Source organism: Brevibacillus soli (assembly GCF_044759095.2).
GTDB lineage: Bacteria > Bacillota > Bacilli > Brevibacillales > Brevibacillaceae > JBIYSM02.
Genome location: NZ_JBIYSM020000031.1, coordinates 1 through 54753, shown reverse-complemented (window position 1 = coordinate 54753; position 54753 = coordinate 1). Strand labels below are relative to the sequence as shown.

The 54753-nt window shown below is 51.9% G+C and carries 57 protein-coding genes and 2 riboswitches; of the genes, 28 read left to right on the top strand and 29 right to left on the bottom strand.

The features are described 5' to 3' along the window. Window positions 1-188 precede the first annotated feature (188 nt). From ACE99V_RS13795 to ACE99V_RS13750, 10 genes are all read right to left on the bottom strand, one after another. On the bottom strand, window positions 189-1910 hold the full coding sequence (locus tag ACE99V_RS13795) for a GH3 auxin-responsive promoter family protein (RefSeq protein WP_400491676.1): 1722 nt from the start codon (window positions 1908-1910) through the stop codon (window positions 189-191). Continuing rightward, window positions 1907-2632, bottom strand: coding sequence for a hypothetical protein (locus ACE99V_RS13790; protein WP_400491675.1), 726 nt, complete (start codon window positions 2630-2632; stop codon window positions 1907-1909). Before ACE99V_RS13790 ends, ACE99V_RS13795 begins: the two co-directional genes overlap by 4 nt. Before the next feature lie 12 nt (window positions 2633-2644). Then, window positions 2645-3742, bottom strand: coding sequence for a hypothetical protein (locus ACE99V_RS13785; RefSeq protein ID WP_400491674.1), 1098 nt, complete (start codon window positions 3740-3742; stop codon window positions 2645-2647). A gap of 12 nt (window positions 3743-3754) precedes the next feature. After that, window positions 3755-5161 carry a B12-binding domain-containing radical SAM protein gene (locus ACE99V_RS13780; protein WP_400491673.1) on the bottom strand — a complete coding sequence of 469 codons (1407 nt, stop codon included), beginning with the start codon at window positions 5159-5161 and terminating at the stop codon, window positions 3755-3757. A gap of 15 nt (window positions 5162-5176) precedes the next feature. Beyond that, window positions 5177-6505, bottom strand: a complete 1329-nt coding sequence (locus ACE99V_RS13775; protein ID WP_400491672.1) for a B12-binding domain-containing radical SAM protein — start codon at window positions 6503-6505, stop codon at window positions 5177-5179. Window positions 6506-6829: 324 nt separating this feature from the next. Beyond that, window positions 6830-7567, bottom strand: a complete 738-nt coding sequence (locus tag ACE99V_RS13770; RefSeq protein WP_400491671.1) for an exonuclease domain-containing protein — start codon at window positions 7565-7567, stop codon at window positions 6830-6832. 15 nt (window positions 7568-7582) lie between these two features. Continuing rightward, window positions 7583-8743: a DUF294 nucleotidyltransferase-like domain-containing protein gene (locus tag ACE99V_RS13765; protein WP_400491670.1), complete on the bottom strand. Its 1161-nt coding sequence runs from the start codon at window positions 8741-8743 to the stop codon at window positions 7583-7585. Continuing rightward, a complete protein-coding gene (locus ACE99V_RS13760; protein ID WP_400491668.1) occupies window positions 8643-9983 on the bottom strand; it encodes an ammonium transporter in 1341 nt (446 codons plus the stop codon). Before ACE99V_RS13760 ends, ACE99V_RS13765 begins: the two co-directional genes overlap by 101 nt. 135 nt (window positions 9984-10118) lie before the next feature. Next, a complete protein-coding gene (locus ACE99V_RS13755) occupies window positions 10119-11369 on the bottom strand; it encodes an MFS transporter (protein ID WP_400491667.1) in 1251 nt (416 codons plus the stop codon). Window positions 11370-11489: 120 nt separating this feature from the next. Then, complete coding sequence (locus ACE99V_RS13750; protein WP_400491666.1) at window positions 11490-11630, bottom strand: hypothetical protein; 141 nt, start codon at window positions 11628-11630, stop codon at window positions 11490-11492. 170 nt (window positions 11631-11800) lie between these two features. On the opposite strand from ACE99V_RS13750, the gene ACE99V_RS13745 reads away from it, so the two are divergent. The 3 genes from ACE99V_RS13745 to ACE99V_RS13735 all read left to right on the top strand — a co-directional run bounded on the left by ACE99V_RS13745 (window position 11801) and on the right by ACE99V_RS13735 (window position 13163). After that, complete coding sequence (locus tag ACE99V_RS13745; RefSeq protein WP_400491665.1) at window positions 11801-12148, top strand: toprim domain-containing protein; 348 nt, start codon at window positions 11801-11803, stop codon at window positions 12146-12148. Between the two features lie 58 nt (window positions 12149-12206). Then, window positions 12207-12416, top strand: coding sequence for a hypothetical protein (locus ACE99V_RS13740; protein ID WP_400491664.1), 210 nt, complete (start codon window positions 12207-12209; stop codon window positions 12414-12416). A gap of 120 nt (window positions 12417-12536) precedes the next feature. Then, a complete protein-coding gene (locus tag ACE99V_RS13735; protein WP_400491663.1) occupies window positions 12537-13163 on the top strand; it encodes a LysE family translocator in 627 nt (208 codons plus the stop codon). On the opposite strand, the gene ACE99V_RS13730 is transcribed toward ACE99V_RS13735, so the two are convergent. Next, window positions 13164-13994 carry an undecaprenyl-diphosphate phosphatase gene (locus ACE99V_RS13730; RefSeq protein ID WP_400491662.1) on the bottom strand — a complete coding sequence of 277 codons (831 nt, stop codon included), beginning with the start codon at window positions 13992-13994 and terminating at the stop codon, window positions 13164-13166. Between the two features lie 282 nt (window positions 13995-14276). Between ACE99V_RS13730 and ACE99V_RS13725 the strand changes: the two genes are divergently transcribed. Further along, window positions 14277-15152 carry a CvfB family protein gene (locus ACE99V_RS13725; protein WP_400491680.1) on the top strand — a complete coding sequence of 292 codons (876 nt, stop codon included), beginning with the start codon at window positions 14277-14279 and terminating at the stop codon, window positions 15150-15152. A gap of 181 nt (window positions 15153-15333) precedes the next feature. On the opposite strand, the gene ACE99V_RS13720 is transcribed toward ACE99V_RS13725, so the two are convergent. The 3 genes from ACE99V_RS13720 to ACE99V_RS13710 are packed head-to-tail and all read right to left on the bottom strand — an operon-like array spanning window position 15334 to window position 18800. Continuing rightward, window positions 15334-17271, bottom strand: a complete 1938-nt coding sequence (locus ACE99V_RS13720) for a TRAP transporter permease (protein WP_400491661.1) — start codon at window positions 17269-17271, stop codon at window positions 15334-15336. A gap of 1 nt (window position 17272) precedes the next feature. After that, complete coding sequence (locus ACE99V_RS13715) at window positions 17273-17806, bottom strand: DUF1850 domain-containing protein (protein WP_400491660.1); 534 nt, start codon at window positions 17804-17806, stop codon at window positions 17273-17275. Between the two features lie 7 nt (window positions 17807-17813). Next, window positions 17814-18800, bottom strand: coding sequence for a TAXI family TRAP transporter solute-binding subunit (locus ACE99V_RS13710; RefSeq protein WP_400491659.1), 987 nt, complete (start codon window positions 18798-18800; stop codon window positions 17814-17816). A 208-nt stretch (window positions 18801-19008) separates the two neighbouring features. Here ACE99V_RS13710 and ACE99V_RS13705 point away from each other — a divergent pair, with 208 nt between their 5' ends. From ACE99V_RS13705 to ACE99V_RS13695, 3 genes are all read left to right on the top strand, one after another. Next, on the top strand, window positions 19009-20286 hold the full coding sequence (locus ACE99V_RS13705; protein ID WP_400491658.1) for a sensor histidine kinase: 1278 nt from the start codon (window positions 19009-19011) through the stop codon (window positions 20284-20286). Window positions 20287-20290: 4 nt separating this feature from the next. Beyond that, on the top strand, window positions 20291-21211 hold the full coding sequence (locus ACE99V_RS13700) for a response regulator (RefSeq protein WP_400491657.1): 921 nt from the start codon (window positions 20291-20293) through the stop codon (window positions 21209-21211). Window positions 21212-21288: 77 nt separating this feature from the next. Next, the gene (locus ACE99V_RS13695) at window positions 21289-22344 is read left to right on the top strand and encodes a tetraprenyl-beta-curcumene synthase family protein (RefSeq protein ID WP_400491656.1); all 1056 of its coding nucleotides are present in this window, start codon (window positions 21289-21291) and stop codon (window positions 22342-22344) included. A gap of 12 nt (window positions 22345-22356) precedes the next feature. Here ACE99V_RS13695 and ACE99V_RS13690 read toward each other — a convergent pair whose 3' ends face one another. Next, on the bottom strand, window positions 22357-22530 hold the full coding sequence (locus ACE99V_RS13690) for a DUF5325 family protein (RefSeq protein ID WP_400491655.1): 174 nt from the start codon (window positions 22528-22530) through the stop codon (window positions 22357-22359). A 200-nt stretch (window positions 22531-22730) separates the two neighbouring features. On the opposite strand from ACE99V_RS13690, the gene ACE99V_RS13685 reads away from it, so the two are divergent. Beyond that, window positions 22731-23348: a PilZ domain-containing protein gene (locus tag ACE99V_RS13685; protein WP_400491654.1), complete on the top strand. Its 618-nt coding sequence runs from the start codon at window positions 22731-22733 to the stop codon at window positions 23346-23348. A gap of 47 nt (window positions 23349-23395) precedes the next feature. Further along, on the top strand, window positions 23396-24481 hold the full coding sequence (locus ACE99V_RS13680) for a PQQ-dependent sugar dehydrogenase (protein ID WP_400491653.1): 1086 nt from the start codon (window positions 23396-23398) through the stop codon (window positions 24479-24481). On the opposite strand, the gene ACE99V_RS13675 is transcribed toward ACE99V_RS13680, so the two are convergent. The 3 genes from ACE99V_RS13675 to ACE99V_RS13665 are packed head-to-tail and all read right to left on the bottom strand — an operon-like array spanning window position 24456 to window position 28485. Continuing rightward, window positions 24456-25694, bottom strand: a complete 1239-nt coding sequence (locus tag ACE99V_RS13675; protein ID WP_400491652.1) for an MFS transporter — start codon at window positions 25692-25694, stop codon at window positions 24456-24458. The two genes, ACE99V_RS13680 and ACE99V_RS13675, sit on opposite strands and share 26 nt — an antisense overlap. Before the next feature lie 60 nt (window positions 25695-25754). Next, on the bottom strand, window positions 25755-26909 hold the full coding sequence (locus ACE99V_RS13670) for a winged helix-turn-helix domain-containing protein (protein WP_400491651.1): 1155 nt from the start codon (window positions 26907-26909) through the stop codon (window positions 25755-25757). Continuing rightward, entirely contained in the window at window positions 26899-28485 is a 1587-nt protein-coding gene (locus tag ACE99V_RS13665) for a sigma-54 interaction domain-containing protein (protein WP_400491679.1), read from the bottom strand. The genes ACE99V_RS13670 and ACE99V_RS13665 overlap by 11 nt, the downstream gene beginning before the upstream one ends. A 318-nt stretch (window positions 28486-28803) precedes the next feature. Here ACE99V_RS13665 and ACE99V_RS13660 point away from each other — a divergent pair, with 318 nt between their 5' ends. The 3 genes from ACE99V_RS13660 to brnQ all read left to right on the top strand — a co-directional run bounded on the left by ACE99V_RS13660 (window position 28804) and on the right by brnQ (window position 32228). After that, a complete protein-coding gene (locus tag ACE99V_RS13660) occupies window positions 28804-29724 on the top strand; it encodes a proline dehydrogenase family protein (protein WP_400491650.1) in 921 nt (306 codons plus the stop codon). Window positions 29725-29809: 85 nt separating this feature from the next. Then, window positions 29810-30745 carry a DNA-3-methyladenine glycosylase family protein gene (locus ACE99V_RS13655; protein WP_400491649.1) on the top strand — a complete coding sequence of 312 codons (936 nt, stop codon included), beginning with the start codon at window positions 29810-29812 and terminating at the stop codon, window positions 30743-30745. Between the two features lie 142 nt (window positions 30746-30887). Beyond that, the gene (gene brnQ, locus ACE99V_RS13650) at window positions 30888-32228 is read left to right on the top strand and encodes a branched-chain amino acid transport system II carrier protein (protein WP_400491648.1); all 1341 of its coding nucleotides are present in this window, start codon (window positions 30888-30890) and stop codon (window positions 32226-32228) included. Between the two features lie 292 nt (window positions 32229-32520). On the opposite strand, the gene ACE99V_RS13645 is transcribed toward brnQ, so the two are convergent. Next, window positions 32521-33423 carry a DMT family transporter gene (locus ACE99V_RS13645; protein WP_400491647.1) on the bottom strand — a complete coding sequence of 301 codons (903 nt, stop codon included), beginning with the start codon at window positions 33421-33423 and terminating at the stop codon, window positions 32521-32523. A 193-nt stretch (window positions 33424-33616) separates the two neighbouring features. Next, window positions 33617-34075: a DinB family protein gene (locus ACE99V_RS13640; protein ID WP_400491646.1), complete on the bottom strand. Its 459-nt coding sequence runs from the start codon at window positions 34073-34075 to the stop codon at window positions 33617-33619. A 155-nt stretch (window positions 34076-34230) separates the two neighbouring features. Between ACE99V_RS13640 and ACE99V_RS13635 the strand changes: the two genes are divergently transcribed. After that, complete coding sequence (locus ACE99V_RS13635; protein WP_400491645.1) at window positions 34231-34635, top strand: acyl-CoA thioesterase; 405 nt, start codon at window positions 34231-34233, stop codon at window positions 34633-34635. A gap of 62 nt (window positions 34636-34697) precedes the next feature. Here ACE99V_RS13635 and ACE99V_RS13630 read toward each other — a convergent pair whose 3' ends face one another. Both ACE99V_RS13630 and rlmD read right to left on the bottom strand, forming a co-directional pair. Beyond that, the gene (locus ACE99V_RS13630; protein ID WP_400491644.1) at window positions 34698-36275 is read right to left on the bottom strand and encodes a stalk domain-containing protein; all 1578 of its coding nucleotides are present in this window, start codon (window positions 36273-36275) and stop codon (window positions 34698-34700) included. Window positions 36276-36290: 15 nt separating this feature from the next. Beyond that, entirely contained in the window at window positions 36291-37688 is a 1398-nt protein-coding gene (gene rlmD / locus ACE99V_RS13625; protein ID WP_400491643.1) for a 23S rRNA (uracil(1939)-C(5))-methyltransferase RlmD, read from the bottom strand. 139 nt (window positions 37689-37827) lie between these two features. Here rlmD and ACE99V_RS13620 point away from each other — a divergent pair, with 139 nt between their 5' ends. Further along, window positions 37828-38169 carry a hypothetical protein gene (locus ACE99V_RS13620; protein WP_400491642.1) on the top strand — a complete coding sequence of 114 codons (342 nt, stop codon included), beginning with the start codon at window positions 37828-37830 and terminating at the stop codon, window positions 38167-38169. Between the two features lie 243 nt (window positions 38170-38412). Continuing rightward, on the top strand, window positions 38413-38571 hold the full coding sequence (gene yhfH, locus ACE99V_RS13615; protein WP_400491641.1) for a protein YhfH: 159 nt from the start codon (window positions 38413-38415) through the stop codon (window positions 38569-38571). A 13-nt stretch (window positions 38572-38584) separates the two neighbouring features. Here yhfH and ACE99V_RS13610 read toward each other — a convergent pair whose 3' ends face one another. Next, the gene (locus tag ACE99V_RS13610) at window positions 38585-38881 is read right to left on the bottom strand and encodes a hypothetical protein (protein ID WP_400491640.1); all 297 of its coding nucleotides are present in this window, start codon (window positions 38879-38881) and stop codon (window positions 38585-38587) included. Window positions 38882-39041: 160 nt separating this feature from the next. Between ACE99V_RS13610 and ACE99V_RS13605 the strand changes: the two genes are divergently transcribed. The 3 genes from ACE99V_RS13605 (at window position 39042) to ACE99V_RS13595 (ending at window position 41747) form a co-directional block, all read left to right on the top strand. Then, window positions 39042-39593, top strand: coding sequence for a hypothetical protein (locus tag ACE99V_RS13605; RefSeq protein ID WP_400491639.1), 552 nt, complete (start codon window positions 39042-39044; stop codon window positions 39591-39593). Window positions 39594-39698: 105 nt separating this feature from the next. Continuing rightward, window positions 39699-40262, top strand: coding sequence for a biotin transporter BioY (locus ACE99V_RS13600; protein ID WP_400491638.1), 564 nt, complete (start codon window positions 39699-39701; stop codon window positions 40260-40262). A gap of 141 nt (window positions 40263-40403) precedes the next feature. Continuing rightward, window positions 40404-41747: a cytochrome P450 gene (locus tag ACE99V_RS13595; protein WP_400491637.1), complete on the top strand. Its 1344-nt coding sequence runs from the start codon at window positions 40404-40406 to the stop codon at window positions 41745-41747. A 150-nt stretch (window positions 41748-41897) separates the two neighbouring features. Here ACE99V_RS13595 and ACE99V_RS13590 read toward each other — a convergent pair whose 3' ends face one another. The 3 genes from ACE99V_RS13590 to ACE99V_RS13580 form a co-directional block, all read right to left on the bottom strand. Beyond that, window positions 41898-43283, bottom strand: a complete 1386-nt coding sequence (locus ACE99V_RS13590) for a sensor histidine kinase (protein ID WP_400491636.1) — start codon at window positions 43281-43283, stop codon at window positions 41898-41900. Then, complete coding sequence (locus tag ACE99V_RS13585; RefSeq protein ID WP_400491635.1) at window positions 43284-44003, bottom strand: response regulator transcription factor; 720 nt, start codon at window positions 44001-44003, stop codon at window positions 43284-43286. 224 nt (window positions 44004-44227) lie between these two features. Then, entirely contained in the window at window positions 44228-44758 is a 531-nt protein-coding gene (locus ACE99V_RS13580) for a C40 family peptidase (protein WP_400491634.1), read from the bottom strand. 5 nt (window positions 44759-44763) lie between these two features. Beyond that, window positions 44764-44932: riboswitch (cyclic di-AMP (ydaO/yuaA leader) on the bottom strand. Window positions 44933-45225: 293 nt separating this feature from the next. Between ACE99V_RS13580 and ACE99V_RS13575 the strand changes: the two genes are divergently transcribed. From ACE99V_RS13575 to prpE, 7 genes are all read left to right on the top strand, one after another. Further along, entirely contained in the window at window positions 45226-45636 is a 411-nt protein-coding gene (locus ACE99V_RS13575) for a LiaF transmembrane domain-containing protein (protein ID WP_400491633.1), read from the top strand. A gap of 41 nt (window positions 45637-45677) precedes the next feature. Beyond that, entirely contained in the window at window positions 45678-46364 is a 687-nt protein-coding gene (locus tag ACE99V_RS13570) for a PspA/IM30 family protein (RefSeq protein WP_400491632.1), read from the top strand. Window positions 46365-46435: 71 nt separating this feature from the next. Further along, window positions 46436-46984: a class I SAM-dependent methyltransferase gene (locus tag ACE99V_RS13565; protein WP_400491631.1), complete on the top strand. Its 549-nt coding sequence runs from the start codon at window positions 46436-46438 to the stop codon at window positions 46982-46984. A 46-nt stretch (window positions 46985-47030) separates the two neighbouring features. Beyond that, entirely contained in the window at window positions 47031-47855 is an 825-nt protein-coding gene (gene liaF / locus ACE99V_RS13560; RefSeq protein ID WP_400491630.1) for a cell wall-active antibiotics response protein LiaF, read from the top strand. Between the two features lie 13 nt (window positions 47856-47868). After that, complete coding sequence (locus ACE99V_RS13555) at window positions 47869-48990, top strand: sensor histidine kinase (RefSeq protein ID WP_400491629.1); 1122 nt, start codon at window positions 47869-47871, stop codon at window positions 48988-48990. Beyond that, a complete protein-coding gene (locus ACE99V_RS13550; RefSeq protein ID WP_400491628.1) occupies window positions 48987-49622 on the top strand; it encodes a response regulator in 636 nt (211 codons plus the stop codon). The genes ACE99V_RS13555 and ACE99V_RS13550 overlap by 4 nt, the downstream gene beginning before the upstream one ends. Window positions 49623-49723: 101 nt before the next feature. Beyond that, window positions 49724-50548, top strand: a complete 825-nt coding sequence (prpE, locus tag ACE99V_RS13545) for a bis(5'-nucleosyl)-tetraphosphatase PrpE (protein ID WP_400491678.1) — start codon at window positions 49724-49726, stop codon at window positions 50546-50548. A 6-nt stretch (window positions 50549-50554) separates the two neighbouring features. Here the strand turns inward: prpE and ACE99V_RS13540 are convergent, their stop codons facing one another. Next, window positions 50555-50857, bottom strand: coding sequence for a hypothetical protein (locus tag ACE99V_RS13540; RefSeq protein ID WP_400491627.1), 303 nt, complete (start codon window positions 50855-50857; stop codon window positions 50555-50557). A 27-nt stretch (window positions 50858-50884) separates the two neighbouring features. After that, the gene (locus ACE99V_RS13535) at window positions 50885-51643 is read right to left on the bottom strand and encodes an N-acetylmuramoyl-L-alanine amidase family protein (RefSeq protein WP_400491626.1); all 759 of its coding nucleotides are present in this window, start codon (window positions 51641-51643) and stop codon (window positions 50885-50887) included. A 150-nt stretch (window positions 51644-51793) separates the two neighbouring features. On the opposite strand from ACE99V_RS13535, the gene ACE99V_RS13530 reads away from it, so the two are divergent. Continuing rightward, window positions 51794-52021 (top strand): YneF family protein, encoded by a 228-nt coding sequence (locus ACE99V_RS13530; RefSeq protein ID WP_400491677.1) that lies wholly within the window; start codon window positions 51794-51796, stop codon window positions 52019-52021. Between the two features lie 19 nt (window positions 52022-52040). Continuing rightward, a complete protein-coding gene (locus tag ACE99V_RS13525; RefSeq protein WP_400491625.1) occupies window positions 52041-52226 on the top strand; it encodes a hypothetical protein in 186 nt (61 codons plus the stop codon). A gap of 54 nt (window positions 52227-52280) precedes the next feature. Here ACE99V_RS13525 and ACE99V_RS13520 read toward each other — a convergent pair whose 3' ends face one another. Continuing rightward, window positions 52281-53015: a CAP domain-containing protein gene (locus ACE99V_RS13520; protein ID WP_400491624.1), complete on the bottom strand. Its 735-nt coding sequence runs from the start codon at window positions 53013-53015 to the stop codon at window positions 52281-52283. Between the two features lie 5 nt (window positions 53016-53020). Continuing rightward, window positions 53021-53190, bottom strand: a riboswitch (cyclic di-AMP (ydaO/yuaA leader). Between the two features lie 580 nt (window positions 53191-53770). On the opposite strand from ACE99V_RS13520, the gene ACE99V_RS13515 reads away from it, so the two are divergent. Further along, window positions 53771-54523 carry a hypothetical protein gene (locus tag ACE99V_RS13515; RefSeq protein ID WP_400491623.1) on the top strand — a complete coding sequence of 251 codons (753 nt, stop codon included), beginning with the start codon at window positions 53771-53773 and terminating at the stop codon, window positions 54521-54523. Window positions 54524-54753 lie beyond the last annotated feature (230 nt).

The window sequence follows — 54753 nt, the reverse complement described above, 5'->3', positions numbered from 1 at the left end:
TTCGGAATCTGGGCTCATAACCTCAGAAGAGCAGCCCAAATGGCCAAATAAGCAACGATTAACGGATACAGTTACACGGTAGCCCCCTGAGATTCACCACAATGAGATGCTTCTGCCAAAAAACGATTTTTTCAGGAGTAACTAGCTAATGCCGGGTGGGTTTTCTTGGATGATGTGGAAAAACACGGTTAGCGATGCCGGAGGGACAGGTTTGGATCAGATGGCGATGTTCCACTTGATTGTATCATCTCTGGACTGTCCAGATAGATGCCTGCAAACCATTCACTCCAGCCCATCTTGGCGTGCAGTGAACTTGGTTTGATGTTGCCCAACTTTTGCCCCTCTGCTTGCAGCCGGCGGAGATAAGAGACGGCGCCGGAACCAGACACTTTGTATATCCGTGGCCGTGTTAATTGCCCCAATCTGCGGCAGTACGCATAATGGAAATTCTGGCATAATCCTGCATCGAGCTGTTCCACAAGCCGATCCGTATCCAGCTCCTGATCAGTCTCGATATACAACGTGTAATGATACGTATGATACGTACAATCAGGAGCAAGCAGTAAAAAGTCCGGTGAAACAGCGAGCCGCAAGCAAAGCATATCCAAAACCTCAGAAACATGCTGTTCATTCAGCTTCTCGCCAAAGTGGTCGGACACCTTGTCCGCCTTGCCGACAAACCGGATCAGCGGGGTTCGTCCCATATAGCCTGTCACTTCCACTACATCCTGGAGTCGATACCGATACAATCCGCCACCGGTCGTGATCACAACGGAATAACGGTTGCCAACCGTCAATTCATGGGCCAAATGGGTTTGCCCCGTTTGCTCTTCCACATCGATAAATTCATAGAAATGGGAGCGGATCGCCAATACAGATGAATCGGTGCCTTCAACGGGAAAAGAGATAAATCCTTCGGTAGCGATCAGCCCTTTCCCTTTCACCCGAATGCCGCTCACCCGCTGCCGCAGCTGCTCAGCGTATAATGCTGAGTTGCCGTCGGTCCAGCAGCTGATCAGCCGCAGCTTGGGCCAGATATGCCGATATTGGGCGGATCCCAGCGTTCGCAGTTCGGCCGCTCTACGTTCATCAGGCTTAACGCGCCGCAATAGCTGTTCTTTGAGATTCTCGGCAATTGGCTCGGGCGGGGTCAAACTGCCTTGTTTCATATCGGTTAACAGCGGCTCCCAGTACATGCGTAGATCGTCCAGTAAAATCGAAAGAAACGTCGGGTTCCAGACAGAGATAAACGTAAGATCACGGTTTTGCAGCAAGAAAAAGAGGGTAAGATAGCGAAACGATGCGTTGGATGATACATGCTTCACTTCCGGTGGAACTGCCATCAATGTTTCAATGAGGAATTTTTCCACTCGCCCGAAATACTCGGAATCTTCCTCAAAACCAATGGGGATACCGCCTGCGGTATAGGTTTTCTCCATTTTCGCCAGCGGTGTAATCGACCAGTAGGCCGTACCCAGCAAAAGCGATGGATTCCGCAGATACATATCGAACATCCAGGGACCGATCCCGTTGCCAAACTCTTTTTTTAATGCTTTCGTATACGGGATCAGCTTTGAGGCTGACGTTGATCCGCTCGACAGCTCAAGCAGATCGACGCGTTCCTCTGTCAACACCGAGGGATCTCCACAGCCGATTTGTTCGATATAGTGTTGATACGATTCATAGGTGCTCAACGGAACAAGCTGCTGAAAGTCAGGTATAGAAGCAACGTTGTCAAACTGATGCTCCCTTCCAAAAACGGTATACCGGTTTTCTCGCACGAGCCGCCGCAGATAACGGGTTTGCACCTGGCGTGGAAAATAGACGGAGATGCGAAACAGCAGGTAGCGAACAAGATAAAAAGAGATCCAGACAAGATTGCACCCCAGATAAACAAGCGTCCGCATCATTCACCCGTCCCCATCGCCAACAGCTTTTTACCTGCTGAGGTAAGATTCTGCTCGTTCACTTCACATAAACAACAGAGCTCCGCACCTTCAGCATGATGCGGATTTTTTTCCGCGAAGAAGCGGATATGCGCGTTTTTCAACTTATCTTCCGTAATATCGGCAACGCCTTGTTTCAACCTTTCACGCGAATGACTGAACCGCAGCGTACCGGTTGCCGGATCATAGTCGCCAGGAAACTTGTAGTCCGCAAACAAGTGAATCATTTCTTTCACAACTTGCGGTGTCGGCTTATCGAAGCGAGGATAAAACTCCTTGAAAAACACCGGCAAGAAGCGGTATGTCTTATACCCCGAACAAATCAGGAACCAATACCACCGTTTCGGTGACTCTGCCTCACGAAAGGAAAAGATCGCCTTCAGCCATACCTTCGGAAGCTCCATCGTTCCCCAGTAGGCCTGATCAATAATCGTGTCGCCGGAAAAAATCACTTTGATCGGTTCGCCTTGATACTCCAGATCAATGAATTGCAGCGTAGAAAATCCGCGCAATGCCGAATGATCTTTATCTCTCAATAAAATCGCATAATTTTTTTGCGCTAAGTCCCGATAAAAATGATCTCGTTCGATATGGTCAAAATAGTGTGTAAGAAGGTCAAACATCTGCTCTTTCCATTCGGAAGGTATGTCACGAATGGCTGAAATCGTACCGACCAGTTTTGCCATGCCATCCTCCTGTTACAATCGGGCAATCTCCAGATAAGGGAAACGTCCGTCAATCTGTTCGATCACGTCTTGTGCCTCTTCCCAGTAAACCAGATAGAGGTCGCTCTGATACAAGATAGGTTTATACGGCAGAACCGCCTGACAAAGGGGATCATCCGCAAACAATCCAACCATAAAGTACGCATAATCCGTATCGATAAAATCGTTGTACACTTTCCGCACCAACGCAGCAAATATATGGGGATGATTGTCATCGACCGCGATGTGACTCAGATAAAAATAACGAAACGGTTGATTGACCGGAGGAAGCGGCGTTAACCGGAATAACGCTGCCCCCAGATTATACAGCCAGCGAAAACGGCGTATGGCACCGCTGTACGATTTCACCACGGTTTGTTTAAAACGGTGTTGATCCCATACGGCGCATACCCCGATGACCCGGTTGTCCCGCACCGCCACGTAAAAATCCTCCCAGGAAAGATCACGGCTTCTTTCGGGCGATGCGATCTCTGCCTTGGTGTAGTAGGGATAAAACTGCTTTTCTTTTCCGTTTCGCTGCAAACAAGCGATGATTTCGTCGCTTAGGGCTTCACTGCCTGGCCTGATCTCAAAATCGCAAGGATACTCAGCCATCTTGCGGCGCAGTTGGATCGCCAGCGTATGTAAACGTCCGTGCTTCTGATAAACCGGCAGCCCGAATTTACGCGAGGTCAGCACTTTTATCGCCGTCTGGTTATCGGAAATGATCGTCGCGAGATGAAGGGGAACGCTAGCGGACCTGTTTACTTCCTTTAAAAAGTGGTGACCCCGGACCAGCAGCTGCATGTCACGATGCTCGGCAGCCACGCGCAGTTGGCTTAGATACCCGACTGTCTGGGGGATGCCGTTTAGATAAACGGTGCGAATGGAACGGCTGGCCATTGCGATCAGCTCATCGTTTTTCTTTACCGTTATGACTTCCCCTACATCCCCCTCAACAGCCAGACCGGAGAAGTAATCGGGTTCCCGCTCGAAGGCGACGGAGATGCTTCCTTCCATCGGTGTGTTTGCCAGCAAACGGCGGATTGCCTCATCATCTTGGCGAGTGGCTAATGTGTAACTCTCTTTCATTTGGGAAACTCCTCATGATACGGGAATAATAACCGCTTCTTCCGGTGTTTTGCTGATCGGGTGATTGGCTTTTAACAGCGGTCCGACAAAGGCTTCGTCACCAAGCGGATATCCTTCCCGCTGTGTGGCTTCTTTTTTAAACATGAGGTTGATCATAAAGAAATTTCTCCAAAGGAAAAAGGACCTGGCATTCGTCTTCCGGGCCAAGCTTCGTTTCCATATAGAGGGGAAGCTGTAAAACCTCTTTCGGGATTCCACACATTTTTCGCGAATAGTGTCGGGCGATAACCTGCGGGGAAGAAAAGGCACATCGCCATACCGGTAGCGGTCGTCGAGCCACCATTTTTCATAGAGAAGACGTCCTTCTTGCTCCAGCCGCTTGTAAAGAGGTGTACCCGGAAACGGGGTCAAATGATTGAACGACACGATGTAGATATCGTGTTCGATGGCAAAATGAACGGTTTCTTCAAACGATTCCAGTACGTCCTCGTCATACCCGAACACAAACGTGGCATACAGGATCAACCCGTATTCCTTGAATTTCTGCAGGGCATGAAGAAAACCGCCCTTTGCCGTATTGAAGCCTTTTTGCATCGCTTTGAGATTGGCTGGATTGAGACTTTCAAATCCGATCAGGAGTCCCTGGCAGCCGCTGTCCCTTAAAAGCTGCATAAACTCTTCATCGTGCGTGCAGGTGATGCTGCCTTGTCCGACCCACTTGATGTTCAGCGGAATGAGGGCACGAAACAGCTCTTTTGCCTGCTCCATATTGGATACCACATTGTCGTCAACAAAAAAGAACAGTTTTGTCGTATCCCTTAGTGTTTCAATCTCCGATACAATGTCCTGCCAAGGCCTGCGTGTTTGCGTACTGTTAAAGTAGGTTTGGATGGCGCAAAAATCGCACTTGAAGTGACACCCCCGGCCGGCTTCAATCAATCGTAAGGGCAAATACCGTTTTCCCTGAAAAATGGACCGATCTGGCTGGATGCGCTCCAAGCTTGGTCTGCCGGACAGCTTATAATAGCGCTGCAGGCGATGACGGCGCGCATCGTCAATCACCTGCTCCCATACACCTTCCGCTTCTCCGATTACGACGGCTTCGGCATACTCGCTCACTTCTTCAGGGACAAGCGTGGCGTGAAAGCCGCCCATCACAACGGGAACGCCCCTCTTCCTATATTCCGTCGCAATTTGGTACGCTCGTTTGGCCGTGTACGTTTCTACGCTGATGGCAACCAGATCGGTCGGTTCATCGTAAGGAATCGGCTCGATCCGGTCATCGTAAAAAGCAATCTCCACATCTTTTGGCGTTAACCCGGCAATCATCGCGGGAGGCAGGGGCTCCATCTCCCACAGCTTGATATAAGGTTCTCCTTTTCTTTTTCCAATACAGGGATGGATGATCGTAAGCTTCAACTGGCAGTCCCACCTTTATCCGATGTACCCGGCATTGCAGGTATAAAATCTATGCAGATTGTAAGCGTAAAAGCGATACCCGATATTCGTCGTAATCTGAAGCGGGATTTGAATGCCTGAGCCAAGCACCCGCTTCATGATGCTGGGATAGCTGTATACCTTTTTCCATGCCCATTCGTGACCTTGGTACAGCTCATCGACGGACAGGTTTTTCGGTTGAAAGACCACATGCTGCCCGTCATAAAGCGTCCAATCCTCCGTCAAGATTCTGTTTTCCGCTTTCAGGCGCTTATAGAGAGCGGTCGAAGGAAACGGCGTAACGATGGCGAATCGAGGCAAGTCGATGCAGGAATCGATCGCGAACTCTGCTGTCAGTTCAAAGGTCTCTTTCGTATCTTGATCCAAGCCAAAGAGGAAGGTGCCCATCACCATGATGTTGTAGTCGTGCAGTTTTTTAACAATCTCTTTGAATTTGGCGGGAGAGTTGAAGTTTTTGTTGGTTCCGCGCAAGGCAGCAGGGGAGACGCTTTCAAAGCCGAGCAAAAGACCGCTGCAGCCGCTCTCGTGCGCCAGCTTCAACAACTCGTCGTCGTAACCCATCAACGTTGTGGCAAGGCCGTACCATTTTACTTTAAGCTTTGCCAGTTCCCTGAATAAGGCTTTGGCATATTCCTTGTCGGCGATCAGATTCAGATCATAGAAAACGAATTTCTTCGCGTTCATCTGTTTGATATCATGAAGAACATAGTCGATCGGCTTCTGAAACGGTTTGGTTCCCCAGGCAGCCGGCACAACACAAAAATCACAGCTATGGACACAGCCGCGTGTCGCTTCAAACGTATTTTGGGTAAGATAGCCGTTTTTTGGAAGCAAGTCACGTCGTGGAAAGGGAAGCTCTGCAATATCGTTCAGGCTAAAATCGGGAGCCATATCGTAACGTTTTTTCATCCTGCCTGATTTGAAATCGCGGAGAAGCTGGGGCCACGTCTGCTCCGCATAACCTGTCACAATCGTATCGGCATGCTGTATCGCCTCCTCAGGCATCAGCGTGACGTGCGGGCCTCCCAGCACCACCGGAATACCGCGGCTGCGAAAATGGGCGGACAGCTCATACGATCGAGGAGCCGTTCCGGTTATGGCCGTGATTCCGATCAAATCGGCTTCTATGTTGAGATCAATCTCACCGATACCTTCGTCGTAGATCTCGACCGTTGCGTTCAATTCAGGGGGAACGTAGGCAGCGAGAGTCGTGAGGGTAAGTGGTTGGACTCGCAAATTTTTTTTGAAGATTCCGGTTTTGTGTTTGTACAAGGGTCCCTTGGGAGATAACAGCACGATCTTCATCTTGAATCTCCTCCGCCGTATGGTGTTGACAGTACATTTCTTTACAGGGGCGGAAATCCCTGCCGAAAAGAGGAAGATTATGTCGATTCTGCATTGATATTCTTTATTTCCTTGTGCTGCGTCTATTGCGGATATACTCCAGCACGCAGGAAGCAAAGGCAGCTATCAGAAAATCATGCGCGGATTGGATTGGGAGAAAGGAACCGCAAACCTGGAGTCCATCTCCAGGATGAATCCTGAAGCGGTCAATATCTTTGTACGGTGTGGTCGAAGCTCGAAATGGAAGAATGATTTTTATTTCCGGGCAGGTGGCTATTAACGGGTTTACCTGTATCCAATGTCTGCGTAAACCTGTTGAAGGTCATGGTACCCCTGTCGGATCGCCTTCTCCACGTAAATACCCCAGAGAGCGGCGGCTGCAAAGGCATCGCAATACGCGTGGTGGCGCCTGGATATCTCAATCTGATGGGCCGCACACAGGGCGTCGAGAGAGGTGTTGCCGAGCGGGCCGTTCAGCAGGCGAATCAACAGCATCGTGTCCAGCAGGCGGTGGGTAAATTTGGCGCGGCTCGTTTTCCACAGAGCTGCCCGTAAAAATTCGCGTTCATGCCGGGAGTGATGGGCGACAAGCAGGCGGTTCCCGACGAATTGGAAGAAGCGGGAGAGGACGACGATCAGTTCGGGAGCTCCCTCTGCCATTCCAGGCTTGATTCCGGTTAAAGAAGCGATATGTTCGGGAATGCCTCGTCTGGGATTAACCAGACTGTAAAATGATTCTCCCTGGAGTACCTCGCTTCCTCTCATGGCAACTGCCCCGATGGAGAGGATCTCGTCCCCATGGTCAGGATAAAATCCGGTAGTCTCCAGGTCCACCACCACCACTTCCAGCTTCTGCAGCGGAATGGTCCCACTGTTCTGCTGGAGCAGATCCTTCTTCATCGACCGAAGAAAGGCGAGCTGACGGGGATCAGCGGTTGTACCCGGAGACGAAAGTGTGCTGGGCAGCCCTGCGTCCCGGCTGAAGTTCCACAATCGGTGAAAGGGATTTCGCGATGGTTTCATGGCTCCTCTCCTCGCTTACAAGTTACCGTGAGGCAGTTTGGCTGTCATTTTCTGCAGAAGCAGGGCCAGTTTCATCGCTGCTTTGATCGTGGAGAGCGTTTCTTTGGGGAGTTCGGACAGTTTGATATAGCTGTTGCTGAGATACTGTTCATCTTGCCAGTGCAGCGGCGGCAAAAGCCGCAGTCCCAACAGCTGGCGGAAGTGGTGTTCGACTGATCGGCTGAATTCTTCCGGCCAGATTCCCTTCTCCCGCAGCGCCGCTGCCCTTTCCAGTGTAGTCGTCGCGCGGACGCCGCAGGCAAGGGCGTAGTGTCGGACACAGTTGACAAAGGGGAGGTACACGCCGTTTTTCAGGTTGATGGCCCCTCGATACCGACCCTGTACCTCGGTGGTGATACGTCCGAACCAGCCGAGAGGGACGCGGTGGTATAGCGTGTTGCTTGCCAGACGCGACAGCAGCAGCGGGTTGTTTATCAACTGCTGATAATAGTGTGCTTCGACGGGCGCGAAGATGGAAGCATCTCCAGTTAAGACCCGTGCATCCCCGGCAAGAAGCAGATAGCGGGCGTTTTCCCATGTGGGATTGTTGCGCCAGTCGTCATACAGTGCGATCCATTGCTCGATGCTTCCGCGCCAGCGGTTGTGGACACAGGTAACATTACCGTGGCAGGGCGGGTATCCCGCCTCCTCCAGCCCCTGGACGATGGAGGCGCCAAACAGGTGGAAGTATTTGTGCACCTCTTCCCGTTCTCCCTTGTTGAGATGAGGGGGCAGCTGGTAAACCAGGCCGTTGTCCTGGTCGCTGACAAGCGCCTGCTCCTGCCGCCCACCGCTTCCGAATAACAGAAAAGCGTAGGGGACGGGTGGTCTCCCCAGTCCCAACTCTTCCAGCTTTCGAACCGAGAGCTCAACACTTTGCCGAATAAGCCGATCGTGAATCATGTTGACCAAAACGGCCAATGGAGCCAACTCTCCGGCCCGCTTCAGCCGGGTGATTCCGGAGATGTCCAATAGTTCCCGGCGAAGCGACGACAACTCGCGAAAACTGGTTGTATTGGCAATCCGTTGATTCTGCTCAAGTGAGAGAATGATAGGCTCTACTCTCCCGTTTGGCGTTGATGACTCGTTCCGGTTGGAGAAGTTCGGGATAACCGTATCCCCCGTGTTCGCTGACATCAAGACCCACCACCTCTTCTTCCTCCGTTACACGCAATCCCATCGTTGCCTTCATTATGGCGAGGATGATGTAAGAGACGACCAGCACATAAATCAGGGAGCTGAATACACCTAACGCTTGCACACCGAGCTGATGGAATCCGCCCCCATAAAGCAATCCCGGCTGACCGATGCCCACTTTTTCTACCAGGGCAGGGGTAGCGAAGAAGCCGTTGGACAGCGTTCCCCAGATACCGGCGATGCCGTGAACAGAAAAGGCGCAAAGCGGATCATCAACACCCATCCGATCGAACCAGATGGAAGTAAAGAATGTAAGAATACCTGACACAGCACCAATTACGATGGATGCCCACGGATCGACGAAAGCGCAGGAAGCGGTTATTGCCACCAATGCTGCGAGAACGCCGTTCAGCATGCTCGGGATGTCTGCCTTCCCCATCACAGCCCAGGAGATGAGCAGCGTTGCCACGGCGCCGGCTGCAGCCGCCAGGTTGGTGGTTAGAGCCACATGGCCGAACAGACCTGACACGGAGCCGAATGTCGATCCTGCGTTAAAGCCGAACCAGCCGATCCACAGAATCATGACGCCGAGCGTGGTATACACCTGATTGTGACCGGGGATGAGGTTGGAGCTTCCGTCCTTGTTGTATTTGCCGATGCGCGGCTTCAGCATGATGGTTGCCACCAGAGCGGCCGTTGCTCCCGTCAGGTGAACCACGGTTGAACCGGCAAAGTCCTGTTTTCCGTGTCCAGCCAGCCAGCCTCCGCCCCAGATCCAGTGGCCGATTACCGGATAGATCAAGACGGTGAAGAGCACGCCAAAGACGAAGTAAACGGAAAGCTTTGCCCGCTCGGCGAAACCGCCCCAGGCGATCGCCAGGGAAACGCCGGCAAAAGCAAGTTGAAACAGAAACTTGATCCCGACCGGAATTTTGGCAAAGGAGAGGGATTCATAGGCGGTCGCCGCTGTCTCCTCCGTTCCGTCGAAGAAGAATCCGGTCAGCCCGATAAACGGGTTGCCGTTTCCGAAGGTAAGTCCAAAACCCAGTGCCCAGAACGTCAAAGCGCAGATACCGAAAGTGAGGACGGTCTTGCCTGCTACATGGCCTGCATTTTTCATTCGGGTAGAGCCCGCTTCCAGCAGAATGAAGCCGGCCTGCATGAAGACCACCAGAATGGCGGCCACCATGACCCAGGTGGCGTCAACCGCTGACGTGATTTGTGCAAGCGCTGGTTCCATACGATCCACTCCTTTGCATGTTAGATAATCTAACATAAATTTATATATGTCAGATTATATGACATATATAAAGAAAAGTGCAATTCATTTTTCAAAAAATTTTGTTGATGGATGCAAAAAGCCAGCTCCTCTGCATTAGACAGAGGGAAGCTGGCTTTGTTGATGATGTTGTTGTCGTTCCTTTCGCTCCAGAAAGAGTCCGAAGGCAATCATCGCCGCCAGGAACAGTCCGCTCACCAGAAAAAGGTGGTGTACCGCCCAACTGCCCAACCAGAGGGCTCCCATGCTGCTGGACATCACGGAAAAGAACGTGAACAGCAGCATGTTGAGCGCGTAAACCTTTCCCGTGTTGGAATCGGCGACTTTGGTCTGGATGGCGGTAACGGTTGGGATGCCAATCAGCGGACCTCCCACCCCGGCAATTGCTGCAGAAAGGTAGACAATCCAGGCAACCTCCTGACTCAACGCCATGGAGATGAATCCGGCCGACTGAATCAGCCAGCCCATCAGGATGACGAACAGGTGGCGGTGGTATGTCAGTCTGGCCATGTACAGGCTGCCCAGCAGGTTGCCCGCTCCGTAGCATCCAACCAGCACACCAAGCATGCCGGCGTCGCCTTTTCCCATCGTATCAGCAAGGACGGGTAAACCGACGCTCCAGCATACCTGCCAGACGATAAAGCCCATATTGCTGAACAGAAGGATGTAAAACAGCAGCCGGTTGTGTGTCAACTCGCGAACCGCAGAGCCGATGTCACGCCAGTACTGTCCTGCTGTCATCCGGGTGCCTCCGGCCGCGTGGCCATTCAGGAGCGCTTTTCCGATCGCGTAGACAAAACAGGCGGACAGCAGATAGCTGGCAGCGTTCACGAAAAACAGGCTGGCAATGGGGACAACTGCGGCAAGCAGACCGATCGTCATGGGGGCGAGGATGCGAATGGTGCGAAACGTCGTGTCGAGGATCGCGTTGGCTCGGCTAAGCTGTTCTATCGGCACTACCGCTTTTAGCGCGACCGTTTTGGACGGGTGGAAGAGGGTGGAGAATACCCCGATGAAAAACTGGGCTGTCAGGAAAAAGGAGAACTCATCTACACCGGACGCAACCATCAGCCCAACCATTACCACGATGACGATACGCGCAGCGTCCGCGCTCACCATCAAGGTTCGGGGACTGTAGCGGTCAGCCAGCACGCCCCCTATCAGATAAAACAGGAACCCGGCAATCATCTCCGGGATCGCAATCAGACTTAGGGCTGAAGCCGATTTCGTCTTTTGCAGCAAATACCAGAGCAAGGCAATACCGTAAAACTGGTCACCGATGTTGGCCGTGACCTGTGCCATCCACAGAAGCAGAAACGAGCGATTTTTCCATAAAGACGGTTCCACGAATGACAACTCCCTGTTCGATCCAATAACAATCTGAAAAAAGATTTTTATCAGAATAGCAGGAACCAGTTGGAAAGTAAACAGGAAGCCTTGACAAAAGGTTTCCTGTATGATGATAAATCAGCGTTGGTTCTTTTGCTGCTTATGGGATGAACCTTGATTGGATTCCGTGTGGGTGTCGTCTGCAACGGTGCTGCTGGTCAGTCCGGTTACGGCGAGCCCTTTTTGATTCAGGTTTTTTGCGCTTTTCCACTTTGCCATGAACGCTTTCGCTCCTTTCGGTGCTGTGATATCCTTACGTTTCCGTCCATGCTGCAAGGATAAACAGCCATTTTTTGCAAGTCATCGATGCGGTTCATTCGAACGGGTCCGCTTCGTTATACTAAAAGGAAAGCAAATCGATGCAGCATCGCCACCAAGGGGGGGAACCGATGGAAGAACGCATTATCATCGTCGAGGGCAAAACGGATAAACAGCGGTTACTTCAGGTTCTGGCCGAACCGGTATCCATCTATTGCACGAATGGTTCATACAGCGCCGAAAAAGCACAGCAGCTGGCGGAAAAAATCGAACAGGCAGCCGAGACATTTGTGTTCACGGACGAAGATTACAGCGGCAAAAAACTTCGGGCCCAACTGGAGGAAGACTTTCCTTACGTGACACACCTCTACACCAAAAAGATATTTACCCAGGTGGCCAATACCCCTCTGGACGTGCTGGCGGAAATTCTGGAGCGAGCGGGTTTTGCTGTGCAGACCGACAAGTGGAATCAGGGATAACTTGCCTTCACAATGGCAATAACAATCATAGTGTTGATTTTTGCGGAGGTGACCGTTTTTGCGAAATTTACTCACGTTTATCAATCGGATGAACATCCTCGTATGGCTTATTGGCATTTTTGCCGGACACGCTTTGCTGTACCTTCTGCTGGGAACCGATACCTGGCTGGCCACATCGCTTTTGGCGACTGCCTTCTACGGGATCGTGTTTTTGGTTGCGAAACTGGCGGCCAGACGATACGCGAGCGACAGGGAGAAAATTCGGTAAATCGACCCGAAAGGCGCACACCCAGCCGGTTTTTAGGCTTGCTGGGTTTTTTCCTATGGAAAAATCTGATAACCTATGAAAGGAAATGACACACAGAAAAAGAAGTGAGGGAGATCGGAGATGGAAGGCTATACCGTATTTGTGTTGATGTCGCTTGCTTTGATCATTACGCCGGGAGCGGATGTGGCGCTCGTGACCAAAAATACGCTGTCTCATGGAAAAAAGGGAGGAATGGCTGCCGTTTTCGGTATTACGGCAGGAGTTTTGGTGCACATGCTGGCGGCAGCGCTGGGGATTTCCGCCATCATTGCCCAATCCGCCCTGTTATTTGAAATCGTCAAATACATCGGGGCGTGCTATCTCGTCTTTTTGGGGGTTCAGTCGCTCATCTCACTGCGAAAGGGGCGTCATCAAGCAGATCCAACGGGAAACAAGAACGAAACGCAGAATGCCCCATCCGGCTTTCGGCAGGGGCTGTTGTCCAACGTTCTCAATCCCAAAGTCGCCGTGTTCTTTTTGACCTTCTTGCCTCAGTTCGTCAATCCGGCAGAAAATACGTTTTCACAAATTTTCCTGATGGGTTTTACCTACGCCGTTTTAGGCCTGCTCTGGCTGACCCTTTACATTTGGCTGATTGATGCGATGCGGACGATGTTTCACAAGCCAGCCACGCAGAAGACGTTTCAAGGAATCACCGGCACGTTGCTGATCGCGATGGGCCTTAAGCTGGCAATGGAGGACAGGTAATCAGGAAAAGAAGCAATAAATCACGGCAGCAAGCGCAATGCGATAGAGGGCAAACGGGACCAGTTTGATTCTGTTAATAAGTTTGAGAAAGAAGCGGATGCAGATCAAAGCGAATACGAACGCACTGATAAATCCAACGATAAAAAATGGCAGCACATCAAGTGTGAAGTACTCCCAATTCTTCACCAGGAACAGAAAACTGGCCCCTGCCATAATGGGAACGGCCATGATAAAGGTGAAATCTGCGGCAGCACGGTGACTCAATCCCGCCAGTACTCCCCCGGATATGGTGGAACCTGAACGAGAGAATCCTGGCCATATGGAGATACACTGAAATAATCCGATGATGAACGCTTGTTTATAGGTAATGTCATCAACCGTGTTTGCTTGGGGACTCTTTGGGCGGAACCAATCAGCCGCCAACAACAGGGCAGCGCCCGAAATTAACCCGAAGAGCACGGTATTCACAGAAAAAAGATACTCATCCACGTAGTCGTCAAACAAGACTCCCAGTACGCCGGCGGGAAGCAAACCGACGAACACCTTCATTAAGGATAGCTTCGGTCCCCGCGCTTCGCTTTTTGTTGCCTGTTTCTGTAAGCCGAGCAAACTTAGGAATTGCTCTTTCATGACAATAACCGCAGCCAATATGGACCCTAGCTGAATGACAACCTTGAATGTGTTTGCAACCGGTGGTGACAACAACTCTTTTGATTTCAGCAGGATATCATCAACGAGGATCATGTGACCGGTAGAGGATACGGGTGCGAATTCCGTCAGTCCTTCAACGAGCCCTAAGACAAAGGCTACAAAAAGTTCCCATAGATTCATGTGATCTCACCTCATTAGACGTTTGAACGCATTTTATATGTATGTCTCGGAGATGCAGACTTGCCTATTTTATCACGATTCCAGCAGCATGGCGAAAAAAAGTTGTGGAAAATGGCGGAGTGGGAAGGCTATAGTTAGGGATGAAGTTGAGTGAGAGAATGAGGATGTGGTTGTGTGTACAGGCAGAAAAGAGAGCAGCGATCTGCGCGCGGAAAGGCCGTCCAACCTCATAAGGGGAAGAGAGTAACGATTCCGAAACCTGCCGGTCGGCTGCAGGCAGGGATGATTGTGACGCTGCCGGTGTCGAAAAAAACGGAGTTTGGCTACTTTCTGAAAGAGGATGACGCGGAGATTCTGCTTCATCAAAACGAAGCGACCGGTGCTCCCCTTCACGTAGGGGATGAAATAGAAGTGTTCCTCTACCACGACCACGAAAATCGTCTGGCCGCCACCATGGAGATGCCGATTGTGCGCCTGGGCGAATACGGCTGGCTTGAGGTGGTGGACATCGCCCCGAAGATGGGCGTGTTTTTGCACAACGGTGTGAAAAAGGATCTGCTGCTGTTCGTCGACGATTTGCCCAAGCTGCGCGATGAGTGGCCGCGACCTGGAGACCGGCTGCTGGTTACGTTGAAGCGGGACAGGCACGGAAGACTGCTGGCAAAACCGGTGACGGAGGAAGAGATTCAGGCTTTCGCTGTTCCTGCGGGCAGGGAGATGCACAACAAATGGGTGGAAGGTACGGTTTACAAGGTCATCCAGGCAGGCGCTTTCCTGTTTACGGAGGATGAACACGTGTTGTTCATCCATCGGGAGGAAATGACGGAGAAGCTGCGTCTGGGTCAGACCGTTCGCTGCCGTGTCAGCTTCGTACGGGAGGACGGGCGTTTGAACGGCTCGATGCGGGCGCCAAAGGAAGTGCAGTACGGCGAGGATGCAAAACGGCTGCTTCAGTACATGGCAGACCGTGGAGGTGCGATGCCGTACACGGACGACACGCCGGCGGACATTATCCGGGAAAAGTTTGCGATGAGTAAAGCGAGCTTTAAACGGGCGCTTGGGAAGCTCCTGAAAGAACAAAAAATTGAACAGGATGAGGGCTGGACCCACCTCAAGCGCGAGGAACTGGACCGACTTCTGGAAAATGAGCAGAGCTGACTTCTGAGTGAAGTCAGCTCTCATTTTTTAGTGTATAAGAATTTATAAATTTGGACATCCCATACAGCCGCTAGAAAAGTGTTCGGGGCCCCGCCCGGCGAAGCGTTAGTTAATGCCGGGTGGGTTTTCTTAGTAGGGAGGGGCACCGCTCGGCGCAGCGTAAGCCTTTGCCGGGCGGGTTTTAAGAGACTTGCGGTAGATTCTGTTTGCGGGCTTTGTACATCGAGAGACCAAACACAACTGCCAGGATGGCAAAACCGATCAGGTCGGTGGTCAGTCCCGGAACGACGGCAAAGATCCCGCCGACAACAGCGAAAACGCGTTCCAGCGGATTCAGTTTGGACATCCAGAATCCGATCAAGCCGGCCCCTACTCCAATCATGCCGACCGTGGAGGTAAACATCACCCACAGCGATTCCGTGAAGGTGGTGTTGATCAGTAGCAGCTGCGGTGACAGCACGAAGATGTACGGTGCCATGAAGGCAGCGATGGATAGGCGGGTGGATTCGACGCCTGTCTGTATCGGCTTGGAATTCGCAATACCGGACGCGGCGAAGGCGGCCAGAGCAACCGGCGGCGTGATGTCCGCCACGATTCCGAAGTAAAAGGTAAACATGTGCGCCGCGATCTCCGGTACGCCCATTTGAACAAGCGCAGGTGCGGCGATGGTGGAGGTGATGATGTAGTTTGCCGTCGTCGGCGTACCCATTCCCAGGATCAGCGAGGCAATCATGGTAAAGAACAAGGTAAGAATCAGGATACCGCCGGCCAGGTCAATCAGACCGTTCGCCAGCTTCAAACCGATACCGGTGAGGGTGACGGTACCGACGATGATACCCGCACAAGCGGTTGCAGCGACCACTCCAAGTGCCACGCGGGCACCGTCCGCAAGTGCTGCCAAAATGTCAGCAAGCGACATGCGCGTCTCTTTGCGAAATGCTCCGACGATGATCGTGGACACAATACCGATAATGGCGGAACGCTCTGCCGACACACCGATCATCAATACGCCGATGATGATCAAGATTGGCAGCAGCAGGTAGAGCTTTTTCAGCACTTCTTTTTTGTCAGGGAGTTCTTCTTTTGTAAGGCCGCGCAGCCCAAGTCGCTTTGCCTCGAAGTGAGTCATGATCCAGATCCCGACAAAGAACAGGATTGCCGGCAGAGCAGCGGATTTGGCGATTTCCAGATACGGCACTCCGATAAATTCCGCCATGAGGAAGGCGGCAGCACCCATAACCGGCGGCATGATTTGTCCGCCTGTCGAGGACGACGCTTCGACGGCGGCGGCGAACTCGGGTCGATAGCCCAGACGCTTCATCATCGGGATGGTAAAGGCCCCGGAAGTTACCACGTTGGCGACAGAACTGCCGCTGATGGTACCTTGCAATGCGCTGGAAAAAACAGCTACTTTTGCCGGACCGCCAATGCGGCGTCCCGCGATGGCCAGCGACAGGTCGTTAAAGTATTCGCCTACGCCTGTTTTTTCCAAAAAGGCGCCGAACAGGATAAACAGGAAGATAAACGTGGAAGAGACACCGAGCGGAGTGCCCAGAATGCCTTCCAGTGTAAAGTACGTGTGGCCAATGATCCGTTCAACGTCGGAGCCGCGGTGTTCCAGGAAACCAGGCATGTACGGGCCAAAATAGGTGTAGAGCAGGAAGAGTGCCGCAATGATGGCGATCGGCAGGCCGACGACGCGGCGAGCCGCTTCCAGAACCAGTACGATAGCCACCCCGCCGATCACCATATCAAGCGTGGTGTAGTTCCCTGTCCGTTGAACCAGGCCTTCGTAGTCGTACACCCAGTACAGGGAGACGAGGACGCTGATCACCCCCAGGATGATGTTGATCAGGCCTACTTTATTTTTGTTGTCTTTCGCGCGCGCCGGATACAGCAAGAAGACCAGGCCTAGCCCAAAAGCCAGGTGGATGGGCCGGTGAATCTGTGGCGGCAGCGTGAGGAACAATGTAGCTGTCAGCTGGTATACGGAAAAAAGAACCAGTAATCCGAAACCGATCCACTTCATTGGTCCGGAGAGCTGTCGTACAGCCGATTCCTTGTCGTACTTCGCGATCAGCTGTTCCATCTCTTGCTGACTCATGTTTTGTGTGCTCATCTTAGTACCCTCCAATCTTTTCAAGAATTGATTGTTTTTCCACTCGAATCACCACCGCTTTGCCGGGTGAAACCAGCGAGGCAAGCGGGATCTCCTTTTCTCCAAAAAGCAGTGTATGGTTAGCTCTGACCTGTCCGATAAACAGGTGAAGAGCAGGGAAGACCTGATTCATGTTGACGATGTGAAATCCGTCATCCTTTGTCACCAGTTGTTCACCGGGAGCCAGTTCGCTGTTCATGCCGATTCCATAGTCCTTGAAGCTCATCTCGATGAGGACGATATGCTCGCCGCGTACGCGATAATACTCGATCACGGGAGATCGATGAATGGAATGAATCCAGCGGATGGCAAACGGACTTTCCTCTTGGACGCGCCCGCTCCATACCAGTTGATTCGTCTTGGCATCTCTTACGACGAGTACGTGAAAAAGGGGAATGATAGCGCTTAATAAACAGATCGCAGCCAAAAGCAGCAAGGAGAAAAGGCGGAACGTTGTCCGCCCTTTCTTTTTCATTACCTGTTCGTTTTTCAACATGAATCACTTACTTAACGCCTTTTTCCTCAAAGAATTTCTTTGCTCCCGGATGAATCGGCAAGCTTACGCCGGCCAACGCGCTTTCCAGCTTGATTTCTTTTGCCTTTGCGTGACCCAGTTTATCGGTGTTCTCAAAGATTGCTTTCGTTACTTTGTACACCAGGTCTTCGCTCAGGTCGGCACGAACAACCAGCATGGATTTGACGGATACGGTTGTGACGTCGTTTGGCACCGTTTGATAGGTGTTGCCTGGAACGGTGGTTTTTACGTAGAACGGATATTTCGCGATGATCGCATCGATTTTGTCAGCATCAACCGGGATGATTTTTACGCCTTTGGTAGCAGCCAGTTCAGTAATCGCAGCTGTTGGCGTACCTGCTGTCTGGAAAGCGGCATCCAGTTGTCCGTCCTGGATTGCTTTCGCAGAGTCAGCGAAGGAGAGGCGCTGCAGTTGCAGGTCTTCAAACTTCAAGCCATAGGCTTCGAGGATCTGTTGAGCGTTCATTTCGGTACCGCTTCCTGGAGCACCTACGGAAACGCGCTTTCCTTTCAGGTCAGCGACGCTGTTGATATTGCTGTCAGCAGCAACGACGATTTGAATGGTTTCGTTGTACAGAGCGCCGATAGCATTGAACGACTCGATTTTTCCGTCCTGTTGGAACATGTTGGTGCCTTTGAACGCGTATTCGGCGATGTCGCTTTGCGTGAAAGCGATATCAGCTTTCTTGTCGCGAAGCAAACGCATGTTTTCGGCAGAAGCACCGGTCGATTGAGCCGTTGCCGTGATGCCGGCGTTTTTGGTGATTTGGTCTGCCATACCGCCGCCGAGCGGATAGTATGTACCGCCGGTGCCGCCTGTTGCGACGATCAATTGCGAAGGATCGTTGCCGCCGGCTTTACCGTCGCCAGCACTGTTGCCGCCTCCGCCACAAGCCGTTACGATCGACATCGTGAGCAGCAGCACGAGAGAAAGAAGGTAACTGCGTTTTTTCATCTGATAGTCCCCCTTACTATTTTTGTAATGTGTTCAGTAACAATACTATCCATTTTTCGCAATTATACAATATTTTATTGGCAACAAATGGATAGCAGTCACACTTATGCTCATTGTAAGCGCATACCTATAAAAAACTACAAAAATCTATACAATATTATAGTAAAATAATGTCGAAAAACTTTGCACAAAGAAAGTGTGCTGCCTGATGAGAGAGAACGTATACATTTTGCTGTTGATGCTGGTCATGGTACCGATCGCGGGAGAGCTGAAGTTTCATCCCTTTAACGACGATTTTCGGGTCAGCTTCGGGACGACAGCCTTTTTCTTCTTTTTGTTATGGATTCGAAAAATTCCTTCGGCCCTCAACGGAATGATGGCGGGAATCGTCGTGGTGTTGTTCCGGATCGGATTGGATTGGCTCTTTGCTGACGGGTTCGATATCTCCGCATCTTACCGGCTGCATCTGCCCGCGTTCTTTTTTTATCTCACATACGGCTTGATGTTTTCGCTGCTGCGAATCAATCAGTACCACCATCGCCCGCTGCTGGTCGGATTGATGGGCACAGGTGCCGAAATCGCAGCCAATATGATGGAGCTGGCGCTGCGCTCTCCGGTCCTGGATACGGTGGTCACGCTGCCGGTCATGGGACAAATTGCCGCAATTGCGCTGATTCGCAGCTTTTTTGTGCTCAGTTTCTTCAACATGATTCAATTGCGGCAGGCAAAATGGATGGAGGAACAGCAGCGTATCCGAAATGAGCATTCGCTCATGATGATCTCCAACTTGTACGAGGAATCCGTTCAGCTGAAAAAAACGCTCCAGCACGTGGAAGAAATCACCCGTGATTGCTATGAGCTGTACCGTCAGCTAAAGGAGACGCCCGCCGCAAGCGGGACAGGTTTCGCCCAGAGAGCGCTGCGGATTGCCGGACAGGTGCATGAGATCAAAAAGGACAACCAGCGGATCTACGCCGGCCTGTCCAAAATGATTTCGCACGAGAATGCCACAGATTACATGAACATCCATGATCTGATCGAGATTATTGTCCGATCCAATCAAAAGTACTCCCGCCTGCTGGGCAAAGACGTTATGTTCGTCACGGACATAAGCGCTTCCCCCACAGATTGCCACATCTACACCACGCTTTCCCTGCTAAACAATCTCGTAGCCAATGCAGTCGAAGCCATTCGCGAACAAGGGACCGTCTCCATTGCCGTCGTCGAAGACCGGGAATGGATCGAGTTTCGGGTAAGAGATGACGGAGAGGGGATCTCGGTGAAGGACAAGGAGCTGTTGTTCAAGCCCGGGTTTACCACGAAGTTCGATTTTTCCGGCAAACCCTCTACAGGAATCGGACTTTCCTATGTGAAGGAACTGGTGGAGAGCCTGCACGGCACGATTGCCGTAGAAGAAAACACCGATGGATTTACAACCGTGTTCATCATTCGCATGCCGGTGTCCAGTCTTGTGCAGAAAGGTTGATATTATGCGGTTTTTCATTACGGATGACGATCAGGCGGTTCGATCGATGCTGTCTCAGATCATTGAGGACGCCGACCTTGGCGAAGTGGTCGGGGAGGCCGAGGATGGCTCGCTGGTAGATGCAGATTTGCTGGCGTTGAAGAAAGTGGATATTTTACTGATCGACCTGTTGATGCCGAATCGCGACGGAATTGAGACGGTGCGGCAGCTGAAGGGGTTTGACGGCAAAATCATCATGATTTCGCAAATCGAATCGAAAGATATGATCGCGGAAGCTTATTCGACCGGAATTGAGTATTTCATCACCAAACCTGTCAATCGGCTGGAAGTGATCAGTGTCATTCAAAAGGTGAGTGAGCGGGTGCTGCTGCAAAAGTCCATCGAGGACATTCAAAAGTCGCTCAGCGTGCTCGGCATGGGCAAGCCCAGGGAGAAGAAGGAACAGCCGTTTGCGGAGCCTGGCATCATCACTTCAGGTAAATACCTTCTGACCGAGCTGGGGATGATCGGTGAAAGCGGCAGCAAAGATCTTCTGGACATGCTGGAGTACATTTACCGCAACGAAAAGGAAAACCCTTACGACAACAAGTTCCCCTCACTCAAAGAGATCTTTCACAATGTAGCCGTCAAAAAAGCGGGGGTATTCGCTTCGCCAGCCGATGTGCAAAAGGAAGTGAAAGCCGCGGAGCAGCGTGTCCGGAGGGCCATCTATCAGGCCTTGACTCACCTGGCTTCGCTCGGTCTGACCGACTACACCAACCCTAAATTCGAGAAATACGCTTCTCATTTTTTTGACTTTACGGAAGTGCGCAAAAAAATGCTGGAGTTGGAAAACGACAGCGATTCTTCCGTGTCCACAGCGCGCATCAACACAAAAAAGTTTATCCTCGTTCTGTATCTGGAGGCCAAGCGATTGATCGGATAGGTGCAGGTTTCGTGGGCAAAAATGAGGAGAAGAAGAAGCGACTGTGGTAAAATATTCATGGTAAGGGAGGGAATGGCGTGAGGGAGCTACGCAAGCCGTGGCAGCTGCTCTACAGGATGTATCGACACGTACAGCCAACACTGGAGGCGGAGTTTGCCGCCTGGTACAAGCGAGCGCAGAACATCCCGGACCCGGAGCTGCGAAAGCAGGCTCTGGCCAGCATGGACACGAAAAAGTTCCATTGCCAAGGGGGCGCTGTTTATGCCGCGCAGGTCATTCCATACGTACCCGTAATCGTGCCGCTCATCGTCGCCTATCAAACGATCAGCGACTACCTTGACAACTTGTGCGACCGCAGCACGTCGCTCGATCCGGAGGATTTTCGCCAGCTGCACAGGTCCATGCAGGACGCGCTGACACCAGGCGCTTCGCTTCAGGAGTATTATCGGTATCGCGAGGAAAAGGATGACGGCGGCTACTTGGCCGCCCTGGTGCAAACCTGTCAGTCCTATATGAGTCAGCTTCCGTCCTACGCCAAAATTCAGCCGCACGTGTTGAAACTATCCCGCCTGTACAGCGATCTGCAGGTGTACAAGCACATTGCCCACGACCGACGCGAAAGAGAGCTGCTCGCCTGGTGGGAAATCCATCGGGAAGAGTATCCGCAGATTTACTGGCAGGAGTTTTCTGCAGTTGCCGGTTCGACCATCGGCATCTTTGCCCTGTTTTGCCTGGCGACGCAGCCGGATCTTGACGAGGAGTTGATCGCATCCTTGAACAGTGCGTATCTCCCCTGGATCTGCGGGCTTCACATTTTGCTTGACTACCTGATTGATTTGGAAGAGGACAGGCTTGGCGGCGATCTCAATTTTGTCAGCTACTACAGTTCGGAACGTGAAGCGACCGAGCGGCTTCAGTTCTTCATCCAACAAGCAAAGGCAAGCGTTGTCGGCTTGCCTAACTCCGGATTTCACCGTATGATTGTGGACGGGTTGGTGGCGTTTTACCTCGCTGATCGCAAGGTAAACCGCAGTCAACCGCGCATTTACACGATCGCCAGGCAGCTCTTAAAGCAGGCAAAGGGATTTCCTTCCGCGCTGTTTTACGTAAACAGCCTGCTGTTGCGACGATAACGGGTGGGTATCTTAACGCAAGTGTTTTCGTTTGTAAGAAAAGCCTGCGCCCATGAGCAGAACGGTACCGGCGATTCCGGCGATGATGCCGAGAATGCTGCGCTCGCCGATGGCTATACCAATGCCGACCAGACAGGCAGTCACCCCGATTGCCAATGCGAGTGTCACTAACTGATAACGATTCATGAAAAACAGCGCAGGAGACTCGCCTTTTAAAAGGCGGAGAGCTATGCGCCTTCTCTCCTTTCGATTTGTAGAATGTCACTACTATCGAATATAACAGAATTAGTCCTCCCCATTATACCTCATTTTGCGAAAAAAGATTGACGCGTTTTCGGCGCGAGGTAGGCAGATCGCCGGTTAAACTATGATTGTGGAGGCAACAGATGGACAGCATCTTGCAGATCAAGATGGGCAAAACCATGTATGAGGGAAGCGTTACATACGACGAAGGCGACTTGATCGAAGCCGTGTTTCCTGACCGCTTGAACGTGACCGTGGGAGATCAATTGCCGTGCCTGATGACCAGCCATTATGAGACGATTACCAACTTTGAGGCGGTGGTGATAGCCAAAGACGACAACCGCGTCTTTCTCTTCCGCTCTCCGACAGCAAGCGAATTCCGCGAGCAGCGTCGTCGGTATCCTCGTTTTGACACCGATCTTAGGGCCTGGATTCAATATCGCTCAGCTGACAATACCGATCCGTTCGGTGTACGCAATCAGATGGTGGATTTGATCAATGTAAGTCTGGGGGGATTGGCCTTTCGCTCACAAAGACCTGTCCCTTCTACCAGCGATCTCCTCTTTTTTGTCGAGCTGTACGGACGAAACCGGCAGGATGGGCTGGTGCACGCAAGCCTGCAGGTGATACATGAACGAATTGACAATTCGTTTTACTTCTACGGATGTAAAATAAAAACGATCAGATCCCGCTACTTTCACACCTTGCGCAAGTACATCCTGCAAAGACAGCTGGAAGAGCGGCGGAGCCTCAACTTATGATCCGGGAAATGGGTTCGCGATGCGCAACTTGGATCGGGAGGATTGGCATGAAAAACAGATGGGTCATCTGGATCGCAGCGGCGGTCCTCTTGCTGACGGAATTCGGATGCGAGTCAAAAAGCGCATTGCAGCCGGTCGTTCCCTACACGCCCGACATTGTCGCTGAAAATCTGGATGTTCCGTGGGCACTCGACTTCGCGCCGGACGGGCGCATTTTTTTTACGGAGCGCCCGGGTACGGTACGGGTCATCCAAGGTGAGAGGCTCTTGCCGCAGCCGGTCATTTCCTTTCCAGCCCCGTTCGTCAGCGAAGGAGAAGGCGGCTTGCTGGGACTTGTGATCGATCCGGATTTTGCAGCCAACCGCTTCCTGTACGTATACCACACCTACCGCGACCAGGGAATGATCTTGAATCGCGTCGTGCGGTTGCGGGAACAAAACAACAGGGCAACGGTAGACAAGGTGCTGATCGACAGGATTCCGGGAGGACGCATCCACAACGGCGGCCGCCTGAAAATCGGCCCTGACCGGCGATTGTACATCACCACCGGAGATGCAGGTTTTCCGCAAAATGCGCAAGATCTCTCCAGCCTGGGAGGCAAAATCCTCCGCCTCAATCTGGACGGGACGATTCCTGCGGATAATCCCTTTCCGGGGTCTCCCGTATACAGTTGGGGTCACCGAAATCCGCAGGGGATCGCCTGGAACCCGGTGGACGGCAGGATGTACAGCTCCGAACACGGTGCCTCGGCCAACGATGAAATCAATGGGATCACACCGGGAGCCAATTACGGCTGGCCGATTGTTCAGGGCAGTCAGCAGGCAAGCGGAATGAGCGTCCCGCTATTGCACAGCGGCAGCAGTACCTGGGCGCCGTCGGGAATGACGTATGTCACGACGGGGCCATGGAGCGGCAGCCTGCTGGTTGCCTCTTTGCGAGGGGAACAGATTCTGCAAATCGATGTGAAATCCAGGCAAGTTCGTTCCTTTTTTCAGAACACGTACGGTCGGATTCGCGATGTGATCGAGAGAAGCGACGGATCCCTCTACATCCTGACGAGCAATCGTGACGGCCGCGGTGAGGAAAGGACCGGAGATGACAAGATGATCAGGCTGATGCCCGCACGTCCTTGACAGCGTCTGGGTGCCGCCCCCAAATGACCGACTGCAGCAGGATGCCGATCGCACCAATTGCTGCTGTGATAAACCCGATGGTCTGAAACGTCAGGCTTACCCCAAACAAAGTAATACATACACCGCCGATCAGGGGTGCTATGATAAATGCGCCGCTGGAGAGAGATTCCATAATGCCGGTTACACGCCCAATTGCCTCCTTGGGCGTTTCTTTTTGCCGCAAGAAGTTGGAGCCGACAGCGGAAAGACCTGTTCCGATTCCCCCGACAAAGGATGCGACGAGCAGCCAATGGAATCCCGATCCCGGCTGAAACGTCCCAAGCCATCCAAACATCAACCCGATAAGCAGAAGCCCGCCCCCGAGCAGCCAACCGTACGAGCGGATTTCGGATAAACGGTTGAGGCCCGCAACCGTAAGCAGTGCGCCGATACCGATAGCGCTCAGGGTCCACCCCATGATTTCCGGGTGATTGGGCGCCTTTTCGCGAAAGAGAACGGAAAACTGCGCGTCGACCAACTGAATCGCCATCAGCCCAATGAGTGAAAAAAGGGTGCTGGCCAAAAGCAGGCGATTTCTCAATATCACCAGCCAGCCCTCTTTCCAGGCTTCGCGAATGCTCTGTTTTTGCTGCTTCCGAGCCCCATGATCATGTGTTTCCCCTACGCTGCCGATTGACGTGAGCAGGATGGCGGAGACGGCGAAGCTGCACGCGTTTACCATCAGGCAGATGAATGGGGATACGGAGGCGGCAAGCGTTCCACCCAGCAGTGGACCCAGCACCTTCCCAAGCTGAAACACGGTCCCATTCATGGTGGTCGCTTTGAATAATTGATCAGCAGGGACCACCTGGCGCGTCAATGCTTCCTGGGCGGGTGTATGGAACACTCGGACGCTCGAACGCAGGCAGAGCAACAGCAACAGCCACGCAGGATTTGGCGCCAACAACAACAGACCCGTTAACACGGCGCGGATGATGTCTGTAAGGATCATGAGGCGAAGCTTGTTGCTGCGGTCGGCGTAAATGCCCGCGAATTGTCCGAACAGAATGCCCGGGCCGGCGTACATCAGCGGGAGCAAAGCGATGGTCATCGGTTCCGCTTTCCAAACAAACCCCAGCAAAATCGACACGGCGATGAAGTCGAACCAGTCCCCCAATGTGGAAAGTCCATATGCCGTAAACATCCTCATGAACGTGCGGTTTTTCCAAAGCATCAAAAATCCCCCTTGCTCGAGTGATTCCTTCAAGCGTACGGGGGAAATGTCAGAGCATGATCAGAGACGGTTTTTCAACAGCGGAATCATGATCTTTTCCAGTTCGGCAAACTGGTACTGCTCCGCCAACTGCTGCCACACTTTTTCGTACTTCCGCTTCCATTCCGGATCGGTATCAAATTTGCGCAGAAAGAGAAGAATGTGACGCACACCGTTAATCAAATGAGGCACAAACTTGGTCCGCTTGAGCACTTCAATGCCTTCATCCAGCATCTCTCGCGCTTCCGCAGGTTTTCCCTGTCTGTACATCCACAGCCCTTTGGCGATGGAAAATGTGCCTAATTCACGCTGCATGGGCATGTTGCGCAGCAAGGCTTCGGCAGCTTCAATCGCCTCCTTGGCCAAGCGGTGATCTCCGGTATAGATGGAGAAATAGAGTTGTTTTACGTGAAAAATGAGGGAGAAACTATTGGAGTTCATCGCAGTGATAATCGGTTCAATGGCCTCCAGTTGTGCTTTTGCCTGTTCAATTCGCCCTGTTTCCAAATAGACTCCGATTATGTTCAGGTCAAAATCTTTTTGCCACACCGGTGGGAGCAGCTGCTTTTGTTCGACGATGCGCTCGAAGTACGGAAGAGCCTGCTCGGCATCCAGCTGAAAAGTCAGGCAGATGTGTACGAGGTAAAACGCTTTTTCCCAAAAAGCAAGTTCGTCCGTTTCCACGATCCAGCGGAAATCGCCCATGACGAAATGCATGTACACGCGGTAAAACGGGTCGATTTCTATCCCTAAGACATCCTGGTTGGCCGCAAGCGTCTGCATGGCAGCACCCATACCCATCCCGTGATATTTGGAAAAAAGCTTTGTGACGCTTTCCAGGAATTCGCTGTCGTGTATCAGGGGATTGTCAGGAGAAAGCGGCATTTTCTGCGTCAATCTGTACCCGTATCCTCTGATCGTATCGATGGTGAACAGGGTCTCCCAGTTTTTCAGCTTTTTGCGAAGCCGGTAGATATGGTCATCCACGGTCCGGTCACTCGGCTCTTCCAGCGGCCAAACATGGTCGAGCAGTGCTTCGCGGGAAAAGGAACGGTTTCGGTTGTTGTACAAGAATTCGAACAAGGCGTATTCTTTTGGCAGCAGTTGAATGGTTTCGCCGGCGTAAACGGCTTGGAACTCTCCCGGTTTGAACTGAACGAGTCGGCTATTCCCCATAATCAATCCCATACTTTCTCATTTTGTTGTACAGCGTGCCGCGAGAAATGCCAAGCAGCTCCGCAGCCGCTTTTTTATTGCCGTACGTGCGATCCAGCGCAGCCAGTATCCGCTCCTTTTCACCCAGCGGTTGTTCGGCAGAAGTGGGGGCGGGACGCAACGTCGGCGGATAGCCGGTGGTCAGCGTCAGCGATGGAGGAGTGAGTTCTGCTTTTGTCCGGATCGGGCCGGGCAGGTGTTCCGGCAGGATCGCTCCCCCTTCCTGAAGAATGGAGAGTCGCTCGATCACGTTTCGCAGTTCGCGAATATTGCCGGGCCAGGCGTAGTCGAACAGCGCCTGCATCACCTCGGGAGCGATCCGGGGAACGGGCTGCTCGTGGGTGATTGAGTATTCGTGAAGGAAGATTTGCACCAGTTCCGGAATGTCTTCCCGCCGTTCGCGCAGCGGTGGAATTTCCAACGTAAACACGTTGAGACGGTAGTACAAGTCCTCGCGGAAGCGCCCCTCAGACACCATCTGCTCCAACTGGCGGTTGGTTGCGGCGATTATCCGCGTGTTGACCGTGATCGGCTCCGTACCGCCCACGCGGTAAAATTGACGTTCCTGCAAGGCCCGCAGCAGCTTTACCTGCAGCTCCAGCGGCAGCTCGCCGATCTCGTCGAGAAAAAGCGTACCGCCGTGAGCCAGCTCCAGCTTGCCCGGTTTTCCTTTTTTCTCCGCTCCGGTAAATGCGCCTCCCTGGTAGCCAAACAGCTCGCTTTCAAACAGGGCGGCAGGTATGGCGCCGCAGTTGATGGCGATAAACGGCTTTTCGTGTCGCCTGCTGGCCAGATGAATCGCTTTGGCAAACAGCTCCTTGCCTACGCCGCTCTCCCCGTAGAGCAATACGGTGGCGTCCGTGGCCGCCACTTTGCGGGCAGACTGAATGGCGGCCTGTATCGGGGCCGAATGTCCTTTAATCGCATAGAAAGGGTCATCCGCCGCCTGAAAGCGGCTCATCTCTTGCTGTAAGTTGTGCAGATGGGCGGTAGTATCGGCAAGCTCTTCGTTCAGGCGAACCAGTTCGGTGATATCCTGCTCAATGGATATAGCGCCGATGATCGTACCGTCCTGGCGGATCGGTGCTGCGTTAATCAGCACGTGTCGGTCGGGCCGAGGTACGTGATAGACCCGCTGCACGGATGTTCCTTCCGACAGGGATTCGATCAGTCGGATGGATTCGCTGGCAAAATGTGTCTCGAGCGGTGTCCCGATTACCTGTTCCCGATCAATCTCGTAAATTTTCTCGGCGGCTGTGTTCCAGTACTGCACGATATTGTGGTTGTCCACGATGGTAATGGCTTCACTCATCGTGTCCAGCAGTGTATCGAGCAGGGCGGATTGATTCGCGGCCAATGAGACGAAGCGATGCAGCAGCTCCATAACGGGAATGATTCCCGTGGGACGGCCCTGACCGTCGACGAGCACCAGATATTGGGCAGCGGAAGAACGGGTTCGCAGTATGGCCCCGACATCCTTAAGCGAGAGGGTTTCCGCCACGACAAGGACGGGAATCTGCTCGTCTCCCATGGTCATTACACCATCTCCAAGGTTGCCGCGTATGTTGATAAGAGCGGAGTTGAGCGGTTTTGCCAGGGAACCGATGGGGTAATCAAGTGAGAATAACGGTATCAAAAAATCACATCCTAACAGAAAGGTAAGAAAACATCGCGCAGCGTGAACCTGCCTGCTTTTGATCATAAGTGTACAAGGTTGCACACTTCTTGTACATATGTGTTAAATGATTGTGTTTGAACTCATGCGATATCCTTATGGTTTGGATGTAAGAATAGTTGGCACGTTTTATGCTAGAAATTACGACAGACATGCACTTGAGGAGGAGACTTTTCTGCAATGGAACAACTAATGAAAGATTTTTTCCTGTTCCTTTCCAAGAACAAGACGTTGAACGCGGCTGCGAAAAAATGGGGATTGCGCTTTGGCGCGAGACGTGTTGTGGCCGGTGAAACGATTGCCGAGGCGATTGACGCTGTTCGCGAACTGAACAAAAAAGGATTGGTTTGTACCCTGGACCATCTGGGCGAATTCGTATTCAGCGTGGAAGAAGCGAACGAGTCGGCTGACTACTGCATCAAGACGCTGGAAGCGATTCACCAATCCGGCGTTGATTGCAACCTGTCGCTGAAAATGACGCAGCTCGGTCTGGACATCAGCGAGGAGTTGTGCATGACCAACATGCGCCGCATTCTGGACGCCGCCAAGAAAAACGGCAACATTTTCGTGCGCATCGATATGGAAGACTACGCCCACAATGAAATTACCCTGAAAATTCTCGATGAACTGCTCAAGGATTACGACAACGTCGGTACCGTGATCCAGGCGTACCTGTACAAATCCGCTGACGACATTGAAAAGCTGAAGGAAAAGAAAGTGAACCTGCGGCTGGTAAAAGGAGCCTACAAGGAGTCGCCGGAAGTGGCGTTCCCGGATAAAGCGGATGTGGACGAGAACTACAAGAAGATCATCAAGCAGCACCTGTTGAACGGCTGCTACGCCGCGATCGCCACTCACGACGACAACATCATCAACTATGTGAAACAGCTGGAAAAGGAATACAACATTCCGCGCAGCCAGTTTGAGTTCCAAATGCTTTACGGCATTCGCGTGCAGTCGCAGATTGATTTGGCCAAGGAAGGCTACAAAATGCGCGTCTACGTACCGTACGGCAACGACTGGTACGGCTACTTCATGCGCCGTTTGGCGGAACGTCCGGCCAACGTGGCGTTCGTCCTGAAAGGTCTGTTCAGCAAGTAAAGGACTGCTTGTCAAATCAACCTCCAGAGGTGTCTCTCTGGAGGTTTTTGTGTTACTGTAGCAGAAGGAAAGAAGGGGGATAACCATGTATACCGCGACCATCCATATGAAACCGCCGTATTCGTTTGAACGCTTGCTGCGGCGGCTTGATTCCCATCCCGATCCTCAACTGCTGGTACATGCGGAGGAGCGGGTCATTCGACGGGCATTTCGGCTCGGCGGGAAGCCGGTGCTGGTGACGATGCGTTTTGCCGGTACCCTCGAGGACCCGGCAATCCTTCTGGAAACGGCTGCGCAGCTGACCGAAGTCCAGCAACAGGAGCTCGAACGCACGGTTCGTCACATGTTCAGCGCCGATATGGACCTGGAACCGTTCTACCGGCATATGTGCGGTGATCCGATGCTGCGTCCGCTTGTCACACAGTTTCGCGGACTTCGCTTCCTGTTGGATCCAGACCTGTTTCAGTCGATGGTCCGCACGATTATCGGACAGCAGGTAAACCTAGCCTTCGCCGCATCGCTCACACACCGTCTGCTGCAGCTGGCAGGGGATCAGCTCATGGATGAGCAGGGCAACGCCTTTCTGGTATTTCCGACGGCCGAAGCGGTTGCGCGGCTTTTGCCTTCCCAACTGAGGGAACTGCAGTATAGTCAGCGCAAAGCGGAATATATCATTGATTTTGCTCGGGCGGTAGTGGACGGCCGTGTAGATTTGGGCAAACTGGAGCAGATGGAGGACGAAGAGGTTATTGACTACCTTACACCGCTGCGGGGAATCGGCAGATGGACAGTAGAGTGTTTGCTCATGTTTGGAATGGGACGGCCCGACCTTTTGCCCGCGGCCGATATCGGTCTGCGTAACGGGATTCAAATCGTGTACGGGTTGACGGAAAAACCGAGTGAAACAGAGATTCGCAGGATTGGGGAAAGTTGGGCTCCGTGGCGCAGTTACGTTTCCCTGTACATATGGGAAGCGGTAGGGGCAGCAAGACGGGGAGAGACATTTGGGAGGGAAAAGTAACCAATAATTTGAACGCCCGGTGAAAAAATCGGGCTTTTTTTCATTTTGTTGATTTTTCTCACAAATAGACATTGATAAAAAACAGAAAATTCATATATACTGTAAAAAGTTCTTTGGAGATAAACATATTGTGGAGGACCATATGCAGGAGTTTACAAAGAGTGAAACCATAAAATTGGGGCTCATGTTGTTTGCCTTGTTTTTCGGTGCCGGCAACATGATTTTTCCTCCCGTCTTGGGACAAGCTGCCGGAACCAGTGTCTGGACCGCGATGCTGGGATTTGTCATCACCGGGGTAGGGCTGCCGCTTCTCGGCGTGGTTGCCGTCGGATTGACTGGCGGAAAGTTGCAATCGTTGGCAAGCAGAGTCCATCCCGTTTATGGAATCGTGTTTACATGGATCGTCTATTTGGCAATCGGCCCGTTTTTAGGGATTCCCCGCACAGGCACCGTTGCATTTGAGATGGGGCTCTTGCCGTTTTTGCCGCAGGGAGAAAGCGACAGCGGATTGCCGCTGTTCCTCTACACGCTCGCTTACTTTGCGGTCACCTTCTGGCTGTGCTTGAATCCGTCGAAACTGGTAGACCGTATCGGCAAGGTGCTGACCCCTGCCCTGCTGTTGATAATTGCAATCGTGTTTGTGCAGGCGATCCTCAATCCTGTGGGCGGAATGGGTCAGCCTGCGGAAGCATATGAGGCGCATCCGTTCATCAAGGGATTTTTGGAAGGGTATTTGACCCTTGACGCGCTTTCTGCACTGGTATTTGGAATTGTTGTTACATCTGCGATTGAAGAGCGCGGCATCACCGAGCGGAGAAAACTCACCTGGACTACAGTCAAAGCAGGCATGATTGCTGTTGCCGGATTGGGGCTGGTGTACCTGGCGCTCGGTTATCTCGGCGCCACCAGCGTCTCGTTGGGCGCATCGGAAAACGGGGGACAAATTCTGACTTCGCTGGTTCAACACCTGTTTGGGCCTGTGGGGTTGCTACTGCTGGGCGCAGCCGTCACACTCGCCTGCCTCACCACGTCGGTGGGTTTGGTTACCGCCTCCAGCCGCTACTTTTCCGAACAAATGCCGAAGGTATCGTACAAAACCGTGGCTGCGGTATTGTGCTTGTTCAGCGCAGCTGTCGCCAACGTCGGCCTGACCCAACTGATAGCCGTCTCCGTTCCGGTGTTGGTGGCGATCTATCCGCTGGGGATCGTTCTCATCCTGTTGTCGTTCCTGCACGGTATATTCAAGGGATACCGCACAGTATACGTGGCCGCATCCATCTGCACCGCTGCGGTCAGCCTGGTGGATGGAGCCAAAATGCTGGGACTGCCGGTGGAAGGATTGACGTCTCTGTACCAAAATCTCCCGCTCTACGCTGAAGGAATTGGCTGGCTGGTCCCGGCTGTCGTCGGGGCGCTGGCCGGATACATCTGGGCAGTGTTGCGGCGCGAGGCTTATCCCGCGCACAAAAAAGCGCTACCGTAATTGTAGTACGCTGCAAGACGCTTCCGTTCATTGGAAAACGGAGGCGTTTTTTTGCACCGCTTCGTTGCCAGCCCGCCAAGGGGTTAATCTGTCCGCTCCGAGACGATCCACGGGGCGGGGGCTCAACATCTGGGTTTCACAAGGAAGGGAGACTAACTCCCCCTTTATCCCCATGTCTACGTCTCTGCGCTGGCAGGCTGGCAAAGGCGCTTGCAAATCAAAACATCTCCTACTCAAACTTTATCAGTTTTCTGTTCAAAATGAGAGAGCACTTTTGCAAGTGCTCTCGCAATTATGCAGCAGACTTTCCCTTTTGCTTCAGATTGGATAGACCGACGCCCAGGAAGATGAACAAAGCTCCCGCAAAAAAGCTGAAGCCGAGATGTTCGCCGAGAAGCAGCCAGCCGAGAAACGAGCCTACGATCGGCTGGATGAAGAAAAATCCGGCTCCGCTCCCCGCCTGCATCAGCTCGAATCCTTTGTTCCACAGGTAAAAGGCTCCTGCGGTGGAGATGATGCCGATGTACAGGACACCTGCCCAGATCTCCCAGCCGAACCCCCAATTGACAGAGGTCGTGGACAGTTCCCAGACCATGACGGGGCTGGTGAAGATCAGGCCGAACAATGCGACGTAGGTCGTTACCGACAGAGAGGAGTAGGTGGACGTCGCCCGTTTGCTCAGGACGGTGTACAGCCCCCAGCTTACCGCCGCCGCCAGCAGAATCAGGTTGCCGGCCAAAGAAGACTGGGTATCCGCCGCATCCGGCACACCGACGACGATCAGGACACCGACCGTAGCCAATACGATCCCGGCTATCTGGGACCAGTTCAGCCGCTCCTTCAGCAGCCAGACGGCAAAAATCGCAATGAAGGCGGGTGAAGCCGAGGTGATCAGCGCTCCCATGTGAGCCGTGGACAATTTGGTCCCGAGAAATTGGGCGCCGATGGAAATGGTGACCCCGACAAAGGCGATGGCCATCAGCAGCGGGAAGTCACGCCGCGCCACGTATTCTCTACGGGCCACGACAAATGCGCCGAGGACCGCCAGAGCAATGGCAAAGCGGATGATCAGCAGGGTAAACGGAGGGATGACGTCCAGCACGACCTTGCTGACGACGTAAACGCCCCCCCAGATCGCTGCTGCCAGTGTTAAACACAATCCTCCCCAAATCTGCTGCTTGACAAGTGTATTCATGAAAGTTCCCTCCCGGAAAATCAGTTATAGGGCTCACTGTTGGTTTCCGAAGCCGGGGGGATTTTGCTTGCGAACAAACTCCATTCCCGCTCCGACTAGGAAAGGAGCGTACCGGGTACATCGAAATCAAACAGCCCGTGTTGCATGGATACTCACCTCCTCAGTGTGATGCGTTCTCCCTGCAGGGACAAGGTCATCTGTTTCCCCCGTACTTGCGAATCAAGCCGATTTGGCCTGCGTGATATCCTGTGTGATACATCAATCGTCCCAATGCTTCACGCGGGGTCAATACCCCGATGGGAGCCTCAACCAAAACGTCCCACTTTTCCTCAGGGAAGGCACGAAGCGATTTCAGCAAATACGCGTAAGACGCTTGCTGAAACGACAAAAGTGCGTCAAGATCGGCAGTAAACTGTCCCTCGTCCTTCACCGGACCAATGGTGGAAAAGGAGACCTCCTCCGGCACCGGTTGACCGAAGAACATCAAACAGAACCGGTACTCCACTTCGGCGATGTGCCGGATGAGAAAACCGATGGAGTTGGATTCGGGCGCAATACGCCAGGCAAGCTGATGAGCTTCCAGGTTGGCGGTTGCGTCCAGATAACGTTTCCTCGCCGTTTGCAGGGAGGGCAGCAGCATTTGTTCAAACATGACCGGATCCCTTCTTTCGATAGGCATGACATTCTCTTTTATTATAGAGAAAATTTTGGCAAATAACAGTCTGCATCACATCGAATCTTTTGAATGAATGTTCACTCAGTTGCATGAATCGTTTATACTGAAAAAAAGTGATTGGAGGGATCCCCATGCAGCAGCATCAGTTTGATATTGTCGTTCGTTCGACCGACGTCGATTTTATCGGCCATGTAAACAACGCCAGGTATTTGGAGTACTTCGAATGGGCCCGCTTCGACTGGATCTGCCGGCTGGGCTTTACACTGGAGGAACTGCAGCGTCGCCAAATCATGCCGGTCGTGGTCAATGTCAATATCAATTATCGGAAAGAACTGCGCATGCTGGAGCAGGTCCAGGTTCGTTCCTCGGCACTGCGGGCGAGTGAAAAGAGCTTTGTCATCCGCCAGGAGCTATATAATCAAAAGGGAGAGCTGGCCTGCGATGCGGATGTGACCATGGTGATGATCGACGCCAGGGAGCGTCGAGCGGTCGCCCTGCCGTCTGATCTGGCCAGCGTATTTGCCTCTATGGCGTAAACAAACGGTACAAAAAACCCCTTCCGCAGAAGGGGTTTTTCACTCTTCATCTGTTCCTTTCTTTACCAATGCAGCATCTCGTAGCCTTTTCCATCTGTTTTGACACGGTGTGCGTTTGTGATCGATCGGAAATACAGCCATTCTCCCACCACATGAAAGCGATAGGGATGTACGACTTCGGCAAGCGTTGTGAATGAAGAGCCATCTGTTCTCATTTTCGATACATGGTTTCCAAATGCAAAATAAATCCAATCCCCGTGCACCCTGAACTCTTCAAGAAAGTAGATATAGTTACCGGGCAGGTTCTTACTTATTTTGGCAGGGTTTTTCCCGTTTAAATCCATGCTGTAAAGGTCAATGGGCACGGCGTTATCATGTCGTAACTCCTCAGGAAAGCGACTATAATAGATTTTTCCATGGGCCACTTGCATTCGAACGGCATATTCCGATTTATTTAGAATGACCATCCCTGAGCCGTCGGTTTTCATCCGGTAGATCTGGCTGCAATCTTTGCCGTATCCGCAAGGAATCAGTCGCAGGAAGTAGATATAGCCATTATGGACATGGATATCTCGTATATCCCCTTTTTTGGAATCACTCACATTGCTAAAGGATTCATAGCTCTCTAACAAAACTTTTTTGCTCGTTCCATTTGTCTTGATTCGATTTAGTGTCACTTTTTTCTGATTATAGTTAGAGGAAAGATAATAAATCCAGTCTCCATTCACAACCATTTCCGTAATTTGATCATCTGTCGTAATCGTAACGGGTGCGGAGCCGGTTTTTTTGATTTTTTTAATCGGGTTCTTCTTTCCAAACGAGCCTGATGCATTCGGTACAACATAATAGATCCAATCACCTTGAATGTTCATGGATGAAGTCGCATCTTTGGTTAGGATTTTTTTGCTTTTTTCATTGCCGTAAGGAAACCTGTAGAGCCCATTGCCCAAATAAAATCCATCGTTGTAATACACATACCCCCCTTGTAAGAGTGCAGTCCCTGGTCCGTAGGTCTCCAACATGACGGGATAGGTATCTGCAGCTGGCCGCGGTTTTTCGACTAGAGGCTTTTCGACTGCAGGTTTTTCTACTTTTAACAAAGCTGCTAAACGGTTGATTACATTTTCATTTCCCTCTTTTTCAAACTTTTGTTTACTGATCATAATCAGTCCATGATCCCAAAAAACTTGTTGACCCAAGGCCTCGGCAATGGCTCTCAAGGGTAAGTAGACTCTGCCGGAAATGATTTCAGGTGGAGTATCCAGTTCCTCTGCCAACCCATTCATCCCCATAAATGGTTCTCCAATGGTCAGCTGGATATGCTTGTCTTCATGGATAATGGTGACGGATTCCCTTACTGGATTCCAAGACACGTCTCCGCCCATGTTCTCAGAAATAAACCTGACGGGTACAAGGGTGCGATTATTCTTGACAAGGGGCACAATGTTCTTGTTTTCAGGGTCGATCTGGACCACTTGATTGTTTACGTATGCTTTTGGACTGTCAATGAACAATACAATCTCCTCATGTAAACGAAGGTCAAGTGAGGAGTCGGCGTATAACGGTTTTGGCGCTTGACAAAGAAATACAACGATAACGATCAAGCTTAGGATATTTGCGTATTTTTTTATGTTCTTCATGGATCTCACTCTCTTTTATACTTTTTTGCAACATCTTCTCACAAGCAAAGAAACGGATTCCACATGCGCCGTATGGGGGAACATGTCCAATGGCTGAACGCTGACCAGTTCGTACCGCTCGAGCAGAAGTGAGATGTCTTTGGCCAGGGTGGAAGGGTTGCAGGAGACATAGACGATTTTCTGCGGTTGCACAGCCAGCAGGGAATCGATCAACGCCCCATCCAGCCCTGTCCGCGGCGGATCGACGACTACGACGTCGGGACGCAGCCCCTGTTTTGCCCACTTCGGCATCAGCACCTCTGCCCGTCCCGTGTGGAAGCTGGCGTTGGCTGCCCCGTTCCGCTCCGCATTGCGGCGAGCGTCCTCCACCGCCTCCGGAATGATTTCAATGCCGCGAACCTCCCGCGCATGGGGAGCGAGCCACAAGGCGATGGTACCCGTACCGCAGTACAGATCGAATACCAATTCTTTTCCCGTCAATCCGGCTGCCTTCTGCACTTCGCGGTACAGCTTTTGCGTCTGCTCCGGGTTCAGCTGAAAGAAGGCGCGGGCGGACAGGTCAAACGAAAGGTCGCCCAGCTTCTCCGCGATAGACGGCTTGCCCCACAGCTGGCGGGTCGTCTCTCCAAATACGAGTGATGTCTTTTTTGGATTGATGTTTTGCGCGATGCTGACCAGTTCGGGCAATTGATAACGCAGCTCGAGGACGAGCTCTTTTTCCCGCGGAATCTCCTGGGTGGCTGTCACCAGCGTCAACTGAGTCTCACCGGTAGCAAACGCCACCCGAGCCACGATGGTGCGAACGACACCCGTCCGCTTCCGTTCGTCGTACTCGGGGATGCCCAGTTGTTCCAACACCCGCTTGGCTTTCTGAACGATCTGATTGGTCGCCTCGTGCTGCACGCGGCACCCCTCCAAATCGATCAGTTGATGGCTGCCTGTTTGATAAAGTCCCGCAACCAGTTTGCCGTCCTGCCTGCCCACCTGGAATTGAGCCTTGTTCCGGTAGGACCAGGGATTCTCCATGCCGATGGTGGGAGCGACCGGCGGATTTTCCAGCCGGGCGTATTTCTGCAGGGCTTCTAGGACCAGCTCCTGTTTGCTGATCAGCTGTGCCTGGTAATCCATGTGCTGCAGGCTGCAACCGCCGCATTCCTCATAGACTGGACAAGGGGGCTGGACACGTGCGGGTGATTTTTCTATCACTTTTATCAGCCGGGCTGATGCGTACTTCTCTTTCACATCCGTAATTTCGGCGTGAACCACTTCGCCCGGCAGCGCCTTATCAACGAACACGATTTTTCTTTTGTAATAGCCGATTCCTTCGCCGTTGATTCCGATGCTTCTAATGGTCAGCGTCACCTGCTGGCCGATGCGCATCTGCACGTCAGGCTTCTGTTTTGTCAGTTTCATAGATAGAAGGTCACCTCATGGGAATAGTCCTTAATTATTATAGGGTTTTTTCCGGTGAAAAGCATGTGAATGCAGAGTTTTCCCCACTGCCTGCTTTTTGATATAATGGGTCAGAGAATAATGAGGGAGTTGTTCGTACATGCAAGAGCTGTTTGACAAAATGAAGGAATACCTGAACATGGATTCGGAAATTTCCTTCGAAGAATTTGATCAATACTATAAAAGAGTGATCGCGTTCCTGGGCGACGACTGGCAGAAGCTGAACGAAGAGGAAAGCATGCAGATGCTGTTCATTCTGGACAATCTCAAGTCCAACAGCGAAGACCGCGCCAAACGCAAGCTGAAAGAGGCGAAAAAGTACCAAAAGATCGCACAGCGCACCGAGATCTGGGCAAGCGCCTTGATCAAGCGCCTGAAGGAATTCGGACTCAATGACGAAGAGATCAGCAAGCGCTACGAAGCCATATACGAAGCGGTGTAAACCATCCCGCGGGAAAAACCAGGCCGATAGAATAGGCTTGGTTTTTTTGTTGCCCGACAAAAATTGTTTTATAACAGGGTGTATGTATTTTAAAAAGTTATAATACAGAGAAAACAGAAGAGAACGAAAGGAAGAGGAAGCACCACGGCGATAACGGCCCCTAATGTATTATAACAAAGTTTTATAAAAAGAGCACTGTTATAATACAATAAAGACAACAACATCTCAGGGGGTAAAGGCCACATGACACCAGTAACCACCTTTTTCCAAAACCTCGAAGCCAAGTGCTGCACGCAGTGCGGCAATGCAATGACGGAACAGGCGGAATCCTATCTGAACGAGTGCATTCCTTGCCAGGAAAAACAATTCAGCGAATATCTTGCCTACGCAAAGAAGAGATAAGCCGACACAAGGCTTATCTCTTCTTTTGTTCTGCTTGTTGTTTGACGTAGTCGATCAATCCCAACTGAAATCCTGGGTTGGTCAGCAGCCGTTTGGCTTCGTAGGTGCCGGAATAGAAGGCCAGCACGTGCGGATCGTTTTCCAGAATAGGACGATACGCTTCGTTCTGCCAGAGTTCCTGATACCAGTCCGTCTGCTTGATCTGCTGCACCAATTCCTCGTAGGGGGGCTCCGGCTTCTTCCACGGGTTTAATCGATGAAACAGTTCTCCGACAATGGCTACCACAACCAGTATACCGATGAGAAACATGACTGACACTCCCGGATCATAGACTTCCCGCATTGACACAAATCCATGATACGCCGTTTTTTCCTGCGCGTAAACGCTGGGGGGACAATTGTCTTGCAATCGGGAGAAAAAGCGGGCATCCTAGTATCAGCAGTGATCGGTTGACGGAGGTGGGTTACAGGTGTTTCATCCGATCGTGTTCGACAACATCAAGGTGGTGCTGGAGGGCGCTGTTTACGACCGGGACTTCGAAGGGGCCGTTACAGTGACCGGACGATCCGATGTCATGGATCTGGCTACGTTTCATCGCCAGTTTCAGATCGAGTTTGGCCTGGCGGACGAGATCAACAGCAGGGATGCCGTAAAGGCAACGATACAGCTGAAAACGTCGCTTGCCGACATCGCCAGCGAGCAGCTGGAGCAGACGATTACGGATCATGTCGGTTGCACGATCTGTATCCATTTCTCGCTGTTGATACGAGATGTAAAGCGGGAGACGGAAGCGATTATTGCGATCGTGAACGATATTTGGGGACATCGACCGCACATTGCCCAGCTGGTAAAGTCGCGGTTGGACGAGCATCGCCTCACCTGGCCGCCTGAGCGGTATGAAAATCAGGTGACGCTTGATTTTCACCGCAAGATCGATGAGGGCAACATTGAAGACATGCGTCGGCTTGTGGATCACTGCATTCAGACGTTGGTACAACTGCAGGAGTTTCAAAGGAGCTGAATTTTTCGTTCTTTTTCCAATGAACGAATTTACTTTTTCCCCTCCCTGAGATATGATTTTGTTAACTGATTTAAAATTTTAGTTAACAATTCAGGGAGGTTCCGAATGAAACGAGATCGTTTGAAATGGTTTATCCTGTCGGCCATCTTTGCAGCCATTACGGCCGTATTTTCCCAGATTACCATCCCGTTGCCGCTCATTCCGATCACCGGCCAGACACTGGCTGTAGGGTTGACTGCGACGATTCTGGGCAGCCGTTACGGTACGTTGGCCATGCTGCTCTACGTATTGTTGGGCGCAATCGGCTTGCCTGTGTTCTCCGGCGCAAGCGGAGGTCTGCAGATCCTTGTCGGCAAAACAGGCGGGTATATTTTCGGCTTTATTTTTACGGCATTGATTACCGGATGGATTTTGGAAAAAACTCGATTTACCTTCGTCAATGCGCTTGTTGCCAATCTTGTCGGCATGGTTGTCACCCTCGCATTCGGCGTGATGCAGTTGAAATACGTTTTGGCGATTCCGTGGGACAAAGCGTTGGAGTTTGGCGCCTACCCCTTCCTGGTGGTTGGCGTGGTCAAGGCGGCTCTGGCTGCCTACGTCGGGATCAAAGTACGCGAACGTTTGGTTTCAACCCGATTGCTCTCGGTTGAAAAACCTTCGCTGCAATAATGAGCAACACTCAGTGACGCCTCGTTTTATCGGGGCGTTTTTCTTTTTACCTAGGCGGCGGGCTTATCCAGAATGAAACGGGAAGAGAGGAGAATAATAGTTTCATCCATGGAAAAATGTTGTGAGCGAGGTTGAATGCTAATGAACCTGACTATTCCTGGCCCCAAGGGGCTTCCTGTCTCCGGCAATCTGCTCGCCTTTCGCCGGGACCCGCTCGGCTTTTTGCAGGAAGCGGCAAGTGAACACGGAGACATCGTTCACTTTCGCTTCGGTCCCACGCGTCATATCTATCTGCTGACAAACCCCGAGCACATCAAGGAAGTGCTGGTCGTGAAACACGAACACTTCCGCAAGGCAAAAGGGTTGCAGGTAGCCAAAGTAGTAGTCGGCGAAGGCATTTTAACCAGTGAAGGAAAAAAGCACCTGCGGCAGCGGCGGCTGATGCAGCCTGCCTTTCATCGGGAGCGGATTGCGGCATACGGACAAACGATGGTGGATCTCACTCTGGCGATGATCGAACAGTGGCGGGATGGAGAAGAGATCGATGTCCACGACGAAATGATGAAGGTAACGCTGGCGATTATCACAAAGACCATGTTCGGCAAGGGCTTGAAAGAGGGCGTAGACAAAATCGGACAGGCGATCGAAGTGGGGCTGCATTACGTGTCGACCAAAGCTAGTTCGTTCATTGACATTCCGCTCAGCGTGCCGACGCGAAGCAATCTGAAATTTCGCGAAGCGGCGGAGACGCTCGACAAGGCGATCTACGCGATTATCGACGAGCGGCGTAGAACCGGCAACACGGAGCGAACCGACCTGTTGGGGATGCTGCTGGCCGCCCGCGATGAGGATGATGGAACGGGCATGACAGACAAACAGGTTCGGGACGAAGTCATGACTATTTTTCTTGCGGGGCACGAAACTACAGCGAACACCATGTCATGGATCTGGTATCTGCTGGCCACCCACCCGGAGGCGGAGAAGAAGCTGCAAAGCGAGCTCGATGAGGTGCTGGGCGGCAGAACCCCGACTGTGGAGGACATCCCCCGGCTTGCGTACGTCAATCAGATCATCTCGGAAGCGATGAGGCTATACCCGGCCGCCTGGGCGATCAGCAGGGAAGTGGTGGACGAGGTGGACATTGGAGGACAAACCTTCCATCCTGGTGAGACGTTGATGATGAGCCAGTACGTCATGCATCGCAATCCGAAGTACTACGACAATCCGGATCAATTTCTTCCCGAGAGGTTTGCCGGCGATCTGTTGAAGCGGATTCCATCATTCGCCTACTTTCCGTTTGGCGGCGGTCCGCGTATCTGCATCGGCAACAACTTCGCACGAATGGAGGCGGCACTGCTCCTGGCCGCGATTGCTCAACGCTGCCGGCTTCCTCTGGCAAATCCGGAGCGTCCGGTCGAACCGGAGCCGCTCGTCACCCTTCGGCCGAAAAACGGATTGCCTGTCAGAGTGGAAAAGAGATCATAAAAAACAAAAAAAAGGCATCTTTCCACTGCTAGTGCCGCGTGGGTAAGATACCAAACTGGGGGTTATTTATCACTGAAAGCAACATGCTTACGATGATAATATAACACCGAATTGTAAAGAAAAAATTAAGAAGGTATAAACCTAAATAAATTATCGTTGAAAAAACGGAACGGTGAAGGAGAAGCAGCTTCCTTCGCCCAGCTCGCTGATCACAGAGATCTCTCCGCCATGGCGGCGAACGATGCTTTGGCAGATGGTTAGACCCAGGCCGGTTCCGCCGCTGTTGCGGTTTCGCGACTTTTCAGCCCGATAGAACTTGGTAAATACCTTGGGCAGGTCTTCCGCCGCAATGCCCTCTCCCTTGTCGATCACGGAGACGAGTACATGGCCGTCCCTCTGATCGCACGTAAGCAGGATGGATCCGTTTGGTTTGTTGTAGTAAATCGCGTTGTTCAGCAAGTTTTCCAGAACGCGGCGCAGTTTTGCCTCGTCCGCTTCAATGTAGAGGTCGTTGGAGACACGGGGCTTCCATTGAAAGGACAAGCCTGCTTCTTTTGTTTTGACGAGATAGTCCTCCACTATGTTTTTCATGAATGTCTTCACGTGAATGCGGCTAATGGAAAGCCTCAGCTCCGTGCTCTGCTGAGTGAAGTCCTGCAGCTCGTCCAACAGCTTCTCCAGATCAAGCGTCTTTTGCTCGATCTTGCCCATCTGCTTCTTGATCCGTTCAAGATCGGTAACCCGCCCGGAGCCGAGATAGGAGGCGTATCCTTTGATTGTTGTCAGCGGTGTGCGGAAGTCATGGGCAATGGCAGAGATCAGCTCCTGCTGCCGCTCTTCGGAGAAGCGGAGCTGTTCCACCATGTCGGTAAAAGCGCGAAACAGCCGGGCGAATTCGTCGTTTGATGTGTACGAGAAGGAGACGTGGCGTTTTCCTTCCCTGATTTCCTGTGTCACCCTGGACAACTCGTTGACAGGACGCAAAATCCAGCGCACCAGAAACGTCACCATCACCAGTCCAACAAGCCCGATGCTGCCGTAAATGAACCAAAGCATCATGGAGACCCCTTTGGTTGCCAAAATGTCGGAGTCGTCCGTGTAAAAATAAACAATCGTTTGCCCAAGGTTGGGAGGCTCGTGCTGAAAGTGGTACTCGGCGACGACTTTCAGGTCGTTCTTTTCGCGGTTCTTTACGATTGCATGGGGACCGGACGGCGGGTTTTTCAGCATGTACGCCTGCGAGTATTTTTTAAAGATGGTGTTCCCTTCCGCGTCCTTTACCACCATCTGATACATCAGATCTTCCGGCAGTTTCTCGCCCAGTTCCTTCAGTTCAGTCGGATCCTTGAAATTCCCTGAGCGCATCAGTTGGTTGACGCGGACCTGTTCCGCTGCCGCTTTTTCATCACGGTACTGGTTGTGCCGGTCCGTTTTCAGCTGCTCGATTATGATGTCTTCAAAAACGAACTGAAACATCAGGAGGTTGAGCGCAATCAGGCCGATGAAAGAGAGGAACAGCTTCTTGCGGATGCTCATTTACAACTTCTCCCCGATAAATACGTACCCCGTCCCCCACTGCGTTTTAATGAATGTGCGCTCGGTCTCCAGCTTCTCGCGCAGGTTTTTGATGTGTACGGTAACCGTGTTTAGGGAGCCGTAGCCGTAACCCCAGACGCGATCGTAGATTTGCTCGCGCGTGAAGACGATACCGGCGTTTTCCGCCAGGAAGGTAAGCAGCTGAAACTCTTTTGTCGACAGGTCGATCTTCTGGTCGCCGACGTAGACGGAATACGTTTCCTTGTGAATTTCCAATCCCTTGAATTTCAGTACGGTGATGGGAGTAGAGGCTGCTTCCTTATCCGGCTGTTCTTCGTTGTGCTTGCGGATTCTCTCGTAGCGGCGCAGGTGTGCGCGGATCCGGGCAAGCAGCTCTTCCGTGTCAAACGGCTTGGTGATGTAGTCGTCCGCCCCGATCTCCAGTCCCACGACCTTGTCCACCGGTTTTCCCTTGGCGCTGACAAACAGGATCGGCAAATCCCATTCGCGCCGAATCTGGGAACAGAGCTCATAGCCGCTCATGTTGGGCATCATGATGTCCAGGAGGATCAGATTGGGAGAGAGCCCCTGCTTCAGCATGGACAGCGCATCTTCGCCGTTGACCGCGGAAGCCACCTCGTAGCCTTCGTTTTCCAAAATATCTTGCAACAGTTCAATAATTTCCTGGTTATCGTCAACGATGAAAACAAGTTCTTTCACTGTGATTCCCCCATGTATATCACGTCTATCTATCCTCTTTGTAAGCAAATCTATTTTCTATCATATCATGGTTTGACAAAATTCGCTTCGAATCGGAAAGAATTATCAGTCGACAAAAAGGGTTTAAGCGGTTTATACGACTTCCTATTGGGAGGAGGTCCTAAATGGTTTTAAAAAAAGCCAGAGACATGTAAAAGTCCCTGGCTTGCAATCTTGTTTCCATCTTACTTGGCTTGCGGTTGTGCTGCTGGCTCCGGAAGGGAGGCCGCTTGCACCGCTTTCTTTTCGGAGGCTGCTTTCGCCTCTGCCTGGAGCGCCGGAATGGCGATCCGCTTGGCGCCAACGTAGCGCTTGCTCCAGTAGTACGGGTCAGTCAGCTTGGTATTTACGATGCCTTTGCCTGACGCCGAGTGTACAAACGTGTTGTTGCCGATGTAGATTCCGACATGAGAGATGCTGCGGCCGTTGGTGTTGAAGAACACAAGATCCCCCGGCTGCAGGTCTTTTCGGGACACCTTGGTTCCGACCCCGTATTGGGCGGCCGAAGATCGCGGCAATTCTACACCCAAGGATTGGAAGACATAGCGTGTGAATCCGGAGCAGTCAAACCCCTTCTTGCTGGTGCCGGCAGATTTGTAAGGGACGCCGTACAGCTCTTTCACCGTGCTCATCAACAAGCTTTCCTCGGCAAAAGCAGAGCCTGCCCCCCATACAAGCAATCCGGCAATAACCAAAAATGATACGAGTCTACGCAAACCAAACTGCTCCTTTCCAAAGCCTACGAGGTTAGCTGATGGGTTCGGTCGAAAGGTTGCCCTAGGCTGTCGCAAACGACGGCCATTCACCCCTTAAAAGGGAGCGCGAAAAGCCCCTTTTATCTTTTGGTTCCCCCGTTCCTGTAGTCAAACAGGACTCGGCTAAATTCGATATTTTTTACACGCTTCTACTATAATTCGCGCTTGCCCACCCATTTCCTGTTGACAGATGCGCTTGTTCACAATTTTGTCACATTTTTTCGTCAATATCCATAACCAGTTGTCTCATCATGGCAACCGTGTAGTTGACAGTGGTTGTGCGAGCAAAAGTCCGATTGCGGCAGGAAAGCCTCTCCGCCTGCAGACGGAGGGAAAAACCAACCGCGCGCCCGTTATGGCGCAATGGCCCTTCGTCTACAATAAAGCCATGAACAACAGTTTCACAAACGATTGGAGGGAAGAAACATATGAGCGAGCGGTCTGGGAAAGTGCTTCTCGGACTGGTCCTGCTGCTGGTAGGAACGCTGGTCATCTTGGACCAATTCGGCATTGACGGCGGCGATCTTTTCGGGATTTTGATCCCGGCGGTAATCATGGTCTACGGTGCCAAAAAAGTGGTAAGCGGTTCCGGTACGAAATTCTGGGGAGTGCTTGTCTTCCTGTTCGGACTGTTGATGCTGATTGGCAAGCTTGACTTGCTGTTTACCAATCTGTTGGCCATTGCGATCATCTACTTCGGCTACCGCTTGATCAAGCGGCGGGACACTCCGATGGAACCGGCTCCAAGCGCTCTGGAGCGGCATTGGGCTCAGCAAGTCTTGAAAGAAGATGCGCTGGACCGTTGGGAGCGAGAATTGGCAAACAAGCGACAATCATGATACAACCCACACTTTGTGATATGATGAGGAGGAGTATAACAATGGGTATTTTGAAACGTTTGCGTGACTTGACTGTGGCTTCGGTGAATGATGCGATTGATTCCATGGAAGATCCGGTCGTGATGCTGAATCAGTACATGCGTGACATGGAAGTGGAAATCGGACAAGTAGAAGTGTCCGTTGCACGCCAGGTTGCACTGGAGAAGAAATTCCGCCAACAGTGGGAGGAAGCTCTCGCCTTTGTCGAGAAACGTGACCGTCAAGTGAAATTGGCCCTCAGTGAAGGCGAGGACGAACTGGCGAGACGCGCGCTGATCGACAAAAAACGGTACGAAGCCCGTGCCAAGGAGTACGAGACGCTGTACACAACGGCTTCCGAAGCGGCGCAGCAAATGCGTGAAAAACTGGCAGAGCTGAAGGAAGAGTTTTACAAGATGCGGGCGAAAAAGTTTACGCTGATGGCACGCGCACAGGTGGCGCGCACCCAAAAACAGGTGAACCAGGCGGTTACCGGCATGGGGAGCGAATCAGCCAGCCGCGGATTTGCGCGCATGGAGGAAAAGGTTCTGCGGATGGAAGCGGAAGCGGATATCAGCGGACAGTGGAAACAGACCCGATTGGGATTGGACAGCTCTCTGAACGCGTTGAACAAAGACGAACTGGATGAGGAGCTGGCGCGCCTGAAAGCTGCCCTTCAGGAAAAGAAGGCAGAGGCTGTAACGAAATAAGCCGTACCGGATTTCATGCAAACAGCAGCCTGAACGTTTTCCAGGCTGCTTTTCCCCTAGGAGGTTTTTTCTTGACAGATTTTATGGTTTTTCTGAAGAGATTTATTGAGGAACCTGGACGAGTGGGGAGCATCGCTCCCAGCTCTCGATTTTTGTGCCAGCGCATGCTGAAAAAAGTAAACTGGTCAAAAGCCGGCGTAATCGTCGAGCTGGGGCCGGGGACGGGTGCATTCACCAAAGCGATTATTCGAAAAAAGCGGCCGGATTCCGTTTATATTCTCGTGGAACGGGATCCGCAGTTTCGCGCCATGCTGCGCGACCGTTTTCCTGAAGCAGTCATACGTGAAGAAGCAGTCAATATCGGCCAATATGTGAACGAGATGGGCGTTGATCATGCAGATGTGATCATCTCCGGGCTGCCGTTTGCCAACTTCCCGGAGGAGCTGCGCGCGACCATTCTCAACGAAGTTCAAACGGTGCTTGCCCCAGGCGGTCTGTTCATTACCTTCCAGTACTCCCTGCAGCTTCAATCCGAGCTGGAAGCCCGTTTTTCACAAGTCGACGTGGAATTCACGCCGCTCAACATTCCGCCTGCTTTCATATATACATGCCGCAACTGAGTGAATTTGGCACAAACGGCATGGTTGCGCAAGAGAGGAGTCTCCTGTGAAACTTTCTCGATTAAACAAAATGATCGCCGGCGTGATGATCATCCTGACCGGTATCGGACTAATTCTTGACAGCCTGCATATCATTTCGTTCGGCCTGTTTGACCTTTGGCCGATGATCCTGGTCTATTTCGGGGTGCGATGGTGGACGAACGGACAACGGGTCCGTGGCGGCATCGTTGCCGGTTTGGGCGCATTCCTCGCGTTAGCATACTGGGGACTGATTGAACTAGTATTACCGCTTGCTCTCATTTACTTCGGCTTCCGGCTGATCCGTTCGCGAAAACCTTCCGCGGTCGAGAGGTACGGTGCGAGAGAAGAGCAGGTCGTTCCTCCTCCCGTATACAGTTCCAACGAACTGCATCGCAAGGAGACGCGAGCACGAACAGAGGCAGGCCCTTTCACCGGCATGCAGCCGGAGCCGCCGCTTGGACCGGCAGGCATCTTGCTGCCAAAAGATTCCCGTAGTTCACTCATCGGCGACTTTCACCTCACGTCCGGGCGCTTCGAACTGAGCCATCTGCACATCTGGCACGGTGTGGGCAATGTGGTGATCGACTTGTCGCGTGCGATGATCGTTCAGGAGGAAGCGCTTTTGGTTGTGGACGGGTGGGTCGGTGACGTAACCATTTACGTGCCGGTTGACTTGCCGGTGGCCGTTTCCGCCGAAGTATCCATCGGCGATTTGGAAGTGTTCGGCCACCGTCAGGGCGGGTTAAACCGCTCGGTGACAATTCGCTCCGAGCACTACGAGCAGGCAGCACAAAAAGTCACACTCAATATCTCGCTGATTGTCGGCGATATTGACGTCAAGTACATCTAGGGGGTACTGACAGATGCGTCGACAACGACTTGCGAGCATACAATGGCAATATGTCCGTTTCGGCCTGCTGCTGGCTGCAGGCAGCGTGACGGCCTCCTTTTTGGTTGTTTTGCTGGTCTATGCCCTGTTGTCCAGCGAACCGGCCATTGTGCAATGGCTTCATGTTTATTTGGACATGCAGCTTCCTGCATCATTAAACTGGAAAATCCTGCTTTCCTCCTTTTTGGTTTCACTCCTGAGCGCAGCGGTGATCGGACTGATCAGCGGCTATGTGATTGGGAACCTGCTGAAGAAACGGCTGAATACGCTGTGGGAAGCGGCGATGAACCTGGGCCGGGGGATTCTCTCCTACCGGGTGCCTGAACTGGGCGTGGACGAGATCGGGGAATTGGGCTGGCAGTTCAACCAACTGGCTGCCCGCTGGGAGGAACAAGTGGCCTCCCTGCAGCGGCTTTCCAATCACAACGTCGTATTGGGCGAACAATTGAAGCAGGCGGCGGTGGTGGAGGAGAGGCAGAGGCTGGCGCGAGAGCTGCACGACGCCGTAAGCCAGCAGCTGTTTGCCATTTCCATGACGACGGCCGCGATCAAGCGATTGATCGAGAAAAACCCGGAACGGGCGGCACAGCAGATTGAACTGGTGGAGGAGATGGCTGCTGCCGCCCAGGCGGAGATGAGAGCACTGCTGCTCCATTTGCGTCCTGCCACCCTGCAGAACAAATCACTGCGGGAAGCGATCGACGAGCTTTTGGAAGAATTAAGGCAAAAGAATTCATTGACCATCACATCGGAAATCGAAGACGTCGAAGGCTTGCCAAGCGGAATTGAGGATCACCTCTTCCGCATCTTGCAGGAGTCCCTCTCCAACACGCTTCGTCACGCCCGCGCCAACCAAATCACGGTTAAATTGTTTACGCTGCAAGGACAAGTTCGGCTGCGTGTGGCGGATGACGGAATCGGTTTCGATCCGGAAGGGGAAAAAATGACTTCGTACGGCCTCCGTTCCATGCGCGAGCGCGTGATTGAAGTAGGCGGTTCATTGGAAATATATTCATCCGTTGGCAAGGGAACACAGATTGAAGTGCGCATACCGCTTATGACGGAGATGGAAAGAGAAGGAGGAGAACCAGGATGATTCGCGTATTGTTGGTAGACGACCACGAGATGGTGCGGATGGGGCTTGCTGCCTATCTCTCTACGGAGGAAGATATCGAAGTCGTCGCGGAAGCCTCCAGCGGAGAAGAAGGAGTGCGTTTGGCCCAAGAACTGAAGCCAGACGTGATTCTGATGGACCTGGTCATGGAGGGGATTGGCGGTGTCGAGGCGACCCGCCGCATCCGGGAGACCTGCCCAAGCTGTAAAGTGATTGTGTTGACCAGCTTCATCGACGACGAAAAGGTGTATCCGGTGATTGAAGCAGGGGCATTCAGCTATCTGCTGAAGACGTCGCGAGCATCGGAAATCGCCCGCGCCATCCGATCCGCGATGGCCGGTGAGCCTGTTCTCGAATCGAGAGTGGCAGGGAAAATCATGGCGCGTTTTCGACAAGGACAGGAGCCCAATCCGCATGAGCAGCTGACTCCTCGGGAACTGGAGGTCCTCAAACTGATCGGCCAGGGCAAGTCCAATCAGGAAATCGCAGACGAGCTGATCATTGGCATCAAAACGGTGAAGACGCACGTCAGCAATATTCTGGCCAAGCTGAACGTGGAAGACCGTACACAGGCCGCGATCTACGTCCACAAGCACAAGCTGAACGACAAATAGCGCTCTATGACAAACTCATTCCTGCGACAGGGGGTGAGTTTTTTTCATGGTTGTGGTAATGATAGTAAATATAGTACTAGGCTTCCACGGAGGGGATGAAACTGAGAAAAAAACCGGAAACACGCTCCAACCTGTTCATGGCGGAAAAGGGTGTCGACGTGATTGGCGACATCCACGGCTGTTACGACGAATTTCTTGAACTGCTTCAACGTTTGGGATACGAGCCCGCTAGAGACGGCACCTTCCGTCATCCCCGCGGCCGGAAGCTGCTCTCCCTTGGTGATATTACCAGTCGCGGCCCGCAGTCACTCGTTCTTCTGCAGTTTTTTATCCGTCACCTGGAGGCCGGTCTGGCAGAAATGGTAGACAGCAATCACGGGTGGAAAATCGCCCGCTGGCTGGACGGCAGACCCGTCACTCTCGCACACGGCGATGAAAAAGTAGAAGAGGAATTTCGTATGTACGAGCGCGAGTATGGTGCCAAAAAAGCGACAGAGCTGAAAGAGCAAAGCCGCAGGCTGCTATTTTCGTCCCCTTCCCATATGCGGATCATATGGAAAGACAAGCTTGAAGTGGTGGCCGTCCATGCCGGAATTCGCGACGATTACATCGGCAAGGATTCTCCTGCGGTCCAGTCGTTTTGCCGGTACGGAGATGTGGCCGGAACGGCAGACGACGGACGTCCCATCAGGCGGGACTGGGCGAGCGAGCGCAAGACAGAGCATCCGCTCATCGTGTGGGGCCACGATCCCCGTCCTGAACCGGAACGAAGACACGGCACGCTTAACATTGACCAGGGATGCGTCTTCGGCGGTAAACTGACCGCCTATCGCTTTCCCGAGGACGAATTGGTAAGCGTGCCTGCCAAAGAGAACTATTCCGGTCTGGAGGATACTCCCCTGACCCGTTTTCATAACCGGCTGTGATCGGCCCTATACTCCTGATTGAGCCCGATCCTGTGCTTGTTTTGATTTGCGAGTGTCCCTCCATTGCTGCATGGAGTTTTTGGCTGTCGAATGAATCCCGACGGCTGCAGCACCCGCCGTTACGCTCTCCAACAGCGCCGTCTTCCATTCAAATGCCGGGTTGTACAGCCATAGATTGATCATGTGCAGGGCGACGATGAGAAACATGGCCGTCCAGCCCCGCAGTTTTTTCGGGATGCGCAGATAATCGGACAGCGTAGCGCTTGCCGAAAGTGCCAGAGCGATGATCAGCCCTAAGTCAAATCCCACAACCTCACCTCCTCGTGACACGTTGTTCTATCCGCGCATTTTTTCAAACAGCCTTCGCAAAATGACGGCCTCCGCCCAGAGCGGCAGCGGTTCATCTGCGCGATTGCGCCAATCTTCATTGGTCAAGAGACCCTGTTCGTACATCCACTCGATTGCTTCCCGCTTCCAGTCGGGCTCCTCGCCGTTCCCGGGTAGTACGACAGGAGGCGGGTTGCTTCCGGTTTTTTCGGGCGGGCGGTATGCGAGGTTGGTGTGCTCGCAAAAAGCGCGAATCACCGCTTCGGCCAAGTCGCGCCAATCCCGGTTCAATTTATCTGCGTCCAGTGGATTGTCGGCAAAGCCGTATTCAACAATCACCGTTTCAACACAGCCTGTGTCACGGTGCATGAAATAGTAGTCTTTGCTCGGATCGTTGGGCAGTGTGCGGGTAAAGATCCGCCTGTTGGGCATGCCTTCCGCCTCTAGCGCTTCACTGATCTTACGGGGCAGCGCGGCTGAAGCGTAAATGGAGTAGATCACTTCCGAGCCCCTTCCTCCGCCCGCATTGATGTGGTTGGAAATGCAGTAACGGGCCCCGCTGTTCCGAACCAGAGCGGTTCGCTCCTCGCTTGACAGCGTCTGATCCGTTGTGCGCGTAACGGCAGTTGGTATATTTAACTCATGCATTCGCTGAAATTGATAGAGGGAAATTTTCAGGGTCAGGTCCTTTTCGGTGAAAAGCTTGTTGCTGCCACCGCCGGGATCGATTCCCCCGTGCCCGGGGTCAATGATTAGGATGGGAGCCATCTGTCATCACCTCTCTTCCCAAGATATGCATAGAGAGGGGGATTCGGTTAGGGCGCCCCACTATTTTTCCCGCAGCACTCCATGTACACGTTGTGCGAATGTGGTACAATAAACAGGATAGATTCCAGAGAAGGATGTGTAATGCAAAAGATGTGGTACAACTGGGTCATTCCGATTGTGACATTGATTTTGGGACTCGTCGGCGGGTTCTTCGGGGGTACGTACTACCTGCGCAAACAGCTGAGCAACATGCAGATGGATGAAAAGCAGATTCAGGCGATGGCCCGTTCCATGGGAATGAACCTGAACCAAAAGCAGCTGAAGCAGATGAGCCGCAACATGAAAAATATGAAGATGCCGAACAAGTTCGGAAAGTAAAGGTGCGGGGGAGAGTGACATGGGACCGACTCGATTGCGCTATACGATGCTGGGGTTTATCATCGGCGTCGTGCTTGTCTATGTAAAAGAACTGCCCATTAGCGAAGGAGTCCGCTTTGCCTCTCCATTTTACCTGGCCGGCATCGGCCTGTTGATTGACGGCTTCATTCTTCGATGGAAGCAGCGAAAAAGTCAGGACCAATAAGTTTGCAAATAAACAACGGGTTGGGACAAGTCCCAACCCGTTTCTACATACTGATTATGATTGGGCGGTACGGATGAACTCCTGTACCCAATAGCCGTTGTAGTAGGCTACCCCGATGGTGTTGAAGTTCGGGTTCAAAATATTTGCGCGGTGACCCGGGCTGTTCATCCAGCCGTTCATCACTTCTTGCGGAGTGCGTTGACCCATCGCAATGTTTTCCCCTGCATAGGTGTAGGAAATGCCGTATTTTTTCATCATCTCAAACGGGGAACCGTACGTCGGGCTGGTGTGGTCGAAGTAGTTGTTGTCATGCATGTCTTTTGCCTTGTCCAGCGCCATTTTGGACAGGTTGCTGTCAAGGCGCAGCGGCTGAAGCCCCGCTTTTGCGCGCTCCTGGTTAACCAGTGCGGCTACCTCGGAAGCAAACTTGCCAACCGCTTGCGTTTGCTCCTGCTTCACCGGTGTCGCTTGAACCGGTTTGCGAACCGGAACGGTCACAGCAGGTTGCGGTTTTGCAACAGGTTGCGGTTTTGCTGCAGGTGCAGGTGCCGGTTGCGGTTTTGCAACAGGTGCAGGTGCTGCCTGCATTGGCATTTGGAAGGATGGGAAGTAGTAGTAGAAGAAGTTTGACTTCAGCGGCATCCAATTCCATTTATATACAATCTGGTATTGTCCGTAGGCTGGTTGGATCGGACAGGTGGAAGCGGCAAACGCCGAAGTGGAAAAGCTGGCTACGCCCAGGCACACCATGGCGGCCATCAAGGACTTCTTGAGGTTCAGTTTCTTCATGCACATCGTCTCCTTTTCTTAGTCTACGGGGTTAGTTGTCGGATTCGGATTGAGGATACAACCCTACGCTTGTCCAGCGATTCACCCCAAACAGAATGGTGGAAACCATCATTCTGTAAAAAAAGTCCCCCGCACTTCCGTTTTTTGCACCGGAAGTTTTCGACAAATATAAGGATAACAAATGTTTGGACTCAAATGGCCACTTAGATTATGGGTGTAGTGGCAATTGTTTCTGGGAAGATATTTCCAGTATTGTTATTAATGATGCTTACGACAGGTTCAGAAGCGTTCTGTATTCGAGAAACTATGATGGGTTAGCTAATGACAGAATTTACTTCTTAATGTCTGGGAATAGTTATGATGATTGCTGGGACTTAGACTCTACACAGAAGGCTCGGACTGCTATCGAATACTGGATCAATGCGGATAATACAAATTATTGCGGCTCATCTTCCTACTCTTGTGTAGATAGAGTGGGGAGAACTTTGCAACCGGATGGACACGAACACTGGAATTATGGCGTGGTGTATTTGAGATCAGCAGACTATAATAGTGACCACACGATTAATCATGAAACTGGACACATTCTTGGGTTAATTGATGGAGGACCTAAAGCACCTTTCCCATCTTCATGTACAAATCGTATTATGCATGTTAAGGCCTATGGTTGTTCAACAAATGTTACTAACCCTACACAAGAAGACTTAGACTCAATTGCTGCCGAAGCAAGCGGGAATTAAAGGAGGAAGGACGAAATGAATGTTAAGACGAGGTTCGCCGTAATCAGTTCGATTTTAATTGTTGCTGTAATGATAGGTGTGGCAATTGGCATTAGTACACAGGACGGCCAAGCACTAGCTCAAAAGAATAGCAATCAATATCATGGTCATGAAAGTATCTTTTCGAATGATATCTTCGGAACCACTAATAGAGATAAGATTTTAATTTGTGTTGATAACTTATCATCTGACAAAAGTAATGATATCTCAAATGAAAAACTGGTTAAAAAAATCGGGCAGCAACTTGAAATGATTGGCAAGAAGGACAAAAGGTGGAAAGAAGTGGGTTATCACGACGTACAGGTAGAAGTAAAAGCTGGCTGCTCGTTTACCCCATACTTACTTGAGGATAACATCACCCATCCGATTTATGGTAAGGGTGATTATGTTCCAAGAAGGGTAAAAATTCCAAGTGCTGAACAATTAGGCATTTTTGTGGTTGATCAAGAGACTATTGACAAGAACTTTTTGGGTCACTATTCCAGATGGTCCCCAGAAGAATCTGTTTGTGAAGGACATGAATGTAATGAAGTAACAAAGGGCATTTACTTTTCTCCCGATGAGGTAAAAGATTTTATTAAGGGAATATCCAGAGATCCAATGTTATATAAAGAGTTACTTCACGGGCTAAGCCTTGAATCAGTAATGCCTCCAGTCGACGAAGAGCAACAAAAGAAGGATCGTGAAGAAAAGGAAAAGTGGTTGAAAAACCATAAAGCGAATAATTAAATAATTTGTAACTCATCAAGGGGGCGAATTAACTCTATCTTCGCCCCCTGTTTTTACTCTAATAATTGGTATCAAAACTGCAGCATCAGGTAACCCGTATGGGAAAGAATCGCTTCATCCTGAAACTATAAAGCAACTAAAAGATCCACTCTATGTTATTGTTCTGTGATATTGTCACTGTGTAACTGTTCTATGAAAATGTCACCATGGGACAGGAGATAATCACATTG

Bases quoted from the DNA above. Each gene is read 5' to 3' on its own strand.
- ACE99V_RS13795 (WP_400491676.1), bottom strand. From the start codon at position 1,910: ATGATGCGGACGCTTGTTTATCTGGGGTGCAATCTTGTCTGGATCTCT.
- ACE99V_RS13790 (WP_400491675.1), bottom strand. From the start codon at position 2,632: ATGGCAAAACTGGTCGGTACGATTTCAGCCATTCGTGACATACCTTCC.
- ACE99V_RS13785 (WP_400491674.1), bottom strand. From the start codon at position 3,742: ATGAAAGAGAGTTACACATTAGCCACTCGCCAAGATGATGAGGCAATC.
- ACE99V_RS13775 (WP_400491672.1), bottom strand. From the start codon at position 6,505: ATGAAGATCGTGCTGTTATCTCCCAAGGGACCCTTGTACAAACACAAA.
- ACE99V_RS13770 (WP_400491671.1), bottom strand. From the start codon at position 7,567: ATGAAACCATCGCGAAATCCCTTTCACCGATTGTGGAACTTCAGCCGG.
- ACE99V_RS13765 (WP_400491670.1), bottom strand. From the start codon at position 8,743: ATGTCAGCGAACACGGGGGATACGGTTATCCCGAACTTCTCCAACCGG.
- ACE99V_RS13760 (WP_400491668.1), bottom strand. From the start codon at position 9,983: ATGGAACCAGCGCTTGCACAAATCACGTCAGCGGTTGACGCCACCTGG.
- ACE99V_RS13750 (WP_400491666.1), bottom strand. From the start codon at position 11,630: ATGGCAAAGTGGAAAAGCGCAAAAAACCTGAATCAAAAAGGGCTCGCC.
- ACE99V_RS13745 (WP_400491665.1), top strand. From the start codon at position 11,801: ATGGAAGAACGCATTATCATCGTCGAGGGCAAAACGGATAAACAGCGG.
- ACE99V_RS13735 (WP_400491663.1), top strand. From the start codon at position 12,537: ATGGAAGGCTATACCGTATTTGTGTTGATGTCGCTTGCTTTGATCATT.
- ACE99V_RS13730 (WP_400491662.1), bottom strand. From the start codon at position 13,994: ATGAATCTATGGGAACTTTTTGTAGCCTTTGTCTTAGGGCTCGTTGAA.
- ACE99V_RS13725 (WP_400491680.1), top strand. From the start codon at position 14,277: ATGATTGTGACGCTGCCGGTGTCGAAAAAAACGGAGTTTGGCTACTTT.
- ACE99V_RS13720 (WP_400491661.1), bottom strand. From the start codon at position 17,271: ATGAGCACACAAAACATGAGTCAGCAAGAGATGGAACAGCTGATCGCG.
- ACE99V_RS13715 (WP_400491660.1), bottom strand. From the start codon at position 17,806: ATGTTGAAAAACGAACAGGTAATGAAAAAGAAAGGGCGGACAACGTTC.
- ACE99V_RS13710 (WP_400491659.1), bottom strand. From the start codon at position 18,800: ATGAAAAAACGCAGTTACCTTCTTTCTCTCGTGCTGCTGCTCACGATG.
- ACE99V_RS13705 (WP_400491658.1), top strand. From the start codon at position 19,009: ATGAGAGAGAACGTATACATTTTGCTGTTGATGCTGGTCATGGTACCG.
- ACE99V_RS13700 (WP_400491657.1), top strand. From the start codon at position 20,291: ATGCGGTTTTTCATTACGGATGACGATCAGGCGGTTCGATCGATGCTG.
- ACE99V_RS13690 (WP_400491655.1), bottom strand. From the start codon at position 22,530: ATGAATCGTTATCAGTTAGTGACACTCGCATTGGCAATCGGGGTGACT.
- ACE99V_RS13685 (WP_400491654.1), top strand. From the start codon at position 22,731: ATGGACAGCATCTTGCAGATCAAGATGGGCAAAACCATGTATGAGGGA.
- ACE99V_RS13680 (WP_400491653.1), top strand. From the start codon at position 23,396: ATGAAAAACAGATGGGTCATCTGGATCGCAGCGGCGGTCCTCTTGCTG.
- ACE99V_RS13675 (WP_400491652.1), bottom strand. From the start codon at position 25,694: ATGCTTTGGAAAAACCGCACGTTCATGAGGATGTTTACGGCATATGGA.
- ACE99V_RS13670 (WP_400491651.1), bottom strand. From the start codon at position 26,909: ATGGGGAATAGCCGACTCGTTCAGTTCAAACCGGGAGAGTTCCAAGCC.
- ACE99V_RS13665 (WP_400491679.1), bottom strand. From the start codon at position 28,485: ATGACCATGGGAGACGAGCAGATTCCCGTCCTTGTCGTGGCGGAAACC.
- ACE99V_RS13660 (WP_400491650.1), top strand. From the start codon at position 28,804: ATGGAACAACTAATGAAAGATTTTTTCCTGTTCCTTTCCAAGAACAAG.
- ACE99V_RS13655 (WP_400491649.1), top strand. From the start codon at position 29,810: ATGTATACCGCGACCATCCATATGAAACCGCCGTATTCGTTTGAACGC.
- brnQ (WP_400491648.1), top strand. From the start codon at position 30,888: ATGCAGGAGTTTACAAAGAGTGAAACCATAAAATTGGGGCTCATGTTG.
- ACE99V_RS13645 (WP_400491647.1), bottom strand. From the start codon at position 33,423: ATGAATACACTTGTCAAGCAGCAGATTTGGGGAGGATTGTGTTTAACA.
- ACE99V_RS13640 (WP_400491646.1), bottom strand. From the start codon at position 34,075: ATGTTTGAACAAATGCTGCTGCCCTCCCTGCAAACGGCGAGGAAACGT.
- ACE99V_RS13635 (WP_400491645.1), top strand. From the start codon at position 34,231: ATGCAGCAGCATCAGTTTGATATTGTCGTTCGTTCGACCGACGTCGAT.
- ACE99V_RS13630 (WP_400491644.1), bottom strand. From the start codon at position 36,275: ATGAAGAACATAAAAAAATACGCAAATATCCTAAGCTTGATCGTTATC.
- rlmD (WP_400491643.1), bottom strand. From the start codon at position 37,688: ATGAAACTGACAAAACAGAAGCCTGACGTGCAGATGCGCATCGGCCAG.
- ACE99V_RS13620 (WP_400491642.1), top strand. From the start codon at position 37,828: ATGCAAGAGCTGTTTGACAAAATGAAGGAATACCTGAACATGGATTCG.
- yhfH (WP_400491641.1), top strand. From the start codon at position 38,413: ATGACACCAGTAACCACCTTTTTCCAAAACCTCGAAGCCAAGTGCTGC.
- ACE99V_RS13610 (WP_400491640.1), bottom strand. From the start codon at position 38,881: ATGTTTCTCATCGGTATACTGGTTGTGGTAGCCATTGTCGGAGAACTG.
- ACE99V_RS13600 (WP_400491638.1), top strand. From the start codon at position 39,699: ATGAAACGAGATCGTTTGAAATGGTTTATCCTGTCGGCCATCTTTGCA.
- ACE99V_RS13595 (WP_400491637.1), top strand. From the start codon at position 40,404: ATGAACCTGACTATTCCTGGCCCCAAGGGGCTTCCTGTCTCCGGCAAT.
- ACE99V_RS13590 (WP_400491636.1), bottom strand. From the start codon at position 43,283: ATGAGCATCCGCAAGAAGCTGTTCCTCTCTTTCATCGGCCTGATTGCG.
- ACE99V_RS13575 (WP_400491633.1), top strand. From the start codon at position 45,226: ATGAGCGAGCGGTCTGGGAAAGTGCTTCTCGGACTGGTCCTGCTGCTG.
- ACE99V_RS13570 (WP_400491632.1), top strand. From the start codon at position 45,678: ATGGGTATTTTGAAACGTTTGCGTGACTTGACTGTGGCTTCGGTGAAT.
- ACE99V_RS13555 (WP_400491629.1), top strand. From the start codon at position 47,869: ATGCGTCGACAACGACTTGCGAGCATACAATGGCAATATGTCCGTTTC.
- ACE99V_RS13550 (WP_400491628.1), top strand. From the start codon at position 48,987: ATGATTCGCGTATTGTTGGTAGACGACCACGAGATGGTGCGGATGGGG.
- ACE99V_RS13535 (WP_400491626.1), bottom strand. From the start codon at position 51,643: ATGGCTCCCATCCTAATCATTGACCCCGGGCACGGGGGAATCGATCCC.
- ACE99V_RS13530 (WP_400491677.1), top strand. From the start codon at position 51,794: ATGTGGTACAACTGGGTCATTCCGATTGTGACATTGATTTTGGGACTC.
- ACE99V_RS13525 (WP_400491625.1), top strand. From the start codon at position 52,041: ATGGGACCGACTCGATTGCGCTATACGATGCTGGGGTTTATCATCGGC.
- ACE99V_RS13520 (WP_400491624.1), bottom strand. From the start codon at position 53,015: ATGAAGAAACTGAACCTCAAGAAGTCCTTGATGGCCGCCATGGTGTGC.
- ACE99V_RS13515 (WP_400491623.1), top strand. From the start codon at position 53,771: ATGAATGTTAAGACGAGGTTCGCCGTAATCAGTTCGATTTTAATTGTT.